Genomic DNA, 56,206 nt, shown 5'->3' with positions numbered 1-56,206 from the left:
GCGGCGGCAAGGACGCGCTCGGGCCCGGTAACTCGGTACCGCGATTTCACATCACCTGGGGTACTGGACCAGGTCTGGTGGAGATCTTCGCGCGGCGCGTGCTCGCCGCCGCCGACCGTGGTCAGGTGCGCATCGCATACCGGCACCAGGTCGACGAACTGATCGTCGAACAGGGTGCCGCCGTGGGTGTGCGCGGCACCGTGCTGGAGCCCTCGACCGCCGCGCGAGGTATAGCTTCTTCGCGAATAGCTGTGGGAGAGTTTGAATTCCGTGCGCAGGCCGTCATCGTGACCAGCGGTGGTATCGGAGGTAACCACGATCTGGTCCGGGAGAACTGGCCCGAACGCATGGGGCGCGTTCCGTCCCAGCTGTTGACCGGGGTGCCCGCTCACGTCGACGGCCGCATGCTCGGGATTTCGGTCGATGCCGGCGCCCACCTGATCAACCGCGACCGCATGTGGCACTACACCGAGGGCATCACCAACTACAACCCGGTCTGGCCGGGCCACGGGATCCGCATCCTTCCGGGACCGTCATCACTCTGGCTGGACGCCAACGGATCTCGAATACCAGCGCCACTGTTTCCGGGATTCGACACCCTGGGCACATTGGAACACATCTGTCGCAGCGGACACGACTACTCGTGGTTCATCCTGAATGCGCGGATCATCGCCAAGGAGTTCGCACTGTCGGGGCAGGAACAGAACCCCGATCTCACGGGCAAAGATGTGCGCGGGGTATTGCGGCGCGGTAAGGCAGGTGCACCGGCGCCGGTGCAGGCCTTCATCGACAAGGGCATCGACTTTGTCAGTGCCTCGAACCTGCCCGACCTGGTCGCCAAGATGAACGCGCTGCCGGACGTCACACCGCTGGACTACGCAACCATCGCCCAGCAGGTCACGGCACGCGATCGTGAGGTGGCCAACCCGTTTGGCAAGGATCCGCAGATCGCCGCCATCCGTGCCGCACGTGCCTACCTCGCGGATCGGTTTACCCGGGTGGTGGCCCCGCACCGGCTCACCGATCCGAAGGCCGGCCCGCTGATCGCGGTGAAGTTGCACATCTTGACGCGAAAGACGTTGGGCGGTTTGGAGACCGACCTTGAATCGCGGGTTCTGCGCGCCGATGGAAGCTGCTTTGACGGCCTTTACGCGGCCGGTGAGGTTGCCGGATTCGGGGGCGGTGGTGTGCACGGATACCGCGCGTTGGAGGGCACGTTCCTGGGTGGCTGCATCTTCAGTGGACGTGCCGCGGGCCGGGGCGCCGCGGAGGACATCGGCTGACTCGCATCCTGTTGTCCGTCGACACTCCGCATTCTGCGAAAGTTACTCGCGAAACAGAACGAAACGCGGCGTGTCGGCGCCGGAGGGCCTAGAACAACACCGCGTCCTCGTGCGGCAGCACCTGGAAGTCGGCGTCAGACATCTCGCGAAATCGCGTGTAAAAGAACGGATATGCGGCCTCTTGCAGGATGCCCTGGTGAATGGGTACCGCCCGCGCCGGGTTCACCGCGCGCAGATACTCGATCGCCTCGGAGACCTTCATCCACGGCGCCGCGGCCGGTAGTGCCAGCACGTCGACCTCCTCGCCGGGTGTGAAGAGCGCATCGCCGGGATGCATGAGCCGCGCGGGATGGTCGCCGTCGCCGATCAGATACGAGGTGTTGTCGATGAGCGGGATCTCCGGATGGATGACCGCGTGCTGGCCACCTACCCCGCGCACACTCAGTTCCGCGACGGTGAAGCGATCGCCGGCATGCACCGCCTGCCACGGCTCGCCCAGCTGTGCCGCGGTCATCGGATCGGCGTAGAGCGCCGCCCCCGGGTTGGCGTCGACCAGCGCGGGCAGCCGCTCCAGATCCACGTGGTCGGGATGCTGGTGGGTGATCAGGATGGCCGACAGGCCGGTGATCCCCTCGAATCCGTGCGAGAAATTGCCCGGATCGAACAGCAGAGTGGTGCCGCCAAAATCGGCCAGCAGGCACGAATGCCCGAAGTGGGTCAGCTGCATGAGGGGGAGTCTAGGCGGGATGTGTCCCGGCCCACACGGTAAAGTCAGTCCGTGGCCCGAGTCGTCGTAAACGTCATGCCGAAACCCGTGATCCTGGACCCGCAGGGACAAGCCATTGTGGGCGCGCTCGCGCGCCTTGGCTATGCCGGCGTGGCAGACGTGCGCCAGGGCAAGCGCTTTGAGTTGGAGTTCGAGGGAGAGATCGGCGACTCCGATCTCGAGTCGATCGCCGAGGCGTTGCTCGCCAACACCGTCATCGAGGACTGGGAAATCGTGCGGGAGTCCGAGTGACCCCACGCATCGGTGTCATCACTTTCCCCGGCACCCTCGATGATGTCGACGCCGCTCGGGCGGCCCGGCTCTCCGGGGCCGAGGCCGTCTCGCTGTGGCACGACGATGCCGATCTGAAGTCCGTTGACGCGGTGATCGTGCCCGGCGGTTTCTCCTACGGTGACTATCTGCGCGCCGGGGCCATCGCGCGCTTTGCGCCCGTGATGCGCTCGGTGGTCGACGCGGCCACACAAGGTCTGCCAATTCTGGGAATTTGCAATGGCTTCCAGGTGCTGTGCGAAGCCGGGCTGCTGCCCGGAGCATTGACCCGCAACGCCGGTCTGCACTTTGTATGCCGCGATGTCTGGCTGGGTGTCGACGCCAACAACACCGCATGGTCCTCCCGATATGAGCAGGGGGCCGACATCCTGGTGCCGCTCAAGTCCGGTGAAGGCCGCTATGTGGCCTCCGACGATGTGCTCGACGAGCTCGAAGGCGAGGGCCGGGTGGTTTTCCGCTACCGCGAGAACCCCAACGGGTCGATGCGCGATATCGCCGGGATTTCCTCGGCCAACGGCCGGGTGGTCGGGCTCATGCCGCACCCGGAGCACGCGACCGAGCCGCTGACCGGACCCAGCGACGATGGACTTGGCATTTTCTACTCGGCGCTCGACGCCGTGCTCACCGCGTAGATCCCAGTCTCCAGTAGGAATTTGCTGGCGATTCGGCATATCTGCCGAGTGCGCTAGCCCTATTCGTCGGCGGGGTATCACCGCCGACAGCCATTCTGGCCGACTGTTCGATAGCGGAAAGCAAAGTCGAATTCCGCTGCGGTGTGCGTCTAGGTCTGGGCTGTTATGCAGTTTGGCGATCTTCCAGCTATGCTCCCACCAACTTAGGGAGGAGCATGTTCATGGGGTGGTCAGTGAGGCGTAAAAGGCGCGGTATGGCGGCGGCCATGTCGATGGTGATTGCGGTCATCGGGTTCGCGAGCCCGGCCAGGGCAGACGGCAGCCTGGCGGACAAGCCGAGCTCACAATTGATGTTGCTGCTTCCCGACGACGCCATCCCCGCAGACTGGAAGGTGGAGAAGGACGATCTCGCCGGCGCAACCAGTAGTGGTGACCAGTTGTGTCACCAGGCTGGCGACGCGAATGGCGCCAAGGTCAACTTTCTGGTTCGTTTGCAAGCGTTGTCGCGCTGTACGGAATTTGTCGATGTTCTTTACGGCAAAGAGAACCCCGGGGCCGACATGATCGCCTGGGCCAAGTCCATCGCGCCCGCGCAGGGGTTCAACACCCTGGAGACGGGCACCGCGTCGGTGCAGGTTTCGTCCGCGCCCGGCCCGAACACCGCGCCGTATCCGTCGGTCACAGTGCTGATGCGGCCGGCCGACATGGACCAGGAGATCCCAGGGCAGCTGGTGACGTGGGTCCGGGTTCGTGGGCTGCTCGTTGTCGTGCGATCGTTCGCGTGGGATGCGGGTGAGGGGCAGGCGAGGCTCGACCAGGTGGTGCACTCGGCGATCGGGAAACTCCAGGCCGTTTGATCTTCCTGTTGCCCACCTTTGAGTGACCAGCAAGACAGCGAATTGCTTTGTCGCTCAAAGATGGGCACACATGAGTGTGTGGAGAGCCCGGGCTTGCCTAGGGCAGCAGCGCGACCGACGCCTCGGCGGTGTAGCTCAGGAACGTCAGGGTCTCCTGCAGGTAGAGCTGCACGCTCTCGGCGTCATGGGACAGGTACCCGATGGTGACATCGGTGCCCAGCTGCAGATCGAAGTCCCCGCCGCGGCAGCTCAGCACGAGTGCGCCGTCGATCGCCGGCGCCCAGAGGATCTCCCCGGTGACCAACCGGCGAAGGTGCTCGCGGATGGGGTACCCGCGATCGGAGGCCTCGCTCACCTTGGTGTACTCCTCAGCCGACAACAGCACCGAGTACGGGCCGTCCACACCCGCCAGCCGCAGTTCCGAGAGCGCCTGCGCGACGACGTCGGGGTACTGGCGGACATCGTCGGGCAGCTTGAGTTCGGGATTGGAGCTGGATTCGCGGATACCGACGATCGAGGCGGCGGGATACCCCTCGAAGATCGCGCGGTCCTCGGCGAACGCCAGCTTTTTGGCAGCCTCCTTGACTGGGTCCCAGTCGGAGTCCTGAGAGCCGCGCTCCACATCGTCGATGGCGGACCGACTGATGGTGAAGGGGACGCGCAGCCGCACAAGCGGCTTACTTTCCCGCAGGTGGGCTTGCACGCCGTCGGCGGGTGCCGCCACATCGAGTAGGTGTCCGGTGCTCACGGCCGCGCTCGAGGGACCGCCCGGCTCGCTGACGTCAACCACCCGGCGTCCGGCGATATGGCGCTTGAAGGTACGGCTGGCCTCGGTTTCGATCTCCGCCCACGCCTCGTCCGTGATGGGTGCGAGTTCGCGATACAGGTTGTTCATGCCGACGTTCCTTTCAGGCTGCCGATGGATAGGGATCCTTGGTATTCAGTGGATTTCGCGGCTACCTGGGTGGGCAGCGGCGGGGGAGTGTCGAGGAAGTCGGCGGACGGCGCGAAGAAGAGCCCGCCGGTGACCGCAGTCGAGAAGTCCAGGATGCGGTCGGTGTTCCCCGGCGGATCCCCGACAAACATGTTGTGCAGCATGCGTTCCGTGACATCCGGGGTGCGTGAGTAGGCGATGTAGTACGTCCCGAACTCGGCCTTCCCGAGTTCGCCGAAGGGCATGTTGCGACGCAGGATCTGCAGTTCGTTGCCTTCGTCGTCCTCGATGACGTTCAGGGCCACATGCGAATTCGACGGTTTCACGGCATCGTCGAATTCGATGTCATCGAGTTTGGTGCGGCCGATCACCTTCTCCTGCTCGTCGACGGGCAGCGCGCTCCAGGCGGCCATATCGTGCAGGTACTTCTGGATGTGCACGTAGCTGCCGGCGGCGAAATCGGCATCCTCGGCGCCGACGAGGGCGGCCGAGGCGGCTTCGTCGCCATCGGGATTCTCGGTGCCGTCCACAAAACCCAGCAGGTCCCGGTTGTCGAAGTACTGAAAACCGTGTGTCTCGTCCACCACGGTGATGGCGCCCGCCAGGGCGGTGGTGATACGCGCGGCCAATGCGAAGCAGCGGTCCATGGTGCTCGCGCGGATATGGAACAGCAGGTCACCGGGTGTGGACGGGGCAGTGTGCCGCTCACCACGCACCTCCTGGAACGGCCGCAGCCGGTGGGGGCGCGGACCGGAAAAGAGCCGGTCCCAGGCATCCGATCCGATCGCGGTGACCAGCGATAATCGCCGTGCCGGATCGCGGAATCCGATGGCTTTGGCCAGGCCGGACACATCGGGCAACGCATCGTGAACTGCCTGTTCGGCACCGTCGTCGATGGTCACCACCAAGAAAATGGCCGACGAGGACAGCGGTTCCAGAACAGGCTGTGGCACGGGATCGGTCACGCCTCGACCCTAGACCCAATCCAGTCAGCCATCATGGGAAGCGTGACCGCGACCGCAGCAGGACTGTGCCAATTCATCGACGCCTCGCCGTCGCCGTTTCACGCCGTGGACACGGTGGCGCAGCGCCTCCGTCAGGAAGGCTTCACCGAGCTGTTCGAGGCGCAGCGCTGGCCGGGGCACTCGGGTGACTACTTCACGGTGCGCTCGGGATCGATCGTGGCCTGGCGCGGCGTGGACATGGCAGACGATAACTCCTCCTTCCGGGTGATCGGCGCTCACACCGACAGCCCGAACCTGCGGGTGAAGGCCAATGCCGATCGCGTGCAAGCGGGTTGGCCCATGGTCGCTCTGGAGCCCTATGGCGGAGCGTGGGTGCAGACCTGGCTGGACCGCGATCTGGGGCTATCCGGACGGGTGCTGGTGCGCGATGGGGATACGGTGCGGTCAACGCTGATTCGCATTCAGCAGCCAATCCTGCGGGTGCCAAACCTGGCGATCCACATGGTCAGCGCCGAGGAACGCAAGAAGTGGGTGATCGACCCGCAATGGCATGTGAACTCCGTGTGGAGCGGTGAGCACAGCTTCGACGAATTCATCGCAGAACAGCTGGGGGTCGCCGCGGCCGATATTTTGGGGCGCGATCTGATGGCACATGATCTGACCGCGGCCGCTCTCATCGGCCCCGACGAGAGCCTGGTCAGCGCACCGCGTTTGGACAACCAGGCCAGCTGCTACGCCGGATTGGAAGCATTCCTGGCCGCCGAGTCCAGCTCGACGCTGGTACTGGCGCTCTTCGATCACGAGGAGATCGGTTCTGTCTCTGATCACGGCGCCCACTCGGACCTGTTGTCGACGGTTCTGGAGCGCATCGTGCTGTCCAGCAACGGCACCCGGGAGGATTTCCTGCGGCGTGCGGCCGCCTCGCTGATGGTCTCGGCCGATATGGCGCATGCCACGCACCCCAACTATCCGGATCGGCATGAACCGGGCCACCAGATTGCCGTCAACGCCGGACCGGTGATCAAGATTCACCCGAATGTCCGCTACGCCACCGATGGTCGGGGTGCGGCGTCCTTCGCCCTGGCCTGTGAGCGGGCCGGGGTTCCGGTCCAGCGGTACGAGCATCGCGCGGATATGCAGTGCGGCTCGACCATCGGTCCGTTCGCGGCATCACACACCGGCATCGTCACCGTCGACGTGGGAGCCGCGACGCTGGCCATGCATTCGGTGCGTGAGCTGATGGGCGCGCGTGATGTGCCGATGTATTCCGATGCGCTGCAAGCGTTTCTGGAGCTACCCGCTACATCGTGAAGCGCAGGTTGGGGATGATCTTCCAACCCAGGTCGGGATCGCCGTCGAGCGTGAAGCCATTGCGGTTCGCGCTGGCCCGGCCGCCCAGATGCCGGGCGAATTCGCTGGTGTCGGCGGTAAGCGTCACATGTGGGGTGCCCGAGAGCGCCGACACAATGCGCGCCCGGTCGGGTATTTCGATGTCCACCTTCTGTGCGCCAATCCCGGTGAGTACGAAGCGCACCCGGCTGCCCTGAGGTGCGCCTGCCCGCTTCCCGATGAGGAACGGCAGCGCATTGATCAGCTCGGTGAGCGCGGGCGTCGCCGCCACCGGGTCTGCCGGTGCGGGCAACCCGAGGCTGTCGCGCACGTCCAATTCGTGCATCCAGCAATCGAAATCACGGATCTGCATGAACCGGCCATGGCTTTCCGGTCCCACCGGGGTCACCGTCTCGGCGTTGAACTGGTCCTGGGACAGACCCTCAAGGACTGCCAGGCGCGCGCTGGTCACGGTGCGCAAGTCGTTCAGCACCGCCCCGGGTGGCAGCTTGCGGTAGTAAGTCAACCACCGTTCGTTGAGGACGCCGACGGGATTATGCACGTGCGGAAGAGCGGCGACGGCTTCATCGGTACTGGGGATCGGATCGCCCGACAGCAGACGTTCGGTACTCACCACGTGCGCGATGACGTCCTTGACGGTCCACCCCGGCAGTACGGACGACGCGGCCCATTGCTCATCGGTGAGAGCAGCGCCCAGCTCGTCCAGCGCGGCCCACTCGGCACCCAGAGCGGCGACGACGGGATCTTTGGCGACGATCGTGACGGTCATGGCCACGAGCCTACGAGAGCCGGTGGAGGCCTGAGCGATGAATTTCATCGATTGTGTCGGTCGGTCTCTCTAGAGTTGTTTCATCGGGGATTTCGAGAAAGGAATCTCATGTCCGTCACATCCACATTCAGTGAGAAAACGACGCCGGAGAAGATCGGTATCGCACTGAGCGGCATCATCCTGTTGTTCCTCCTGGGAGACGCCATACCCAAGATCTTCGGCGCGGAGTTCGCCCAGAAGGCCACTGAGCAGCTGGGTTTCCCGCCGTATCAGACCGCCCTCATCGGCTGGGTGCTGTTGGCGTGCACCATCGTGTGGGCCATTCCCCGTACCTCGGTGCTCGGTGCCGTGGGGTTGACGGCCTACCTGGGCGGCGCGGTCACGATCGATATGCACGAGGAGGTGTGGTTCGCGGTGGTCTTCGCGGTCGGCTTCGGACTGCTGATCTGGGCTGCGATGATCCTGCGCCGGCGTGAACTGCTGGAGGTGCTGATCGGGTCAGATCGCTAGGAGCAGGTCTCGAACCACCGGCGAAGCTCGTTCTGCAACGCGGACCCGGTATCGAACTCGGGTGAGCAGCCGCCGACAACGACTGTCAGCGTGTCCTTGCCGTATGTCGCCTCATACTTGACCCGATGCTGATACGCCCTGAGCAGCATCAGCTGGCTCAGTGCTGCGCGTCGCCAATTGGCCTCACCGGCACCCGGGAGCGTGACGGTAACCAATGACTTCTCGTCGCTGGTGCCGGAGTCCCTCACGAGGTTCATCTTGACCGGAGCAATGGCAGAAAGTGCTTCCCAGAGACCTAACTCGGCGTCGGTGGGTAATCCCCGCGAGGTACCGAGTTCCAGATTGCTCACGTTTGCCGGTGTCTGTCCGCCCGTGGCGGTCCATGCTGCCTCGCGCAGGCCCGGGAAGTCAGTGGCGATACGGCGGAAGAGGGACGAGAAGTCTTGTGCGCGGGCTTCTCTCGGCGTGTCATCGGCCGATGGCGGCAACGTCACCGTGATCTGTTTGTGAGACTGGCCGTTCACATGACTGGTCTTCACGCGGATGGCGTTTGCGTAGTGCCCCCGGACGAGCGCCCGCCACTCTTGCCAGTTGGGCACGGGTTCGGCACTTTCCATGTCGGTGGTCTCGGAGATCTCACCGCAGTAGCTGCCCGGCCGAGCGACGGGGGGCGGGCAGTCATTGATGGTCAGCCGGACGTTGACATGTGCGTGGCCGGCCCCGGCTTCCTCTACTCGATGAGTGAAGACCTCCCAGATTGCCGTGAGCTGTTCTGGCGTGATCTCCGGCCGGACGTTGGCGTCCAGATGCACCGTGAACGTGTCATACCAGCCGATTGAGAAGCTGTGAGTGGTGCTCTCCACACCGGGCAGGCCGTTGATCGCTTGGGCGATCGGACGGGACGGGTCGGTGTGGCCTGCCGCGCATCCGCTCGCGGCCAGCAGGGATGAACCCGTCAGGATCCCCACCGCGACCAGCAAAATTGCACGGAGCATCTTCCGAGTATGACGGGCCTGGTCGGCACATGTGGTCCAGCGAGCGCGAGCATGATCGCGAATCCGACCGGGATGATCCCGCCGACCGATATAGCCGTCCTGTACGGCCAATATGGCGCGTAGCGAGGGCGAGGCGGGTTCGACGTTAGAATCTGTTCGTGACTTCACGGGTTGATACGGTCGACAACGCAACAGCCACCCCCGATCACCCGCAGCCCTTCGCTGAATTAGGGCTCAAGGACGACGAGTACGCGCGCATCCGCGAGATCCTCGGTCGCCGTCCCACCGATGCTGAGCTGGCGATGTACTCGGTGATGTGGAGCGAGCACTGCTCGTACAAGTCGTCCAAGGTGCACCTGCGTTACTTCGGGCAGACCACCACCGAGGAGATGCGCTCGGCGATGCTCGCCGGAATCGGTGAGAACGCCGGAGTGGTGGACATCGGCGACGGGTGGGCGGTCACCTTCAAGGTCGAGTCGCATAACCACCCGTCGTACGTCGAGCCCTATCAGGGTGCCGCGACAGGTGTGGGCGGCATTGTTCGCGACATCATGGCCATGGGCGCTCGGCCGATCGCCGTGATGGATCAACTGCGTTTCGGCGCTGCCGATGCCCCAGACACCCGTCGTGTCTTCGACGGCGTGGTGCGCGGTATCGGCGGCTACGGCAACTCGCTGGGGCTGCCGAACATCGGCGGGGAGACGGTGTTCGATGCCTCCTACGCCGGGAATCCTTTGGTGAACGCGCTGTGTGCGGGGGTGCTGCGCAAGGAAGACTTACATCTGGCCTTCGCCTCCGGCGCCGGCAACAAGATCATCCTGTTCGGTGCCCGCACGGGGCTGGACGGCATCGGCGGTGTGTCGGTGCTGGCTTCCGAGACATTCGGCGGCGACGAGGCCGAGGGCGCCTCACGCAAGAAGCTTCCCAGCGTGCAGGTGGGCGACCCGTTCACCGAGAAGGTGCTCATCGAGTGCTGCCTTGAGCTGTACGCCGCGCATCTGGTGGTGGGCATCCAGGACCTCGGCGGTGCCGGTTTGTCCTGTGCCACATCGGAACTGGCCTCGGCCGGGGACGGCGGCATGCACATCGACCTGGACAAGGTGCCGCTGCGCGCGACCGGAATGACTCCGGCAGAGGTGCTCTCCAGTGAGTCCCAGGAGCGCATGTGCGCCGTGGTGACCCCGGAGAACGTGGACGCCTTCATGGCGGTGTGCCGGAAATGGGATGTGCTGGCCACCGTCATCGGCGAGGTCACCGATGGCGACCGGCTGCGGATCACTTGGCATGGCGACACCGTCGTGGATGTGCCGCCGCGCACCGTCGCACACGAGGGCCCCGTCTATCAGCGCCCGGTGGCCCGGCCAGACACGCAGGATGCGTTGATCGCTGACAGCACAGCAGGTTTGGCGCGCCCGGCCACCGGTGACGAGCTACGGCTGACGCTGCTGGACATGATCGGCAGCCCGCACCTGTGCAGCCGTGCCTTCATCACCGAGCAGTACGACAGGTACGTCCGTGGCAACACCGTGCTCGCCGAACACGCCGACTCCGGCGTGATTCGGGTGGACGAGGAAACCGGACGCGGAATCGCCTTGGCCACCGATGCTTCCGGCCGCTACACCGTGCTCGATCCCTACAACGGCGCCCGGTTGGCACTTGCCGAGGCGTACCGCAATGTGGCGGCCTCCGGCGCCACCCCTGTCGCGGTAACCAACTGCCTGAACTTTGGCTCCCCGGAGGACCCGGGTGTCATGTGGCAGTTCTCCGAAGCGGTCCGCGGCCTCGCCGATGGCTGTGTGGAGCTGGGCATTCCGGTCACGGGAGGCAACGTCAGCTTCTACAACCAGACCGGCACCACCCCCATCCTGCCCACTCCGGTGGTTGGCGTGCTGGGTGTTATCGACGATGTGAACCGGCGTATCCCGACGGGATTCGGCACCGAGCCCGGCGAAACACTGATCCTGCTGGGTGACACCGCCGATGAATTCGACGGTTCCATCTGGGCGCAGGTGGCACACGATCACCTGGGCGGCACTCCGCCGAAGGTCGACCTCGCCCGCGAGCAGCTGATTGCCCAGGTTCTCACCGCCGCGTCGCGGGACGGGCTGGTGTCCGCCGCACACGACTTGTCCGAGGGCGGGCTCATCCAGGCCGTCATCGAGTCGGCACTGGCCGGTGAAACTGGTTGCCGCATCCTGCTTCCCGAGGGAGCCGACCCCTTTGCGGCGTTGTTCTCCGAGTCCGCCGGGCGGGTGCTGGTCGCCGTACCGCGCACCGAGGAGAGCAGATTCGTGGCGATGTGTGAGGCGCGACAGCTGCCCGCCGTCCGCATCGGCGTTGTCGATCAGGGCTCGGATTCCGTTGAAGTACAGGGACAATTCTCGATCACCTTGGCCGAGCTGCGCGAGATTCACGAAGGTGTGCTGCCCGGATTGTTCGGATGAGCGAGACTCCTGGAGTCCCCGTCACGACAAGCACCGTCGATCCCGATGACTGGATTGGCCGCAGCTGGCTGGCGTTCCAGGAGCTTGAGGAACATCTAGAGCACCGGCACCCCCTGGTGGCCTGGGCGTGGAATCTGCTGCGGCTGGATTTCTGTGGAATAGCGTTCGGCGCCTTGTTTTTCTGCTTGTCGCTGACGCCGTCATTGATGCCGCGTACCTGGCTGTTCCAGGGCCTGATCGGTGGTGCCACCGCGACGATTGGCTACGGCATTGGTGTCGCTGTTTCCAAGCTGGTACTGCGCTTCTGGCTCCGCCACCAGACATGGTGGCCCTTGCGCGACCGGGTGATGGTGACCACCAAGCTCGGAGTGGTGCTGCTGTCGGCGGTGTGCTCGCTGGCGATGATCGTCCCAGCTGCCCGCTGGCAACGACAGATCGCGACCCTCATGGAGACGCAGGGACCATCCACCCTCGAGTACTCCAAGTCCTTCCTTGTTTCGATTGCTTTTGGGGCACTGCTGATATCGGTGGCCCGAGTGTTGCGAGATCTGGTTCGGCTGCTGGCGCGATTCTTTATTCGCCGCTTGCATCTCAGCCGCGAAGTGTCGCTGCTCATCGGTACCGCCATCGTGGCGGTGTTGACCATCATGCTGTTCAACGGCGTGCTGGTGCGCGGCTTCTTTTCCGCCGCCAACGCCTCTTTCGGTCCGCATAACGACACCACTCGGGCCGGGGTGAAACAGCCCATACAGCCGGAGCGTTCCGGAAGCCCGGCGTCACTGGCCGCCTGGGAAACTCTCGGCTTCGAGGGACGAAACTTTGTCTCCGGTGGTTTGCATGCCGACGAGCTGACCAAGGTGAACGGTCGCCGGGCCAAGGAACCCATTCGGGTGTATGCCGGACTCGAGACCGCCGACACCGCGGAGGAGCGGGCCGACATCCTGGTGCGGGAAATGGAGCGCACCAAGGCCTTCGAGCGCAAGGCGTTGATCATCGTCCCGACCACCGGCACCGGCTGGGTGACGCCCGCTGCCGCGCGCGGTATCGAGCTCATGTACAACGGCGACACCGCGATCGTCGCCACCCAGTACTCGTTCCTGCCCAGCTGGATCTCGTTCCTGGCCGACAAGAAGAAGGCGCTGGCCTCGGGCAGGCTGTTGGTCGACACGGTTCAGAAGCGCTGGGCGCAGCAGCCCCAAGGGCACCGTCCCAAGCTGCTCATCTATGGCGAAAGCTTGGGATCGTTTGCGGGACAAGGGGCATTCGATGGTCTTGGTGATATCCGTACGGCGGGCGTCGACGGCGTGTTGTGGACCGGTCCGCCGAACTTCAGCCAGATCTGGAATGAACTGGTGTCCAAACGGGACCGCGGCACCCTGGAAGCCCTTCCCGTATACGACAGTGGATTCACGGCGCGTTTCGCGATAGGTCCCGATATCGACAAGCTCGCCAGACCACCGTGGCAGAACCCACGGGTGCTCTTCGTGCAACATCCGTCTGATCCGGTGACGTGGTGGTCCACGGATCTGCTGTTCAGTGAACCGGATTGGCTCAAGGAGGCGCCGGTGGGCGACCGCTCCGCCGCCATGCGCTGGTACCCCATCGTCACCTTCTGGCAGGTGGCGGCCGACCTGGCCAACGCCGTCGGAGTGCCCGACGGGCATGGCCACAACTACGGCATCTCGTCGGTCAACGGCTGGGCGGCCATCGCTCCGCCGGAGGGCTGGACCCCGCAGGACACCGAACGCATCCGGAAGGCTCTCGTCGACACCGCGTCGCTCGACGGCCCCGACACGTGATCGTTCGCGCCCGAGCCTGGGTTCTGGCTGTTGCTCTCGTCGCCTGGCCGTCGCTGTTGGAACGGTTCCCACAGCATTGGCGCCCACTGATCGGGGCGGGCATGAGCACCGCCCTTGCTGCCGTCACGGGGGCACCGCTCGGGCTGCGGCAGCCACAGCTGGGGGCCGGTCTGCGTCTGGGCGGAGTCGCCGCATCGGCCGTCGCCGCGGCGGTCGGTGCCTCACCGGCGCTGAAGCCGGTGCGCACGTCGATGCGGGAGCGCGATATCGACCTTCATCCGGCGGCCTGGCTGGGGTTGCACATTCCGGTGGGCACGGTGTGGTCGGAGGAGCTCGCGTTCCGCGGGGTGCTGCAGCCGCTCGCGGTCGAGGCATGCGGCACGAGGCTGGGCGGCGTGTTGCAGGCCGCGGCGTTCGGGCTCGCGCATATCCGGCCCGCTCGCGCCGCGGGAGATCCCGTCCCGGCGACGGTGCTGGTCACTGGCTTGTTCGGCTGGCTGTTGGGCTGGTTGCGCGAGCGGTCAGGCAGTGCGGCGGCGCCAATACTGGCCCATCTGGCCCTCAATGAGGTCGGCGCGCTGGCCGCACTGGCCGTGCAACGGACGAAACGCGGGCCACTGTGACCGTGGATGTAGTGCGGTTTTTCCCCGAAGTCCGGACTCCTGGGTATCGGCTGTAGATAATCGGCGGATGGCCTCGAACTGGAGAAGCAGGGCTGGTGCAGCGCTGGCAGGTATGACGATCGCCGCCGGACTCGCACTGGCGGCACCCGCCGGCGCAGACCCCGGGCAGGGCGCCTCGCTGCCGGTGTTTGTTCCGTACCCCTCGGACTGGTCGCCGGACACCTCGGTCTTCCCGTTCAACATGTGGCAGAACCGGGCGACCGACGAGCAGTTCACCGCCCTGCGCGAATCCTGCCAATGGTTCAACGCCCAGTACGACACCTTGATGGCGTCGGTATACGGATTCCAGAACTATCTGCGCGATCACCGCGACGTCTGGGCCGCCTCGGGATCGGACACCGTTGGCAATGTGGTAACCGCGAACCTGGATCAGTCGGCCGGATTCCTGGATCCGCGGGTGCACACCCTCTACATCACCAATTACCCGGATCAGAGCCAGTACTCGCCGCTCTACAACGGCGACTCCTTCTATCACCTGTGGTTCCAGTTCACCCAGATCAGCGACAAGATGAAGCAGCAGCTGCCGTCCGGCGTCATCAACGCCAACATCGCCACCGCCACCGTCTACGGCAACACCATCCGAGACTCGGGAATCTGCAACGGGGCGTAGGTTCCTGGGCCGGGCCCCGGCCTGCCCCGGATAGGCTGGAGGCCATGCCAGCGCGTGCACCGGATGCTGCCTCGACCAGGGCGGCCGTACTCGCGGTGGCCGACTGGCTGCGCGACCCGCAGGTGCCCGAACCGGCGCGTGCGGTCCTCGCTGACGCGGTTCGGTTCACTGCCCGCACACTGGCCGCGGATGCTCCGGGTGCCTCGGTAGAGGTGCGGGTTCCGCCGTTCGTTGCGGTGCAATGCATCTCGGGTCCCCGCCACACCCGGGGAACCCCACCCAACGTTGTGGAGACGACCCCACGGACCTGGCTGCTGCTGGCGACGGGGCTGTTGACGCTGGATCGGGCCACCGCCGATCGGTCCGCCACCGCGTCCGGATCACGTGCTGCCGAGATCGCCGACTGGCTGCCGTTGGTACCGCTGGGCTAGCGCAAGGCGGGCCTCACGATGCCGACGCTGCAGTGGCCTCGGTCACTTTCATGGCGGCACCGACGGGCCGTTTTACGGGGATCGGCCAGCCGATTCTGCGTTCAGCAACCTTCCCCGTAAACTGGACTAGTCACCACCCCACGCAGGACTCAGCCAGGGAGCCGCACCGTGACCGCACAGCCGATCGAGCTGGAAAACGACCCTCGCGAAGAATGCGGCGTATTCGGGGTCTGGGCCCCCGGCGAAGAGGTGGCAAAACTCACTTACTACGGCCTGTACGCGCTGCAGCACCGCGGCCAGGAGGCCGCCGGTATCGCCGTCGCGGACGGCTCGCAGGTGGTGGTGTTCAAGGACCTCGGCCTGGTCAGCCAGGTATTCGACGAGCAGACCCTCGCCGCCATGCGAGGACATGTGGCGGTCGGGCACTGCCGTTATTCCACCACCGGTTCGGTGACCTGGGAGAACGCTCAACCGGTGTTCCGCACCACCGCCGCGGGTACTGGAATCGCGTTGGGACATAACGGGAACCTGGTCAACACCGCCGAGCTCACCACGCGTGCGCGCGATGCGGGCCTAATCAACTCGAAGACCCCGGGTTTGGCCACCACCGATTCGGACATCATGGGCGCGCTGCTGGCCCACGGGGCTGCGGACGCCACCATTGAGCAAGCGGCCATGTCGCTGTTGCCCACTGTTCGCGGCGCGTTCTGCCTGGTCTTCATGGACGAGAACACGCTGTACGCGGCACGCGATCCGTACGGGGTCAGGCCGCTGTGCCTGGGCCGCCTCGACACCGGCTGGGTGGTCGCCTCCGAAACCGCGGCCCTGGACATCGTGGGCGCCTCATTCGTCCGGGATATCGAGCCGGGCGAGCTGCTCGCCATCGACGCCGACGGGGTGCGCTCCAGCCGGTTCGCCAACGCGACGCCCAAGACTTGTGTCTTCGAGTACGTGTATCTGGCCCGGCCCGACAGCATGCTCGACGGCCGCTCTGTGCACTCGACCCGCGTCGATATCGGGCGCCGGCTGGCTGCCGAACACTCGGTGGACGCCGACCTGGTGATCGGTGTGCCCGAGTCCGGTATCCCGGCGGCCGTCGGATACGCACAAGGCTCGGGCATCCCGTACGGACAGGGACTGATGAAGAACGCCTACGTGGGCCGCACCTTCATTCAGCCGTCGCAGACCATCCGTCAGCTCGGTATCCGCTTGAAGCTCAACCCGCTTCGTGAGGTCATCCGCGGCAAGCGGCTTGTGGTAGTGGATGATTCGATTGTCCGCGGCAATACGCAACGGGCCTTGGTGCGGATGCTGCGCGAGGCCGGGGCGGCCGAGGTGCATGTGCGCATTGCCTCCCCGCCGGTGCGCTGGCCATGCTTCTACGGCATCGATTTCGCTTCTCCGGCAGAGCTTATCGCCAACGCGGTGGAATCGGACGACGAGATGCTCGATGGCGTCCGTACCGCTATTGGTGCCGATAGCCTCGGTTACATCTCGGCCGAAGGAATGGTCGCGGCCACCACGGAGCCCCGTTCGCGGTTGTGCTGCGCGTGCTTCGACGGCAATTACCCGATCGAGCTGCCCAAGGAAATGGCGCTCGGCAAGAACGTGGTCGAGAACATGCTCGCGGCGACCGTGCGGGAGACATCAAGCGACAGTGCGGATTCCGTTCAGGCGCGTTAAGTCTCGCGTCCCCGCGGCGGGTATTCCTCGACGACGGTGACGTCCCGAAGTATCTCGGAGCTCCTCTTGATGAGCTCGACTTGGGTGTCGATCATGCCGTCGAGTGCCGTCATGAAGGAATGTTGAAGGTCTCCGGTCAAGATCACTTCGTCGATCAGCACGAACAGCTCTGCCCTGACCGACGGTGTCTGCTCGTAGACGTTGAGCACGACGGTGGCGGTCGCGCCCTGTAGCCCCTTCGACGTTATCTGGTAGCGGCCCCTGCGGGCAGCGAGAAGTTGTGCCGTGTGGGTGATTTCGACGATTACCCATTCAATGGGCGTCATGAGACCGGCGATTCCGGCCTGCGTGGTGAATTCGTCTCCGACGGCGAAGTCACTGAGCCGACGAGCCTGATCGGCGAAGGCCAGGGGTGCGTGATTGCCGGGTTCGATGTCGTTGGCCGATGGCAGTTCGAAGCTGGCGACCGAAGAAATTTCCTCAAGGCTCCGAGAGAACTCGAAACGCCGTTCAACCGATAGCAAACTTCCCCCCTCGGATTTCCCTGGCCCGAGGTTATGTGATGGAGCGGAAGCGTGCGATGACCGAATTGGGCGAATTACTTGACCGAACGTGCGCCGTTTCGGTACTGGGCCGGGGAAGCGCCCGTCCAGCGCCGGAAGGCGCGAGTAAAGGCGCTCAACTCCGAAAAGCCAAGGCGGATCGACAGATCGCTCAGAGATTCCGTTCCGCCCTCCAGGCTTCTGATGGCCTCAATGCGCAGCGCGGTATCTCTGATCTCTCGCACCGAGGTGCCGAACTCGCTTCGGAGTGAACGCTGGAGCGCAGAGGGCGTCATGTTCAGCGCCGCCGCGATGTCGCCGACGCTGGGAATCCCCTGCCCGATACTCGATGCGACGATTCGCTCGACACGCTCGGGTAGCTGCTGGTGGTAATCGCGGACGTTGAACCAGAGCTGCTCCGGGTGCTCGAGGAGAGACGTGATCTCTTCCTCGGTACGCAGAATTGGAACATCGAGGAGTTCGGAGCCCAGAATTATTGCGGCCGAACCACTACCGAATTCGACCGGAGCCTTGAGGAGGTTGCTGCGATCGGATCGTCCCGCCGGGTGTGCCTGGGGGAGAAGAATGCGTTCCACACAGATGGGCCGCATGATCAACCAGCTCCAGATTTGGACGATGAGCGATAGGGCCCATTCCGTGACCGTGGCGTCGTGCAATCTGAGCGTCGATGCGTCTACCGCCACGGTCGTGAGATCGCCAGATCTGGCCACCGTCATATTCGGTATCAGCGGCATGGCCTCGCGGAACACTGCCCAGCGGGCAAAAGCGGCACCGGCTGTCTGCGATGTCGCGAGGCTGAACATCAGGATCTGCAGCGTCTCGGTCGGGATCGGTTCCGGGCTAATGCCAAAGGACAAGTCCCCCGTGCGGGCGAGGATTTCGCGTGCCATGGCGCGAAGCTGTTCGGGGCTGAGCACCGCGGGCTCACCGGCGAGGAAGCGAGGTGAAACCTGCACATCCATCAGCATTTTGGCCGCGTCCATGCCCTGCTGCTGTGCCAATTCCGCCACCAGAGTGCCCCATCGCGGCGGGATAGACAGCTGCTCCACGTCACCTCCTGAATCAAGATCCAAGAGGTGATCTTGGTATAGATTGTTGCCAGTTTCAACTACCCCGGTACTACGGCACGTCAATTCCATGCGCGCGCAGGGCCTCTGCCACCTTAGTCAGTAGGCGTAGCAGCTCGGTCTGTTCCCTGACGGGAGATCGGACCTTCCCGGTGCCGAAGTGTTGCTGCTCGGCCTCGCCTCGCCGGGCGGGGCCAGGGAATTCGCAGAGAACGCTCGGCGTGAACCTGGCAACGCCGTGATGGTGGGGTTAAAGTCGGCCTGATCTGACGAAGAAGTCGACAAGTTCGGTGACCGTCGTCTCGATCGGGCGTGGCTCGTAGCCCAACTCGGTGCGTGCCTTGGTGATGTCCGCGGTGGGCGATACGGTCAGTTTGTTGAATGCGGCGCGGCTCAGTGCGTCGTTCTTCAGCAGCTTCCCGATGGGTTCGATGACCGGAACCGCAGCGTTGAGCAGACCCATCGGCAGCGTGAACAGCGGGCCGCGCTTGCCTACATGCCGTGCGGCCAGACGGCACACCTGTAACAGGCTGCCCATGTGTCCACCGAGTAGGTAGTTCTCGCCCGTGCGCCCCTTCTCGCCGGCCAGGTACAGCCCGGCCGCGACGTCGCGCGCGTCGACCAGGTCGTACTTGCTGTTCACCATGGCGGGTAGGCGCCCACGCGCACTGTCGAACAACAGCTGGTTGATGCGAGACAGGTTGGGCAGGTCCACCGGGCCGTAGACGCCGGTGGGATTGCCGATGACGGCGTCCAGCCCGGACTCGATGACCTCGCGCACCGCTACCTCGCCACCCCACTTGGAGCGCTGGTAAACGGGTAGGTCGGCACTCGTCGAGCGTGGCGAGTTCTCGTCCAGAGTGGCCACGCTGTTGGAGTAGGAGTCGATAGAGCTGCAATGCACCATGCGGCGGGCGCCGACGGCGAGAGCCGCCTGCGCGACGGTGCGCGCGCCCTCGGTGTTGATGCGCCAGCACAGCTCGTCTTCGTGCTTGAGGGTGATGACGGCCACCAGGTGGTAGACGACCTCGACGCCTTCGAGGGCCTTCGTCATCGAGCCCAGGTCGAGAACATCGCCGGACACCCAGGTCACGGCCTCGCGAGTCTCCGGTGCGCTGGGTACCGCGCGGTCGATGGCGACCACTTCATGCCCGTGCTCCACCAGGAGATTGACTAGGTTGGTACCAATGAAGCCGGCGGCTCCGGTGACGGCAGTCTTCATTCTTTGTCCCTTGTGTGGCTCGGGTGTCATGACCGCCGGGCGCTGGCGCGCTCGGCGGGATCGCAACCAACCTACCTAACGCTCGCTTGGTCGGTCTTGTGACATGTATTGCACCGCACCCCAGCAGGTTGGGGCAAGTGTTGCCATACTCTTCGGATGCGCAAACTGGCCGTGGCCGCATCCGTGCTGCTCGTTGCCGGATGTGGAGTGGGTCGGCCACCAGGAGCCGTCGATGGCGAGTACCTCACGGTCGGCACCACGGACCGCGTGTCCACACTCGATCCCGCGGGGGCCTACGACAACGGCTCGTTCCAGGTCGAGAACCAGGTCTACCCGTTCTTGTTGAACTTCACCCCGGGCACCGATGACCTCAAGCCCGATTTGGCGGCGTCCTGCGGTTTCAAGAACCCCACGCTGTACAGCTGCACGCTCAAGCCGAATACGGTGTTCGCCAACGGGCACAAGCTGACCTCATCGGACGTGAAGTACTCGTATGACCGTGAGCGCGTGATCGACGATCCCAATGGGCCGCAGTCGCTGCTTGCCAACCTTGATCGCGTCGAGACGCCTGACGAGCTGACGGTCGACTTCCGGCTCAAACTTCCCAACGACCAGACCTTTCCTCAGGTGCTTGCCACCAACGCCGGGCCCATCATCGATGAGGAAGTCTTTCCGCCCGACCGGCTGCTCGATGACGACGCCATTGCGCGCGCCGAACCCTTTGCGGGGCCGTACACCATCACCTCGCATAGCAAGAACCAGCTGATAGGCCTGCGGGCCAATCCCACATATGTTGGCGGGCTAGGTAAGCCGCAATGGGAGCTGATCGGTATCAAGTACTACACCGGTGGTGAGAACCTCAAGATCGACATCGAGAATCGAGCCATCGACGTCGCGTACCGGAGCTTGTCCCCGAACGACATCGAGACGTTGCGAGTCAATCCGCGTCTCGCGGTACACGAGGGCCCCGGCGGAGAGCTCAGATACATCGTTTTCAATCTCAAGACCATGCCGGGCGGCACGGATGCGCAGAAGTTGGCCGTCCGCAGGGCCGTCTCCTCGCTGGTCGATCGCGAAGCGTTGTCCCGCAACGTGTACAAGGGCATCTACACTCCGGTCTATTCGGTGGTACCCGACTCGATGTCGGGTGCCGTGGAATCGTTCAAGACGCTCTACGGGGCCAAACCCAATGTAGAACTGGCCCGAAAGTTTTTGTCCGATGCCAAAATTCCAGTTCCGGTGCTGATCAACCTGCAGTACAACCCGGATCACTATGGAAGCAATTCATCCGAGGAGTACGCGGCGGTCAAGGGACAACTCGAATCATCCGGTCTCTTCCAGGTGGATTTGCAGTCCACCGAGTGGGTCGCCTACCAAGAGCGCCGGTCATCGGACTCCTACCCCGTGTATCAGTTCGGCTGGTTCCCCGATTTCCCCGATCCCGACAACTATCTGACGCCGTTTTTCATGCCGGACAACATGTTGGTGAACCACTTCGAGAATGACACCATTACGCGGCTCATCACCGCCGAGGCCACCGAGCCGGACCGGGCCAAGCGCCTGAGCATCATCGGGCAGATCCAGGATCTGATGGCGCGCGACTACATCTCGACGCTGCCGCTGCTCACCGGGAAGCAGATCGCGGTATCGGTGAAGAATGTCGAGGGGATCAAGCTCGGCCCCTCGTTCAAATTCCAGTTCACTCCGCTGACGAAGACCGGCGGCGCCGCATGAGCACCACCCTGCTGCGCTACCTCGGAGTGCGCCTGGCGCTCATCGTCCCGACGGCGTGGATTCTGATGACGCTGGTGTTCGTGCTCATGCGCGGTATCGGCGACCCGATCACCGCGCAGGCCGGCGGCCGACTCACTCCGGCGGAGATCGCCAAGCGCAAGGCTGACGCGGGATTCGACCGGCCCATCTGGACTCAATATTGGGAGTACCTCAGTGGCGTGTTGCGCGGGGACTTCGGGCGCACGTTGACCGACAAGCGCTCGATCACCGACATCATCGTGGTCAACGGCGCCGCCACCCTGGAACTTGCGGTCGGTGCGATCATCTTGGCGCTGCTGGTGGGCATCCCCTTGGGCCGTTTGGCCGCAACGCACCGCGACAAGACCACCGACGTGTTGTTGCGGCTGGCGGCGGTGTTCTTCTACGCCGCCCCGGTGTTCTTCGTCGCGATCCTGCTCAAGCTTTTCTTCTCGGTGAAACTGGGGTGGTTGCCCGCATCCGGGCGCAGCACCGTGGGGACCGAGATCGCGCTGGATGCTATGCCGCACCGCACCCACCTGTTGCTGGTGGACACCGTGTTGTATGGCAACAGTGGGTATTTCGTGGATGCGCTGAAACATCTGGTGCTACCGGTGCTGGCGCTCGGGCTGTTGACCGCTGGGGTGTTCCTGCGATTGGTGCGCGTCAATCTCTTGCAGACGCTGCGTGCGGGGTATGTGGACGCTGCCCGCGCCCGCGGACTTTCCGAGCGAGTCGTCGTGGGGCGGCACGCCTTCCGGAACTCGCTAGTGCCGGTGGTCACGGTGATGGGCATGCAGATCGCGATGCTGCTCGCCGGTGCCGTGCTCACCGAGACGGCCTTTGAGTGGAATGGGTTGGGTTCACAGCTAGCGCATTATCTTTCGGCGCGCGACTTCGTAGCGGTGCAGGGCATCGTCACCGTGATCGCGATCATCGTCGCGGTGATGAGCTTCGTCATCGACGTGGTGGTCGCCTTCATCGACCCGAGGGTGAGGTTCTGATGACGGCATCGGTCAGGGAACCCCTCAGGGGCCGGCTCCGTAGCCTGCCGGGTGTGGGTCTATTGCGTTCCACGCATGGCCTGCAGCGGTTCACGCTGGTGGCGGGCCTGGTTCTCGTCTCAGGATTTATTCTCGTCGCGATACTGGCGCCCCTGCTGGCGCCGTACGGGTTCGCCCAAACCAGCGTGGACAGTATCGATTTCGTGCGGCAGCAGGCCCCGTCCTGGCAGCACTGGTTCGGTACTTCGGTGCGGGGTGAAGACGTGCTTTCGCGCGTGCTGTTCGGAGCCCGTACCGCGCTGCTGGTCATCGTGACCTCGCTGGTGGTTTCCCTGCCGGTGGGTGTGGCCCTGGGCCTGACCTCCGGATACCTGGGCGGTTGGCTGGACCGTGCGCTGGTGCTGGTCACCGACGCGCTGTACGCCATGCCCTCGCTGCTGCTGGCCATCGTGGTGTCGATCGCGGTCACCGGAGGGCAATCCAGCACCGGCGGAGGCATTTTCGCCGCGGCCATCGCCATCATGGCTGTGTTCGTCCCGCAATACTTTCGAGTCGTACGCAACGCCACTGTCGGTATCAAACAGGAGCCGTTCGTCGACGCCGCACGGGTCACCGGGGCCAGCACCCCGCGAATCCTGTTTCGGCACATCCTGTCCAATGTCACCTCGTCATTGCCGGTGATCATCACCCTCAACGGTGCGGAGGCCATCCTCACCCTGGCCGGCCTCGGCTTCCTCGGCTTCGGCATCGAACCCACCCAGGCCGCCGAATGGGGGTATGACCTCAACAAGGCGCTCTCCGATGTGGCGAACGGTATTTGGTGGACGGGAGTCTTTCCCGGTACCGCCATCGTGCTGGTGGTTCTCGGGATGACGCTGGTGGGCGAGAGTCTCAACGAGGTCATCAATCCGCTGCTGCGGACGCGGCGGGGGGACGCATGAGCGAGAAGGAAGCGTTGGCTGCGCTGTCGTTCCAGTCGCTGTCGGTGACGTTCAGCACCGACAGCGGTCCGGTGTCCGCGGTCGAAGATGTGTCGTTTGACGTCAAACCGGGGGAGGTACTTGCCGTCGTCGGAGAGTCGGGTTCGGGCAAGTCGGTGTCCTCGCGTACCGCTATCCGGCTGCTCCCCGACACCGCGCGCATTACCGGTTCGGTCCTGCTCGACGGCCGCGACGTCACCAAACTGTCGGGCCGCGAGCTGACGGCCATGCGTGGCAAGGACATCGCGATGGTTTTCCAGGAGCCCGGAGCGGCACTGGATCCACTGTTCACCATCGGATACCAAGTGAATGAGGCCGTTCGCGCGCATTCGGATATGAGCCGTGCGCAGGCCCGCGCGCGTGTCATCGAACTACTCACACTCGTGCGGCTGCCCGATCCGGAGCGCCGCTACGACTGCTATCCGCATCAGCTCTCGGGTGGCCAGAAACAACGCGTGGTCATCGCGATCGCCATCGCCTGCGACCCCACGGTCATCATCGCCGATGAGCCGACCACCGCCCTGGACGTGACGGTACAAGCCGAAATCCTGGAGCTCCTGCGGGATCTGCGCGACAGGATTGGCAGTGCCATTGTGCTCATCACCCACAACATGGGGGTGGTGGCCGATATCGCAGACCGAGTGGTTGTCATGAAGCAGGGAAAGGTCGTCGAAATAGCCCCGGTGGAACGGCTTTTCGCTGAGCCCGCCGAGCCGTACACCCGCGCGTTGTTGGCGGCGGTCCCGCACCTGGGGCAAGGAGATCCCGAGCATGCGCCCGCGCAGAGTCCGGAATCGGCCGAACCCGTGCTGAAGGTGTCCAACCTCGTCGTGGAATTCCCTGGCCTACTCGGCCGTTCGTCCTTCCGTGCGGTAGACGATGTGAGCTTCAGCATCGGGCGAGGGAAGACCCTGGGGCTGGTGGGGGAGTCCGGATCCGGGAAGTCGACCATCGGCCGATGCGTGGCCGCGCTGCAGCAGCCCGCCTCGGGATCGGTGCGGATGCTCGGGCAGGAGCTCGTCGGCATGAGCCAACGCAAGCTGCGCCCGCTGCGCGCCAAGTTCGGTTTCGTGTTCCAGGATCCGGCGACCTCGCTCAATCCGAAAATGCGCGTGGGCGACTGCATCGCCGAACCCATGCGGGTGCACCGATACGGCGACCAGCGCAAGATTCTGGGCCGCGTCGCGGAGCTGATCGATGCGGTGCAACTTCCGGCAGGCACCGAAAACCGCTATCCACATGAGCTTTCGGGCGGTCAACGGCAGCGCGCCAACCTGGCCCGGGCACTCGCTTTGGGGCCCGACCTCCTGGTCGCGGACGAGCCCACCAGTGCACTGGACGTGTCTGTGCAGGCAGCGGTTCTGGACCTGTTCGAGGAACTGCAGCGTCAGTGGCAGTTCGCCTGCCTGTTCATCAGTCACGATCTCGCGGTGGTGGATCGACTGGCCGACGAGGTCGCGGTGCTACGGCATGGCGTCCTGGAGGAGCTGGGGCCGCGTGGCGAGATTCTGCACAACCCATCGACCGAGTACACCCGCACCTTGGTCGCGGCCGTGCCCGTACCGGATCCCGTAGAACAGCGAGAGCGGCAACGCGCGCGGCAGCGCAGCCGCTAGGAGTCGCCCGCGGCGTGCTCGTGTGACGTTCCGGTGGTGGCCTTCTTGTGGTCACCGGTACCCGAGCTGGAACTGGTGTCCGAATGTCCGGGCTTGCTGTCACCCGTCCCGGCCCCCGATCGTGAGGCTGTCGGGCCGGATCCACCGGCGCTGCCCTTGGATGCGGAAGGATGTTGTCCACCAACGGTATTCGACGCTCCGGGGCGTGCCGGGGAACCGTCGGAGGTGTGCGTTCCGGCCCCGGCGCTCGTGGAGGCCGTGCCGTTCTTCTCGGTCGCCGTCGGTGGCTTCGCTGACTGTGCCGACTTCGTCGAGTCCGAATCGGTTGCCGGGCTGCTGGTCGGGTGGTCGGCGGGTCTGCCTCCCGCCGTTGTCCCACCACGGCCTGCCAGCCCATTGGCGCCGATACCGATTTTCGGCGTGACGCTCATGGACTCATGTGCTGACGGCTTCTTGTCGCCATCCGGCGTGCCCGGCGACTCGCTGACTTTCGTCTCACCCCCCGCCGGGGCGGATGTGGCGGTGGTGCCCCGGTTGGCCTTGGCGCGGTGATCCGGCTCCGGGGAGCTCTTGGTACCCGATGACTGTTCGGCCGGGCCATTGGCAACCGTCACACCGTGAGTTTCGCTGATGGAGACCGATTGGCCGTTGCGCTTCAGCGTGACATCGCGCCCCGCAACCTCAAGGGTGGCCCCCGAAGGCGTGGTGACCGTGGTGCCGGTAGCGGCCTTGCCGCTTGATTCGCGAGATTGCTTGGCGGTGTCCTGCTTTGCATCGGGCCGGTCGTCGATAGTCGCGACGAGCTTGCCGCCCTCGGACACGGTTGTCATGTCGCCGTCCCTGGTCAGAGTGGTGCCGGGATTGGCCTTGACCTGGTCGGCGGAGCGCGGCGCCGACTGGCTGGACTTGAGGTAGTTGGTCACCGCCGAGATGACGTTCTCGGTGTTCAGGCCGTGGTCGACCACACCGTCCCGCGGCACGCCGGGCAGGGAGTGTGCTTCGATATTGACTGCGGTGGAACCCGGTGCCGCGGTGATGAATTGAGACTTGTAGGGCGTGGCCACCACATCGTCCTTGGTGCTCACCACCAGGTAGTCGACGCCAGGTTTGGTGTCCGGCAGCTTGTCGAGCTTCTCCAGGAAGCGGCTGCCCACGGTTTGTTGCGACAGGGACGGCCAGGCCAGTGTGCTGGCGGCCCCGTAGATCGCGTCCCTGACCGGTTTCCAGCCGTTGATGTCGATCGAATTGCCCACAGGGCCAACGAAGTCCGCCAGGCCACTGAAAGTGGTGCCGTGGGTTGACGGAGCAAGCTGAACGACATTGGCCACTCTGTCGGATTTGTCCTGCGCCACGAAATTCTTGATCAGCAGGCCGCCCTGGGAATGGCCCACGAGGTCGACCTTGCCGGCGCCGGTGTGGTCCAAGACTGTCGCGACTTCGTCGGCGAGCTGCTGTGTGGACACCTCGACATCACCGAAGCCGCGCAGCCCGATCTTCTGTCCGATCGACCCGACGAGGCCCTGGAATCCAGTCTGGCCGTACTCGAAGGTGAACGCCTGCATCCCGGCGTCGTGGAGGCTCGTCTTCATCGCATCCCAATACTGCTGATTCTCGGCGGTCCCATGTACCAGGACCACCGGGATGCTCCCCGGCGTGGGGGTGTCGGCGGCGGAAGGGGGAGTCAGTGATTGGGACGTGATCACCGCGTCGAGTCCTTGGCCGTTCGCGCCCGGATTCAGCGAGACGGTGGCCCGCCTGGTGATGGTCAAGGTAGGTGAGGAATCGGAGGCGCCACGCTCCGGGCCGAGTGGTGTCGAGCTGGAGGCCAGGGAAATGAACCCGGACTCCACCGTCAGCGTCATCGGAGCGGACAACGCAATGGCCGGGGTCGCGTGGAGGGCGGCGGGCGCCCCGTCCGTGAGAACCAATGATGCGACGAGGGCCGTGGCCAGCAGGACCCGCAGCCCATCTGCGCGTGGGTGTTGTGAAAGGGGATTCCGGAAGATACCGCTCGCTCGGTGCGATGCCGTCGGCATGAATCAAACGGTAGGTGCTCAGCCGGTAGCTCGCATGTCGAGCGTCCCAATTCTGTTGCAACACTGACAATTTGTGACTGGTGTCACGGCTGGGGGGTTGGATGTGGCCGGGTGGGCGATTAGCCCAGAATCGAGAAGGGTCGCGCCTCCTCGACTTCCAGTGCCAGCTCAAGCAATGTTCGCTCGCTGCCCCGGCGGCCACTGAACATCACCCCAATGGGTAGGCCGTCCGGATCCTGGCCGAGTGGAAGCGATATCGCCGGTGCGCCGGAAGCGTTGTGCATCGGCGTGAACCCCACATATGAGCCGAGTTTGTCCAGCAGCACCTCGGGATCCTGATCCGGGGTGAGGTACCCGATGCGCGGGGTGGTGTGGGTGAGCACCGGAGTGAGCACGGCATCGATACCGGAGTTGAATCCGCGTTCGTATACCCGGGCGGAGGCGGCCAGCCGGGCCAGGAACAGCGGCGTGCGATACGACCGCCTAACGAACCTGCGGCTGAGTCCGAGCGTCAGCGGGTCCAGCCGGGAGCCGTCGAATCCGTCGAACAGCCGGGAGCCGCCCTTCGCGACGGCGAACGCCAAGAAGGACCAGTAGTCCTCGAAGTCGGTCTTGAACGAGGGCAGCACGGCGGGCGTATATGGCTCGACGGTGTGGCCAAGGGATTCAAGCATTTCCGCGGCGGAATTCACCGCTTGCCGGGTCGCGGTATCCGTGGCCGGAGTGAAAGGGGAATCCATACACAGACCGATGCGCAGCCGGCGCTGCACCGGGCGGTCCACGCGGCCGATCGGCGGCAGCTTCGGATTGCGGTAATGCAGTTCGGCCGCTTCGAAGAACCGCGCGCAGTCCCGCACGCTGCGCACCAGCACCCCGTCGGCGACGATCTTCACGGGCGCCGAGCTGCTTGATGGATCGCCCAAAAGTCTTCCGCGACTGGGCTTGAGGCCAACTAGTCCGCAGACCGCTGCCGGAATCCGGATGGAGCCGCCGCCGTCGTTACCGTGTGCGATGGGCACCACGCCGGCCGCCACCAGGGCCGCCGAGCCACCTGAGGACCCACCGGCGGAGAAGTCCGTGTGCCACGGATTGCGGGTGACCGAGCCCCCCGAACGTTCCGTGCTGGCGGACCAGCCGTATTCCGGCATGGTCGTCGAGGCGATGGGCACGACACCGGTGCTGAGAAACTGTTGGGTGAATGGCCCGTCGACAGTCTGCAGCGTCGGTGCGATCGCCGCTGAGCCTTCTGTCAGCGGCATTCCCGCCACGTGGATATTGCACTTTGTCGCGGTGGGTACGCCCCGAAAGGCAATGAACGTCCCGGCACCGGCCTCGGCTGCCTCTGCCCGCTCCCGCGCCCGCGGAAAGTCCTTGAACTCCACCGCATTGAGCGCCGGATTGACCCGTTCCAAGCGGACGATAGCGGCCTCGGCGCATTCGGCCGCGGTGACCTCGCCGGAGGCAATGCGCTCGGCCACCCCGGTGGCATCCAGGTCGCCGAGAGCGTCCTCGGTGAATGCCGAAACGACGTGCGTGCGCGTCACTTAATTCCTCCTAGATAGGCGACGATCGCGTTGGTGAGCCCTCGACGGGCCTCCTCCAGATCCGAATAGGTTCCCAGCTGCTTTTCCGACACAAGCCCACGCATGGCACCCGGAATGAAGGCCGCCACCTCGCGCACCCGGACTGGATCCACATCCAGGCCTTCGAACGCCTGCTGGCACGCTCGCGCCCAACGATGCTTCCATGACGCCAGCTCGGCGGCGGTGTGGGGGTATAGCCGTTCCAGCTCGGCGGATTCGTGGGGCAGTGCGCGGCGCAGGTTCTCGATGGCGCGGGAGTCCGGTGCGGTCAAACCCCGATAGAGGGTCTCGACGATTGCGCTGACCCGGCGATCCAGTGGGCCCTCCGGATCGGACCGCCAGGGCTGCTCGCCCCGGCGCTCGGCGGTGCGCTGCAGGACCGCGGCCCACAGTCCGTCGATATCACCGAACTGGTACTTGACCGCTCCCCAGGTAGCGCCGCATTCCTTGGCGATTTTATTCGCCGACACCGCCGCCGGATCGCCCGAGGCAAGCACGCGCAGCGCAGCGTCGAGCATGCTCTCGCGGGTCGCCAGGCCGCGACGATTAGCTCGTCGTCCGGTGGCCACCACTTCGCTCATTTCAGTGATGTTAGCGGTCCAAGATTTGTCATAGAAGTATCTGTGAAAAGTCGATGGATTGGATTACTGTCACCGCGTAAGGAGGTTCCGATGCCGAAGCCGCCGTTGTCGATGAAGCCCACGGGGTGGTTCCAGGTTGCCTGGTCCGCGGAGATCGCGGTCGGCGCTGTGCATCGGATGACCTACTTCGGGTGTGAGATGGTGGCCTGGCGCGCGCAGTCGGGTGAGCTCGCCGTCATGGATGCCTACTGCGAGCATCTCGGTGCGCACCTCGGGCACGGCGGGCACGTTGAGGGCGATCGCATCGTCTGCCCCTTCCATGGCTGGGAATGGAACCGTGAGGGCAAGAACGTGTGCATCCCCTACGAGAAGCGTCCAAATCCATTGCGGCGTATTCGAAGTTATCCGGTAGTGGAACGCAACGAGGCGGTCTACATCTGGCATGACGTCGATGGCCGCGAGCCGTACTTCGATGTCCCGGACGTCTTTACCGGATTCGCAGATGGCAGCAGCGCCCAGGATTACTACCCGGGATATCCGTACAGCACCCTGTATCGGGAACGGCTGCAACTGCATCCGCAGTATGTGCTCGAAAATGGGGTCGATTTCGCGCATTTCAAGTACGTGCATAAAACGCCGTTCATCCCGACGTTCACCCGGCAGGAGTTCGAGGAGCCCATCTCCTATGTCGATTTCACCATTGCCTTCGACGAGATACCGGGCATGTCGGCTGAGGATATGAGGAGCGGAGTGCAGGCCATCAACGGCGGCTTAGGAGTTGCCGTCACCAAGAGCTGGGGGATGATCGACAACCGCACCGTGTCCGCGGTGACCCCGGTCGACGACCAGACCTGCGATGTCCGATTCACCGTCTTCATCGGACGACCACCGGGGGACGGCCCTGGCGAGACCAATGAGCCATCCCAGACCGCAAAGACCTTCGCGCAGGCCATTATCGACCAGTTCCTCGCCGACATCCACATCTGGTCGCACCAGCGGTACTCAGACCCGCCCGCCCTGGTGCGGGCCGAATACGAAGGCTTTATCGCCCTACGGAAATGGGCGACCCAGTTCTATCCGGAGGAAGTCCGAGCATGAGTGGAATCAGGGTTTTTCAGGTGGCGACCGGAAATGTCGGCACCGAGATGATCAAGCGTATCGCCCAGCATCCCGATCTGGAGTTGGCCGGATTACATTGCTACTCAAGAGAAAAGATCGGCCGGGACGCCGGCGAGCTCGTGGGGCTGGAACCCAACGGAGTTATCGCCACCGGCACTGTCGAGGAGATCATCGCCGCCAGGCCTGATGTGCTGACCTTCCACGGTGTGTTCCCCGACGAAGATCTCTACGTGAAGGTGCTCGAGGCGGGCATCGACATCGTGACCACCGCCGACTGGATCACGGGGCACCATCGCAACCAGAACCACCCGCATCCCTCGGGCCGACCCACCACTGAGGTCTTGCAGGCCGCGTGTGAACGGGGTGGATCCACCTTTTACGGCACCGGGATGAATCCGGGTCTGACGCAGATCCTGGGCGTCGTCCACTCCTGCGACGTCGCCGAGATCGAGAACGTGACCGTCATCGAATCGGTGGATGTGTCCTGCCACCATTCGGTGGACTCCTGGGAGATGGTCGGATACGGGCGCCCCGTAGCGGACCCGGAGATCCCGGCGCTCCTGGAGAAGGGCACCCGTGTCTTCGCCGACGGGGTGTATCTGATGGCCGACTGCTTCGGCCTGGAACTCGACGACGTCACGTTCTCCTATGAGCTGGGGGCCTGTACCGAGGACATCGACCTCGGGTGGTACCGGTTGCCCAAGGGCTCCCTGGGCGCCAACTATCTGAAGTACCAAGGGATCGTAGATGGGGTACCCAAGGTGGAGGTGCATGTTGAATGGCAGATGACCCCGAAGACTCAGCCGCACTGGAACGTCAAGGGCTGCTACATCACGAAAATCCAGGGCGATCCCTGTGTCTACAGCAAGCACATGGTCATTCCCAGGCCCGGCACCGACTTCTCCGACCCCGCCGCCTTCGCGTCCGTCGGGATGACCGTCACGGGTCTGCCCGCGCTCAATGCCATCCGGAGCGTCATCGATGCCCCGCCGGGCATCCTCACCTCGGCCGACCTGCCACTGCGCGGATTCGCGGGGCGGTTCAAGTAGGGCTGTGCGGACACCGCTGCCAGCCGGGACGGGTAGCCTAAGGCCCGTTATGAGCGAGCGAGCCGACAAACCCAGTAACTCGTACGCCGCGGCCGGGGTGGATATCGAAGCCGGCGACCGGGCGGTCGAGCTGTTCAAGAAATCCGTCGCCAAGACGCATCGCCCCGAGGTGTTGGGCGGTATCGGCGGCTTCGCCGGGCTGTTCGCCCTCAAGGGCGGATACCGCGAGCCGGTGCTCGCGGCCTCCACCGACGGCGTGGGCACCAAGATCGCCGTGGCGCAGGCCATGGACAAACGCGACACCGTGGGCCTCGATCTGGTGGCCATGGTCGTCGACGACCTGGTCGTGTGCGGCGCCGAGCCGCTCTTCCTGCAGGACTACATTGCCGTCGGCAAGGTGGTGCCCGAGCGCGTCAGTGAGCTGGTCGCCGGCATCGCCGAGGGTTGTGCCATCGCGGGCTGCGCGCTGCTCGGCGGCGAGACCGCAGAACATCCGGGTCTGATGGCTCCCGATGACTTCGACCTGTCCGCCACGGGTGTCGGCATCGTGGAAGCAGATCGGGTACTAGGACCGGACCGGGTGCGCCCGGGCGATGTCGTGATCGCGATGAGGTCCTCGGGGCTGCATTCCAACGGATACTCGCTGGCGCGGCATGTGCTGCTGGAAATCGACCGGATGGACCTGTTCGGACAGGTCGAGGAGTTCGGTCGCACTCTTGGTGAGGAGCTCCTCGAGCCCACGCGCATCTACGCCAAGGACTGTCTGGCGCTGGCCGCCGAGACCGAGGTGCGGACCTTCTGCCACGTCACCGGTGGAGGCCTCGCAGGCAACCTCGCCCGCGTGATCCCCGATGGATTGGTCGCCGAGCTGGACCGCGGTAGTTGGACCCCCGGCCCGATCTTCGCGATGATCGCCCAGCGCGGCCGCATCGAGCGTGCCGAGATGGAAAAGACCTTCAACATGGGAGTCGGCATGGTCGCCGTCGTCGCACCCGAAGATGTCGACAGGGCGCTCGCGGTCCTGACCGCACGGCACATCGACTGCTGGACCCTTGGCGCCATCAAGAAGTCAGCCAAGGATTCGGGCAGCGAGAATGCCGTGCTGGTGGGCCAGCACCCAAGATTCTAGGGAGAGGTGCCGTGCCTGGTCGCTGTCAGCGGCGCCAGGCGTCCTCGTCTTCGGTCCAGCGGTCGCTGGTGCGGTCGTCATCCGGCTGAGATGACGGAGCGCCGGAGAGTTCACGGCGGAGCTGCTCGAGATCCGTGTTAGGAGAGCTGTATTTCAGCTCGCGAGCAACCTTGGTCTGCTTTGCCTTTGCCCGGCCGCGGCCCATGGGGGAACCCCCTCGCGCAATAGCGGAGCGGCCCAATTTCAGGGCGGCTCCGGTGGAGTGTTTTTATCGATCCTGACGATAGTTTAGCGTGCCGATCCACCAACTGCTGCACGCCCTAACCACCCGGTTGACCGGGCCCTTGTCGCAGACGGTTGATCGCCTCGCGTCCTCGCTGCTCACCCTGCAGGTCGGGCAGTAGATCGAGGTCGATAGCGGCTGGTGACGGCCCTGCTGTGAGGGGCGTCGTATCGCCGTGTGCGAGGGCGTCGACGACCGAGCGTTTGAGTAGGGCCAGGGCTATCGGGCCCAGGTCAACATGGTCGACCACCGAGCCCACCCGGCCGACGGAACGGCCGCCCGCCGCCACCTCGTCGCCCGTGGACGGCCGATCGGCAGAGCCATCGAGATGTAGCAACACCAGCACCCGCGGTGGCTTGCCCAGATTGTGTACCCGGGCCACCGTCTCCTGTCCGCGGTAGCAGCCCTTTTCCAGGTGCACCGCCCGGGGATCGTCGTCGACCGCGATCCATGCCACCTCATGCGGGATGGTCCGCTCGTCGGTATCCAGGGTCAGCCGTGGGCGCGCGGCCGCGATCCGGAGTGCCTCGAACGCCCAGAGACCGGCGGGGCGTACCCCCAGCCGGTCTGCCAGGTCGTGTCCCGGGGGAACCAGGAGGTCGAACGTCGCATCGGGGAGCGGCCACGGCATACGCCTGATGAGGCCGCCGCCGGGCAGGGCGACCGCGCGGTCGAGTTCAGGGAGCGTTGCGATCCCCAGCTTTCCGGCGAGGTTGACGCTGTCCGGTCCCAGCAGGGTCAAGACCTTCAGATCGGACGACGAGACCTCCACCTTCGCCCAGAACACCATCTTGGCGAGGAAGTCCTTAAGGGCCTGGCCCCGCCATGGCTCGGTGTCCAGGTAGGTAATGCCGTCCAGATCGGTTTGTACCCAGTGGTCTTCGACACGTCCCTGCCCGTCGAGGCTGAGGTTTTCTCGCGTTTCGCCGTCCCGTAGGCCGGTGACGTGCTGGCTCGAGATGGTGTGCAGCCAGCTCAGCCGCTCGGTGCCGGACAGGGCGATGACGGGGCGTGTTGACCGATCGATGAGGACGGCACCGGTCAGGGCCGCGCGCTGCTCGCCGAGGGGGTCGCCGTAGTGCCACACCGCGCCGGCGTCGGGGTTACCTTCAGGTACGTAGATGGCCGTCATGATGTTTCCAACTCTACGGCCGCTAATCTCATTGCCCATGGCGGTAGCGGTGCTGGTCACACTCGACGGTGAAGTGCATGACCCCTCGGTGCCGCTGTTGTATGCCGACGAGCTTGCCGCTGTTCGCGGAGATGGCGCGTTCGAGACGCTGCTGGTGCGCGGCGGAACGGTCTGCAAGCTGGACGCGCACCTGGATCGGATGGCCGCATCTGCCGCGTCAATGGATCTGGCCGAGCCCGACCGGCCTGCCTGGCGTGCGGCCGTCGAGGTCGGTGTGCGGCAATGGAACTCGATATCGACCGACGATGCGATGCTGCGGCTCGTCTTCACCCGTGGACGCGAAAGCGGCGGGGGCGCAACGGCATATCTGACCATCGCGCCGGTTCCGGAACGATCGTTGGTGGCGCGGCGTGACGGCGTCTCGGTGATCACCCTGGATCGCGGACTGCCCGCGCGGCCCGCCGAACCGCTGCCCTGGCTGCTATCGGGGGCAAAGACGCTGTCCTACGCGATCAACATGTCCGCCCTGCGATATGCCGAAACTCAAGGGGCTCAAGACGTCATCTTCGTCAGTTCGGATGGGTTCGTGCTTGAGGGGCCCCGATCGACGGTCATCGTGGACACCGGCGACGCACTGATCACCCCGTTCCCGGAGCATGGGATTCTGCACGGAACCACGCAGCGGGCGCTCTTCGAGGTGGCCGCGGCCGAGGGCATCCCGTGCCGGTACGAGGCCGTGAGACCCGCTGATCTCGTTGTTGCCCAGGATGTTTGGATGTTGGCCAGTATCACTCTCGCGGCCCGGGTGCGCACGCTCGACGGTGCCAACCGTCCGGCGGGGCCGCTGGCGGTGCGGTTGCCCGAGTTGGTCGACAAGGCCATCGCGCTCTAGTTCTGCTCGGCGGAGAATAAATCGGTTGTCGCGCACTCTCTTGCGTCGTACCGTCGTCGGTACACAAGGAAGGAGGTGGTCCGAACATTGATTACGTATTGGACATGTGAGGTGGCTGCCCGCTAGTTGCAGCCATGCGCTGCAGTGGGCAAATCCACGGCAGCCACCCGGCCCCCGAACCCTCGATGAGTCCGATCGAGCCGAATGGTTCGGGGGCCGCCCCCTTTTTTTTGGGGACGGCCGGAAAGTCTCACCGACATGCCCGGCTAGGGGCGACAGGCGCGGGAGGTCTAGCCCGCGAATCGTGACAGCCGCGCCGATAGATGCGGTGTCAGGCCGCCGTCGGCCCCCACCCGCTCCTCGACGTAGGCCAGGTCACCGCCGTCGACGATCCCATACAGACGTTTGGCTCCGCCGATCAGCGCGCCGGACTTGCTCCGGGCCAGCGCATCGGTGACCAACTCCCAGGATGAGGCGTTGCGGGGATGGCCGTAGAACAGCTCGACAAACCCCGCGGCGTGGGCCAGCACCAGCTCGATGGCCTGCTCTTCGTCTGGATCGTCCGGATCAGGAGCGAACCGCCAAAACCCGCTCTCGCGCAAGGTCAGCCGCTCGAACTGCCCGTCGGCGTCCAGCCGCCACGATCGCGAATCCCACGTGAGGTAGTCGCTGCCGTCATGCGCGACGATGATCTGCTGTCCGAAGCGGTAGTCGCCGTCGGCATCCCGGCCTTCGCCCTCGCCGCGCCACACTCCTACCAGGGGCAGCAGCGCGAGCATCGCCTCATGCAGGTCCGCGCCTTCGCGCAGGTTCGCGGTATCGGCAGGGATGGGGAGGTCTTGAAAGGTGGGAAGGTTCCGGCCCACCGATGGCCGCTGCTCGGCGGCGGTCGGATCTGGTTCCGTCACGACTCGTCGGTGATCAGCCGGTACAGCGCGTACAGCGCGAACCAGGTGATGACGAGCACCGCGGCCACCAACATGATCTCGAAGAAGAGCACCACGGAATGGGAGCTTACCTGGGATAACGGTGTGACCCACAACTCGCCGGGTAACGTCGGGTTCAGCTACCGCGATGGAAGGGTGTGACGATCTTGCGAAGACGATTGTTATCTGCGTTTTTAGCACCTTTCGTGGCATCTGTCGGGCTTGTCGCGACGCCTACAGCGAATGCGCAACCGCCGAAGTTTCCGGACGTTGACTCCTATCCGGCGGTCGACCTCGATGAATATCGGGTGATCGGTGCGCATCCGAGCATGTCGGGCTGGGTGTTCAGCACGCCCGGCGGCCTCAGATGCCAGAGCAACATGATCGCCGATCTCGGTGTGTCATGCACCGGACGAATCGTGGGTGCCGGCCAGCAGATGAACTCGGTGACGGTGTCCCTGACAAAGCCAGGGCTGATCGCGCAGTACGCACAGACACCCGACGATCACCCGTATCCGCTCTTGCCTACCGGGTCCAAGATCGCGCCCGGCAATGGCGTGGTCTGTGCGGTCCTCACCGAGGAGGCGCTGGCCTGCCGGGCCAAGAAGCCCGACTCCTGGGCCAAGGACACCCCGGATCCACCGGACCGGCACTACGGCGAGCACGGGTTCGTCGTGCAGCCCTCCGGCAGCTGGTCCTACTAGCGCGAGCTTCCGATCTTTTGGGGGGAGGCCCCCATGAACTTTGGGTGTCCGTCTGGATGCCAGTGGTTGGCGCACACGGGACGATTGCCGAGTGAGGCGTCGTGGATAGGAAATTAACTGTGTGGCAATCAAAGTCAGTACTCCGGGGAATCGGTGTGGGGCTTGTCGGCCTCGCGCTCGTGGTGGCGACACCGGGTATGGCGTCTGCGGCACCCGACAAGCCCACTCCGGTGCCGTCGCCGAACCACGACGGTGAATGGCTGGACGGCGGCATGGCGCCCACGGAGGCGCAGCAGCCGCGCGACAGCGCCGGTGGCTGGGTTGACCATCCCGATGGCACCGGGCCGCAGTGCATGGATAGGGGCGTGATCTGCCGTACGGGAATCTGGTACCCCGACCAGGTTCAAAGTCAGCGCGGTCAACCCGAATGGGTGCAGTTGCCCGACACCACCGGGCCCGAATGTGAGAATCCCGGCGTCGTCTGCGGGAACACGGCGTCGTAGTCGTAACGCGCGTCGAGCTCGGGTCAGGTACCCGCCAGGAAGGTGATCACCGCGAGCACCCGGCGGTGGTACTCATCGGTTTCGGTGAGATTCAACTTCGTCATCACATTGTGGACGTGCTTTTCGACCGTGCTCTCGGTGATCCACAGCCTGCGGGCGATGCCGGCATTCGACAAACCCTCGGCCATCACCCCCAGCACCTCGCGTTCCCGCTGACTCAGGGCGTCCATCGGATGGTCGTTGCGGCGCGTCACCACCAGCTCTCTGACAAGGGCCGGGTCCAGTACCGCGGCCCCTCCGGCGATCCGGTTCAGCGCATCGAGGAACTCCGCGACATCGCCGATACGGCTCTTGAGGAGGTAGCCCCGTCCGCCCCCGGTGGACACGAGCTCGATCGCGTACTCCACTTCCACATGTGCGGAAAGGACCAGCACTCCGATTTCGGGGAACTCCTTGTGTATTGCCCGGGCAGCCTCAAGTCCTTCCGTGGCGTGCGTCGGCGGCATCCGGATATCCGTGACGACGAGGTCAGGCCGTTGGCTCCTGACCAAACCCATCAGGTCGACGGCGTCGCCCGCCTGGCCGACAACCTCGAAATTCGAACGATCGAGAAGGCTGGCGATCCCTTCACGAAGGAGTACGTCGTCGTCGGCGATTACCACGCGCAGGGCGGCCACAGCGCCAGAGTAGCCGCGCAGCCTGCGTGGCTATATTCGAAGAGGCGGGACGCATCTGGGTCCCGGAGGTAAGGAAGTTTCCAGACGTGACCCCCACTATCTCAACGCTGCCGCTGGGGCCGTCGACGATGGCCGGCGAGTCGGTCAACAACGGACGCGGCGCATCGTCACCCAGATTGTGGGGATGGCTGACGTTGCCCTTCCGGCCGGGCACACCACCGTCGGCCACACTGGGAATCCTGGTCGCGGCGGCCTTTCTCGTTTCCGAAACCGTTGCGGCGCTGCTACTGCGGCAGATCGCGCCGACCGAGCGCATGGGCACCATTTATCTTCTCGGCATTTTGGTCGTATCGGCGATCTGGGGGCTTCGGCTCGCGGTGCTCACCTCCATCGCCAGCGCCATCACATTCGACTACGTACGCGATTGGCCGAACGGTCATGTGCTGTCGGTCGAGCTGCAGAACGGCGTGGTGCACGTGATTTTCCTGGTTGCCGCGCTGGTCGCCAACGGGCTGGCGAGCCTGGCCCGTGCCCGCACCAACGAGGTCGAGGCGCGCCGTCGGGAGGCGGCCGCGATCGCCGAGCAACAGGCTGGACTACGCCGGATAGCGACTCTGGTCGCGCGTGCGGTGCCGCCGTCGGACGTGTTCACGGCGTTGGTCGACGAGATGGTCCATTGCCTACACGCCGACACCGCGATTCTGGTGCGGTACGAGGCAGGCAACACCGTCGCCATCGTCGCAGCATCCGGTGAGGTGGGAATGGGCCACACCCCGGGAACCCAGTTCGTGTTGGACGACGGCGTGCCGCCCGGAGAGGCGATGGGATTCGGTGTCAGCGTGTGCAGCCCGATCCGTGTCGGTGGGAGCATGTGGGGAGCGGCCGTTCTGCGGGGGGAAAGCCTTGCGGCCGCACCCGTCAACGATTTCGCCGACCTGGCCGCCACCGCGATCGCGAACGCCCATACGCGAGAAGAGCTCACGGCCTCCCGCGCGCGGATCGTGACAGCTGCCGACGAGGCACGTCGACGTCTGGAGCGCGATCTGCACGACGGCGTACAGCAGCGCCTAGCGTCGCTGCGTCTGCGCCTCGGCATGGTGACCGCGGAGTTGCCATCCGGTTTCCCGGATCTGGCCAACCAGCTCGCGGAGCTGAGTACCGGGTTGATCGGTGTCACCGAGGACCTTCAGGAATTCTCGCGCGGTGTTCACCCGGCGATTCTGTCCAGCGGCTTGCGGCCCGCGTTGTGCACGCTGGCACGGCGCTCGGCCGTGCCGGTCGCCATCGAGGTGAACGTCGACGGCGCCATCGCCGAGTCGGTCGAGATGGCCGCGTACTACGTGTTGGCGGAGGCACTCGCCAACGCCGCCAAGCACTCCGCGGCGAGTCAGGTGCAGGTGTCGGTGCGATGTAGCGGGCCGCACCTCTGCATGGCTATCCGCGATGACGGCGTGGGTGGGGCCAATCCCCGCAAGGGTTCGGGACTCGTGGGGTTGACCGACAGAGTCGAGGCGCTGGGCGGCACATTGACCGTTTCCAGCCCCGTAGGGCGCGGCACGTCTCTGGACGTTTCCATTCCGATCCTCTGATGAGGCCGCCGTCGTCCCTCACCCACAGGTAATTCTCGGGTAATTCCGCCCGAAATTCTGTTCGCATGGGGGGAAACCACACCTGCCTCATGGCGGGCAGCCATACCAAATTCCGCGTTTAGTCCCCGTTAACCACGATTCGAGGCGGCGTTAACGGCTCTCTAGCTAGATGAGCTCCGTTCAGTTGCGAAGGGCTGTATCGGGCAGAAGTGACGGCTGGAGAAATTGTTGCGGTGCCACGCAATTCGCAGAAATTTAGCGTTATTTCCTGTTCAGGGGTGATGTTGTCGATATCGGTCGATAAATGCCCGTGAAAGGCAAGCGGCACCTTTCCGTAAGACAGAACGGCGATATTCAAGGACCATTCGAAAGGCTCACATGGCAGGAATGTTTGATCGATTCGCCCGTACCGCCTGCATTGTGGCGGTGCTCTGCGGTATGGCAGTGACAGAAGCGCCCGCGGCATTCGCGGAACCGGTAACCATGCTGCCAGAGGACCTGGATCAGGTGACACCGGACGGCTGGCACATCCATCTGAACAGCTACAACGAGGTAGTCAACTCGATACCCAACCTCGCCAACGCGTCGAACTCGCGCGAGGCCTTCGTGTCCCTGTATGCCTCGGCCAGGGCCGAGGGCGGGCAGGGGGCGATCATGGACAGCCTGTTCATCATGGGCTATCAGCTCGGATGTCAATCCGACGTGTCCAGCGGCCTTCAGTTCGGCGGCGCGGCGTCCGGCGGTGTGAGCGGAACCGGAAGCCTCGGATCGAGCAGCTCCGTCGGTGGATCAGTGGGTGGCGGTCTTACCGGATACGCGCAGACGGTCCTCGAACCCGGCGTGATCGTCGATCTCCCGATGTCGAACATGGGGCTCGATAAGTCGGGGCGCGCAACACTCGACGTCACCAATCTGCACGTCAAGGCGGACGCCTGCGGGGGCGATGTCACCATCCGGTCGTACGCGTACTTGCGGATCTCGACGACGGGGGCACATTCCTCCTACGCCATCTACGGCGAACCCACCAAGATCTGAGCAAGGAGATACGCCATGGCATCACGCATGATCGCGGGAGGACTCGCGATTCTCTGCGGCGCAGGCATCTTCCTGGCGCCGAACGCATCCGCGGACCCCGTCCCGCCGGGCCCGCCTCCTGGCTATGACGGCCTTCCGTACCACAACATGCCCGGCCGGATCGGCCATCAACCCGGTGCGTACACCTGGATCCTGGGCTTCTGGATGCGGCCCCGGCGCGTCCTGGACACGGCCGGCGTAGCAGCGATGAGCAACACCGACTCCCAATCGGCCGAGTTCGGGCTTCCCGGCTCGCAACTCGGTGTCGAACCGCAACGGCGTTCGATGGTGGGCAACGCCTTCGGAGTGCGGCCCGAGTCGCAGATGGAGGCGACCGGCGCACCCGACCCCGCCGGTGGCGTCACACCCGGCTACACGATGCCGGTGGGCAGTCCCGGTGGTGGCCTCGAAGATCCCTATGCCGGCACCCCGAGACGGCTGCCCCTCGGCGGTGAATCCCTGCAGCCGAATGCCAACGGGACCGTCGGGCCGAGCTCCGTGAACAGCGGCCCCGATACGGGTCCCACCTTGTCGAAGTGACGCGCCGCATCCACACACAGAGGATCCACAACATGAGAGCACACCTCACACGAGCGGCCGTGATCGTCGCGGTGCTACCTACGGCTCTTCTTGGGCCGCCGAGCGCAGCGGCGGACCCCTCGGTGCCGGGTGACCCGACAGGGCAGATCTACAGCCCGCCGGGCTACATCGGCTACTTCCCCGGCGCGTACGGGTTTCAGACCGTCTTCTCTCTGACCCCGCCGCCCCGGGTCCTGGATGCGGGTGGTGTCGGGGCCATGACCAACGCGGACCCGGAGTCGTCCCATATCGGCCTGCCCGACGATCGTCTCGGCGTCCAGTTGAAGCATGTCGTCGTGAAGCCACAAGAGGCTGGTCCGCGCGGGCAGGTCTTCGGTGTGCGGACCGCTTCGCCCATGCAGGAGACCGCGGTGCCCGATGCGGCCGGCGGTGTGATGCCGGGTGCGACGTCCGCGATCGGCCGGCAAAACCCTGCCACCGGGCAATCGACTGGGCTGGAGGATCCGTCCCCCGCTGGGAGTGGACCCGAGCAGCCCATGCCCGGGCTGGAGGCCAGGCAGCCAGTGCGCAGCCCCGTCGCCGCACCGGATACGGCGAACTGAACTGCCACGGCGCCTAGCGACGCGAAAAGGCACTCAGGTACGTGATTCGGGCTGAATACGTACCTGAGTGCCTTCGCAGCGAAAGAAGAGGCTAGGCCTCGATCTTGATGTCGACCTCGTGGATGCCGGCACCGGTGGGGCTCACCGTGGCCGTGCCGTTCCCGGCGGAGGACAACGCCCGCAGCGTCCAGTCGCCCGGTGCGGCGAAGAACCGGAAGTCGCCGGTCGCAGACGCCACCACCTCGGCGGTGAACTCATCGGAGGAATCCAGCAGGCGCACAAAGGCACCGCCCACCGTCTGACCGTTGCCATCGACCACGCGGCCGGTGATCACGGTTTCCTTCTCCACGTCAACGCCCGCCGGAATGGCCAGGCCCTGCTTCGGTGCACTGCACATAACTAGCTTCCCAACTCGATCGGGGCTCCCACCAGAGAGCCGTATTCGGTCCAACTGCCGTCGTAGTTCGTCACGTTCTGGTGTCCCAGGAGCTCCTGCAACACGAACCAGGTGTGCGAGGAACGCTCACCGATGCGGCAGTACGCGATGGTTTCCTTTTCACCGTCCAGCCCCGCGTCGGCGTAGAGCTTGGCGAGCTCTTCATCCGACTTGAAGGTGCCGTCTTCGTTGGCCGCCTTGCTCCACGGGACGTTGATGGCGCCGGGGACGTGTCCGGGGCGCTGGCTCTGCTCCTGCGGCAGGTGCGCGGGAGCCAGAATCTTGCCCGAGAACTCGTCGGGCGAACGCACGTCGACCAGGTTCTTGGCACCGATGGCGGCGATCACCTCGTCGCGGAAGGCACGGATCGAGTTATCCGGAGCGGCGGCCTGGTAGGACGTCGCGGGACGAGAGACGGTGTCGGTGGACAGCGCGCGGCCGTCCAGCTCCCACTTCTTGCGGCCGCCGTCGAGCAGCTTCACGTCCTGGTGTCCATACAGCTTGAAGTACCAGTAGGCGTACGCAGCGAACCAGTTGTTGTTACCGCCGTAGAGGACGACGGTGTCGTCATTACCGATGCCCTTGTCGGACAGCAGCTTCGAGAACTGCTGCTGGTCAACGAAGTCGCGCTTGACCGCATCCTGGAGATCGGTCTTCCAGTCCAGCCTGACGGCGCCCTCGATGTGGCCGACGTCGTACGCGCTGGTGTCCTCGTCCACCTCCACGAACACCGTGTTGGGGGCGGAAAGGTTGTCTTGCGCCCATTGGGCGGAGACCAGTACGTCAGAGCGTGCCATGCAGCGGTTCCTTCCGGTGGTTTTGTCGGGTTACTGAGCCGACGGTTGTGTGCGGCGAAAACGGGTAACGAGGGGGTACAGCTGGCAGCCCAGGCAGATGCCGAAGGCCGCGTTGAGGAAGGCGGCGCCAAGAGCGAAGGCCGTCGCGATCTGGCCGAGCAATGTGACGCCGGTGGCGAACCCGATGGTTCCGACCGCGGCGAAGGTGAAGCCCAGCAGCTGGGCGAACTGCAGCGGCGGGATGGGCTCGCGTTCGGTGACCGGGCTCAGCCTGGGCTGGATCAGAGTCCGGAAGATCGTTCCGTAGGGGGCGCGGTGCGGCCCCAGCAGCGCGCCGATTGCGAACACCACCGCTTGAAGTCCCAGGATCACGGCGGCCGCTACCGGCGATACGGCAGACACCGCCAGGGTGATGATGAGAACTGTGGTGGTGACCCAGGCGACGAAGCGGGGACCGCGAACGTCAACCTGACTGATTACGGGCGGTGTGTTGGCAGTGGTCATGGGTTGTTGTGCTCCTAAGGGTGGCGGATATGGCTACACCAGGTACGGCACACTCGAAGGTGGCCGCTATTAGCAGCAACAACAGCAGCAGCCCGCGACGCGGCACAGATCGACGGCGCGTCGTTTGGTGAGCATCGGCTCAAGGCGGGCTTGCACGGCGACGAGTTTACCCCGGCTGCGTCATGCCCTGCAGCGCAGTGCGCAGGTCGGCGGCCTTGGGCACTCCGGAGACTCGATAAGCCTGCCGTCCGGTGGCATCGAAGATGAAGGTTGTCGGCAGCGACAGCACCGAGAGGGCCCGTGCGGCGTCGGGATTGGCATCGATGTCGACCTCTATATGTGCCACCTCGGGCCGGTCAGCCGAGACCTGGTCGACGACTCGGCGGACCGATGCGCACGGCCCACACCACACCGCGCTGAAGTGCACGATCGTCGGTCCGGTCGCGGAGAGTTCGATGCCGGGTGGGGCCTGGACCTCCTCGGCTCCACCGGGGCCTTCGCGGAGCTTGCCGGCCTTGCTCTTGATGGCGACTGCGATGAGGCTCGACGCCAGCAGCGCGACCGCGATCACGATGACCGCGGTCACAAAGGGCGATGAGCCGCTCTCCTGAAGAGCGGACAAACCTGACGTCATGACTGTTTGAACGCGTCCAGGGAGATCGTTACTCCCTTGGCGATACCTTCGATGATCACATCTGATCCACGTGCGCCGACCGTTGTTGGTTCGATAGCGAAGGGGAGCTTCTGCCGCGGGACGACCTTGGTGAACGCGGCGAACACGCCCGCCTGCTGGTCCTCGGGCACATCGCGGTCGGCCGTCCCGGGGCCCGTCACTATCGATGTGGCGACAAATTGCAGATCTGTCTTGGCCGGTCCGCCGACCGAGACGTCAACCGACACGGTCACCTTGTGCTGAAATTCTCCCGTCTTCGGCGTTCCGGTGAACAGCAGGCCGGTTCCCGTGGAGATGCCGGATTCGGTGGTGCCTCCGGTGGCGTCGTTCTGTTCCTTCGGCGGGGGTTCGACGGCAAGATCGTTGATTCCCATGAATCGGCCGAGGTGGTTGGAGTCGATGATGATTCGGCTCTCCACCCGGTCCACCCGCAACGGAGAGTCCGGACGGATCAGCCAGGACGCCTGGGAGATGTCGATGCCGTGCAAGGTGCCTTCCAGCGTTGCCTTGCCCGTTTCGGCGTGGTCGACGCCGTGCGCCTTGATCTCCACTTCCTTGTATCGGTGCGCCAGAGCCTGGGGAATGAACGGGAAAACCAGGATCGCCACGGACGGATCGGAGCTCAGGTTCGCTTCGGCACGCAGGGTCCGGGACAGCCGGTATTCGGCGTAGATCGCACATCCGAAATCGGTGCTGGTGGCCGCGATTGCCAGTGCACATACCGCCGCGATAGTGGCGATCAGGGGTTTGCGCATCTGCATATTCTGGCGTACCGCCGCGCGTCCGAGGTTCTCGGCCGGGCTTACCAGCAGGTGGCGGGGTACATTATGGAACACCTGGAGACCGAAGCACCCGGGTGTTGGAGGGCTCGTTGGACCTGTTGCTGCTGACCGCTGACCCAAATCCCGATGCGGTGCTGCCGTCTCTGTCGCTGCTCGCCCATACCGTGCGACCGGTGCCCAGCGAGGTGTCCTCGCTGCTGGAGGCGGGCTCTGCCGACATCGCGATCGTTGACGCGCGCACCGATCTGGCTTCCGCGCGCGGACTGTGCAGACTGCTGGGAGCTGCCGGATCGTCGGTTCCGGTGGTCGCCGTGGTCAACGAGGGCAGCCTGGTGGCGGTCAACGTCGATTGGGGCCTGGACGACATCCTGCTGCCCGGCACCGGCCCCGCCGAGATCGACGCACGGCTACGCCTGCTGGTCGGGCGCCGGGCGGGTGCGGTCAACGTGGAGAACGCCAGCAAGGTCGTGCTCGGCGAACTGGTCATCGACGAGGGCACCTACACCGCGCGATTGCGTGGCCGCCCGCTGGACCTCACCTACAAAGAGTTCGAGCTGCTCAAGTATTTGGCGCAGCACGCCGGCCGGGTGTTCACCAGGGCGCAGCTGCTTCAAGAGGTGTGGGGATACGACTTCTTCGGCGGCACCCGCACCGTGGATGTCCACGTGCGGCGTCTACGCGCGAAGCTGGGCGGCGAGTACGAATCGCTCATCGGCACCGTGCGCAACGTCGGTTACAAGGCGGTCCGGCCGCCGCGTGCGAAGGGCGACTCCGGCGCATCCGAGAGTGCCGGTGTCGCGGTCACCGACGTTGATGACGATGTGGACGACGAGATCGGCGACGACGACATCGTCGCCGAACCAGGGGCACGCAACGCCGGCTGAATCACGACTAGCGTGACGGTATGACCGAATGGGTCCCGCTTCTCGATGATCAGCGTCAACTACAGATACGCGAGTTGATTGTCGGGGCCACCCGCGCCGATGGTGTCGCCCCGGTGGGAGAACAGGTGCTGCGAGAGCTGCGTGGAACCGCAGCCAAGCACCTGGTCGCCGAGGACGGCGACGACGTGGCGGCGTACCTCAACTTGGTGTTGCCGGACGACAGCACTGGCGACGCGGATGCTCGTGAGAATGCCACGGCGATGGCCGAATTGGTGGTCGCGCCGGCGCTGCGTCGCCGCGGAATCGGTTCGGCGATGATCCGGGAAGCCCTCCGGGAGGGTGGCGAGGGCACCCGCGTTTGGGCACACGGCGACCTGCCCGAGGCCAAGGCGTTGGCCGCCAAGCTGGGGCTGGTCGCGGTGCGGCGACTCCACCAGATGCGTCGCCCCCTGTCAGATCTGCCCACCGTCTCGGCCGACCCCAGTGTTGTGATCCGGCATTATGCTGGGCCGCAAGATGATTCGGATCTACTTCGCGTCAACAACGCCGCGTTCTCGTGGCATCCGGAACAAGGAGGCTGGACGCAGGACGATCTGTCCGGCCGGTTCGCCGAACCCTGGTTTGATCCGAGTGGAGTGTTCCTCGCGCATGACGCGCAGACCGGCGATCTTCTCGGGTTCCACTGGACCAAAAAGCATTTGGACAAGCCAGGGGTGGGTGAGGTGTATGTCGTGGGGGTCGACCCCGCCGCGCAGGGCCGGGGATTGGGTCACCTGCTGACGTTGGTGGGGCTCCAGCATCTGGCTGACACCGGATTGAGCACCGTGTTGCTGTACGTCGAGTCTGATAACAGCGCCGCCCTGCGGACCTATGAGCGGCTGGGATTCGAGGTTTCCCTGACCGATGCCGCCTACGGTCGGGCCTGATAGGCGTTTACCTGCGATAACGACCGGACTGTCAAGTCTGTGAGTTCACTTTCCGTTCACCTGCGGTCGGGTGCCCGTCCATTGACTGCCTTTAGTTTCCGGGGTGCGCGTAGAAGATCCATCCCCATCACCTGACTTCCGATCACTCATGCGAGAAAGCGAGAGCCGTGAACCTCAAGGCCGTGAATCTTAAAAGCACTGGCACCACGATCTTCGCGGCGGCCGCCGCAGTCGCTCTGACCGCCGGCCTCGCCGCCTGCGGTAGCGACAACACCACCGGAGGTTCCTCGTCCAGTGCCTCCGGCGCTGCTTCCGGCTCGGGCGACTGTGCGGGCAAGGCCAAGCTGAGTGCCGAGGGCTCGTCGGCCCAGAAGAACGCCTTCGACATCTTCGCCAACGAGTACTCGACCGCGTGCTCCGGAAAGTCGATCAACTACAACCCCACGGGCTCGGGCAAGGGACGCGACAACTTCATCGCCGGACAGGTCGACATCGGCGGCTCCGACTCGGCGCTGTCCGAGGAAGAGGCGGGCAAGGCAAAGGAGCGCTGCGCAGGCAACGAGGCATGGAACCTGCCCGTCGTCTTCGGCCCAATTGCCTTGGCGTACAACATCCCCGGCGTTGACAAGCTGGTCCTGAACGCGGACACCGCGGCCAAGATCTTCACCGGTGCCATCACCGCCTGGAACGACCCGGCGATCGCCGCGCTCAACCCGGGCGCGACACTGCCGGACACCAAGGTCACCCCGGTGTACCGCAAGGACAAGTCCGGCACCAGCGAGAACTTCGGCAAGTACCTGACCACCGCCGCCGCGGAGAGCTGGACCAAGGGCAGCAGCGGCAGCTGGGAAGGCGGCGCCGGTGAGAGCGCCGAGAAGTCCTCGGGTGTAGCCGAGAAGGTCAAGGCTCTGCCCGGTGCCATCACCTATGTGGAGAAGGGCTACGCCGACGACCTCAAGATGCCGTATGCCCAGATCGACAGCGGTGCCGGCGCGGTCGCGCTGACCCCCGAGACCGCCGCCGCCTCAGTGGAGACCGCCAAGTTCGCGGGCGAGGGTAATGACCTCAAGCTGGACCTGGCCTCGATCTACGGCACCAAGACCGCCGGCGCTTACCCGATCGTGCTGGCCACGTACGAGATCGTCTGCTCCAAGGGTTACAAGGACCCCGAAGTCGCCGCCGCGGTGAAGTCGTTCCTGACGGTTGCGGTGAACCAGGGACAGAAGGGTCTGGCCGATGTGGGCTACGCCCCGCTGCCCACGCAGTTCAAGTCCCGTCTGGAGACGGCCATCAAGGCGCTCTCCTAGCAGCTGATTCGTCCCCACCCGGTGAGCTCAGGCGACCCGGGTGGGGACGTACCATCAACGACACAGACAGCGAGTTCAATGAGCAGCCAGACCAGCGGGATCGATCCCGTGGGGGTAGCCCGTCCGGCGGATCTTGACGGATCGGTCTTCGAGGAGAAGTCACAACCCATGAGCGACGAGGGCGACCATCAGCCACCCGCTAAGTCCACCAACACGGTCAGCCGTCCAGGCGACCGCATCTTCTCCGGACTCGCTACTGGGTCGGGTGTGTTCGTTGTCGCGCTCATCGGTCTGGTGGCCGTATTCCTGATCCTGCGCGCTGTTCCGGCGCTGAACAACGACGACGCGAACTTCTTCCTCTACAACGGTCCGTGGCGCACCGACGACACGGCACACATGCAATTCGGTGTCCTCGATCTGTTCCAGGTCACCGTCTTCGTCTCGGTCTTCGCGCTCTTGCTCGCCATGCCGGTGGCCCTTGGTATCGCGATCTATCTCACCGAGTACGCGCCGGCGCGGGTTCGTGGGCCGCTGTCCTATGTCATCGACCTGCTGGCCGCGGTGCCGTCCATCGTCTACGGCTTGTGGGGCATCTATGTGCTGGCGCCGGCGATCGCGCCGGTTGCGCTGTGGCTCAACAGAAACCTCGGCTTCATACCGCTTTTTGCTGACAGCCCCGTGAACATCGGAGGCGGCGGCAATCTGTTCACCGGCGGCATTGTGCTGGCGGTGATGATCCTGCCGATCATCGCGGCCGTCACTCGAGAGGTCTTCATTCAGACCCCAAAGGGCCAGATCGAGGCAGCGCTCGCCTTGGGCGCCACCAAATGGGAAGTGGTGCGTACCACCATCATTCCGTTCGGCACCTCCGGATATATCAGTGGTTCCATGCTGGGGCTCGGTCGCGCACTGGGCGAGACCATTGCGCTGATGTTGATCTTGTCGGGTACCTCGGTGGCATTCGGCTGGTCGCTCTTCGACAGTGGAAGCACCTTCGCGACCCATATCGCTTCCAACGCGTCGGAATTCAACAACGAATTGGAGGCCGGGGCGTACATCGCGGCCGGACTGGTGCTGTTCGTGCTGACATTCCTGGTGAACTCGGCGGCCCGTGCCGTCGTCGGCGGAAGGGGCCGGGCATGACCGCGACACTTGACAGGCCCGTGAAGGAGCCTGCCTTCCATCCGCTCTCGGCTAGGCGCAAGGCCACCAACGCCCTTGCCACGGTGCTTGTCTCGGCCGCCGTGCTGATCGCTCTGATTCCGCTGGTTTGGGTGCTGTACACCGTGTTCGATCGCGGATTCGGTGCCATCACCAGCGCGGACTGGTGGTTCAAATCGCAGAACATGATGACCAACCGGATCGAGGGCGGCGGCGCGTATCACGCCATCGTCGGCACACTGTTTCAAGGCCTGTTCTGCGCGATCATCTCGGTACCCATCGGCATCTTCGTGGCCATCTACCTCGTCGAGTACGGCGCCAACTCCCGGCTGGCCAAGCTCACCACCTTCATGGTCGACATCCTGACCGGCGTGCCGTCCATTGTGGCCGCGCTCTTCATCTACGCCCTGTGGGTGGCCACGCTCGGACTGCCGAGGTCGGGCCTCGCGGTCTCGCTTGCCTTGGTGCTGTTGATGATTCCGGTGGTGGTGCGTTCCTCGGAGGAAATGCTCAAGATCGTCCCGAACGATCTGCGCGAGGCCTCTTTCGCGCTGGGTGTGCCCAAGTGGAAGACCATCGCGCGCATCGTGCTGCCCACCGCACTCTCGGGTGTGGTTACCGGTGTGATGCTGGCCCTGGCCCGTGTCATGGGCGAAACCGCACCGCTGCTGGTACTCGTCGGTTACAGCAAGCTGATCAACTACGACATGTTCGGCGGGGAGATGGCCTCGCTGCCGGGCATGATGCTCGACCAGCGCAGCGGTTCCGTGGTGGGGCTTGCGGAGTCACGCCTCTGGGGCGCCGCTCTCACCCTCATCTTGTTGGTGGCGATTCTCAACATAATCGCCAAGCTCATTTCGCGTTTCTTCGCACCGAAAAAGGTCTAGGAAGGTAGTTATGGCCAAGCGCCTCGATCTCAAGGACGTCAACATCTTTTACGGCAAGTTCCACGCCGTTCAGGATGTCGCGCTGTCGGTTCCGCCTCGCAGCGTGACGGCCTTCATCGGCCCGTCCGGTTGCGGTAAGTCGACCGTGCTGCGCACCCTCAACCGGATGCATGAGGTGACACCCGGTGCTCGTGTCGAGGGTTCGGTGCTGCTCGACGGTGCCGACATCTACGGCGCCGGGATAGACCCGGTATCGGTGCGTAAGACCATCGGCATGGTGTTCCAGCGGCCAAACCCGTTCCCCACCATGTCGATTCGTGACAATGTGGTAGCCGGACTGCGGTTGCAGGGTGTGCGCAGCAAGAAGACCCTTGACGAGGTGGCCGAGCGTTCGCTGCAGGGTGCCAACCTGTGGAACGAGGTCAAGGATCGTCTTGACCGTCCCGGTGGCGGGCTCTCCGGCGGTCAGCAGCAGCGTCTCTGCATCGCCAGGGCCATCGCGGTGCAGCCGGACGTGCTGTTGATGGACGAGCCGTGCTCAGCCTTGGACCCCATCTCCACGCTGGCCATCGAGGACTTGATCTCCGAGCTCAAGCAGGAGTTCACCATCGTTATCGTCACGCACAACATGCAGCAAGCCGCGCGCGTCAGCGATCAGACCGCGTTCTTCAACCTGGAGGCCGCCGGTAAGCCGGGCATGCTCGTGGAGATCGACGACACCGAGCGCATCTTCTCCAACCCGAGCCAGAAGGCCACCGAGGACTACATCTCCGGCCGCTTCGGCTGATCCAGGAATACCTCGGGTCGTGCAACTGTCATAGTCGGCATGACCAAGGCAGTGCAGTTCGATCAGTACGGCGGTATCGACGTCCTGCAGGTGCGTGACGTGCCGCGCCCGGTTCCCGGGCTCGATGAGGTCCTCGTGCAGGTGCGCGCCGCGGGGATCAACCCCGGCGAGGCGAAGATCCGCACCGGAGTGTTGCACGACAGGTTCCCGGCGACCTTCCCCTCCGGGCAGGGCAGCGACCTGGCAGGCGTTGTAGTGGAAGTCGGCCACAGCGTGGCGCGTTTTGCGCCAGGGGACGAGGTGTTCGGCTATACCGATGATCGGGCCAGTCACGCGGAGTTCGTCGTCGTTCCGGCCAGCCAGCTGGTCACCAAGCCCGAGAGTCTGTCATGGGAGGTGGCGGGCAGCCTCTTCGTCGCGGGTAGCACCGCGTATGCAGCGGTCGGCTCGGTTGATTTGGCCCCGGGTGATGTGGTCGCCGTCTCCGGCGCGGCGGGGGGAGTGGGCACCATTGCCGTACAGCTCGCCAAGGCCGCTGGTGCGACCGTGATCGGTATCGCGGGGCCGGGTAACGATGAGTGGCTCACCGCGCATGGCGTCATCCCGGTCAACTACGGCGAGGGATTGGCAGACCGCATCAAGGCAGCAGCGCCCGACGGGCGGGTCGATGCCTTCCTCGACCTCTTCGGCGGAGGCTACGTGGAGCTGGCGCTCAATGAGCTTGGAGTGGAGCTGCGGCGAATCGACACCATCATCGACTTCGCGGCAATCGAGCGATACGGCGTGCAAAGTGTGGGAAACGCCGAAGGCGCCTCGGCGCAGGTGCTCGCCGAGCTGGCCGCACTGATTGTCGACAAAAAGCTGGATGTGATTGTCGCGCATACGTTCCCGCTGGATGACGTGCGCAGTGCGTACGAGCTGCTCGAACAGCAGCACACCCGCGGGAAGATCGTGCTGGTGCCTTAGCCGCTTAGAGCGACGTCAGGTGGTCGTGGCCCTGTCCCTCCGGCGGCAGGCTGCCGGTCACCTGGAAGATGACTCGTCGGGCGACCTCCACCGCGTGATCGGCGAAGCGCTCGTAGAAGCGGCCCAGCAGGGTCACGTCGACGGCGGCAGCCACTCCGTGCTTCCACTCGCGGTCCATCAGCACGGTGAACAGATGCCGGTGCAGGTCGTCCATCGCATCGTCTTCTTCATTGATACGGGCGGCCTTCTCCGGATCGCGGGTCAGCAGCACCTCCTGCGCACTGTTGCCCAAATCGACTGCGACTCGGCCCATCTCGGCGAAGTATCCGTTGACCTCTTCGGGCAGTGCGTGCTGCGGATGACGACGCCGGGCGATCTTGGCGACGTGCAGGGCCAGGGCGCCCATTCGGTCCACGTCCGCGACAATCTGGATGCTGCTGACGACCTCGCGAAGGTCGCCGGCCACCGGAGCCTGCAGGGCCAAGATGGCGAAGGCATTCTCTTCGGCGGCGGCGCTCATCGCGGTGATCTGCTCGTGGTCCGAGATGACCTGCTCGGCAAGGACGAGATCGGCCTGTAGCAATGCACGAGTGGCCCGCTCCATGGCGGCTCCGGCCAACCCACACATCTCCCCGAGCTGTGCCGATAATGAGGACAGCTGCTCCTGAAACGCGGTACGCATGGATCAAGCCTACGGACCCGTCGTCGTCGAGTCATGGCTCTGGCGTGAACGCCGAGTGAATGCCACTACAGGTTCCGTCGAAGAAACTGCGATCAGCGTCTAAATAGACGGACTATCCGCAGGTAGCGTCGCCGGCATTGACGACCGTCAGATCCATGGGGAGTTCGGCGGGAGCCATCGCGCCCGAGGAAAGCTGCAGCGGAACGCTCGATCCGGCGACGGGCGGAGCCTGCAAGTTGGCGGTGGACGCGTAGTCACTGCCGAGGACCACGCGCACGGAGTTCTGGGCTCCGTTGATCCGCTGGAGCTTGGCTCCGCCGAATGAGGCGGCGACCGTCGCGGCCTGCTGCTCGTGCCCCGGGGAGAAGAAGACCGTGGTGGTGGGCAGCGCGGACGGATAGTCGTCGGTGGTGGTGATGCCGAATCCGTACTGAGACAGCTGGCTGGCGGCCGATGCTGCCAGGCCCGACTGGCCCGTGCTGTTGGACACGTGCACGTTGATCTCGCTGGGCTCGGTGGTGACCAGATCAATCTGCTCACTTGGCGTAGCGGCGGGAGTTGGTGTGGCCATGGATGTTTCGCCGAGTTCGGTGGCGGCTCCGTGCTCACTGGACGCCAAGGTGGTGTCCTGGGTGGTGGTGCCGGGCATGGGGACGCGGGTGCCGTCGGGCTGCAGTTCGCCAGGCAACGGATCGTCATTGATGATGGCGTCGAAGATCTTTCGGATATCTGTGGTGCGTGGCGTCTCGTTGCCCTCGGAGTCGGTGCCATCGGTTGGCACCGTCAGGAAGGTGATACGGCCGGCCTTCACGTCTTGCAGTGATTGACCAAGGTCCACAAGGTCTTTCGTCCTGATGTTGTCGACGTAGGAGTCGTCGATGAAGGTGTTCACCACATTGTTGAGCTTGCTCAACGAGAAGAAGGTGTTGTGCGAGATCATCGAACGCAGCAGAGACGACAGGAACAACTGCTGCCGCTTGATGCGTCCGTAGTCACCGTTGTATTCGGTGGTGACCTGACGGGCACGCACGTACTGCAGGGCCGTATGTCCGTCGATCGTTTGGCGCCCAGCGTTTTCCAGCACGGTGCCCAGCTCGTAGTCCTCGATCGGCGTGGGCGTGCACACCTCGACCCCGCCGAGCGCGTCGACCATCTTGGAGAACCCGGCGAAGTCCACCCCGAGGAAGCGGTTGATGTTCAGGCCCGAGATCTTCTGAATGACCTTGACCAGACACTTGGGACCGCCAAATGCGAACGCCGAGTTGAGTTTGGTTTCGGTGTAGGCCTTATCGGGTCCGTAGGACCGGGTGTCCTCGTTCCACACTTCGCAGAGCGTCGGCTGGATCGCCAGATCACGGGGGAAGGACACGACCGCGACCCGCTTACGGTTCGCTGGGATGTTGACCAACATCATGGTGTCCGAACGCGTGCCTTCGGCATCGGAGGTGTCTCCGGCGCCCATGTTGCTATTGGCACCCGCGCGGGTGTCGACGCCGATGATGAGGAAGTTCTCGTCGCCGTACTGAGCGTTGGGATCGCGGATGTCGTGGGAGTTGGGGTCCAGGGCCTCGACGCGGTTGAGTCTGTTGTTCTTGACGTTGCTCCACTGCCAGGCGCCGCCGGTGACGGTGAGGGAGCACACCGCGACGACGGCGGCGATGGAGCGCCCGAGGTAGATGGGGCGCCGCGAGCGCTTGGATTCGGGTTCCTGGACAAAGGCTTCCGGATTCCCCACGCGGATGGGGATGGCGCGGGTGTCGATGTTGTCGTCCAGATTCGACGCCCGTACGCGGCGCGCGGCGGCCTTGTCGTAGAGGGGGGCGTCATCCGGGTAGTCGACAAAGTCCGCGTGCTCGTCGACCGGCTCGGTGGAATAGCGATCGAGGTCGGGTGCGTCCTGTCGCACCTGGGGGAGGACGTCGGTATGGCTTTCGTCGGCGAACGCCGTGGGAGCGGGCTCCTCGGCGCGGTCCTCGGGTTCCGATCGCGCGTGCCGCCGGGATCGGCGCCCGCCGCCGGCGCCCTCACGGGCCAGGAGCTCGGCCACCGACAGTGAGTGCGAGCCGGTTTCGTGTGCCGACGGTGCGGGCGGCTCCTCCGGTGCCGGGCCGGGCTTGGGTCCGTTGGTAGCGGTCCTGGGAGGTTGTGCGGCCTGCCTCGGTGCGGGTCGGGGAGCTGGCGCCGCGGGCTGCGGCTCGCGCACCGTGTGTGCCGTCTCCAACCGCCGGGTCCACTCGTCGTCGGTGGGATCGGGCAGCGAATGATTCAGCGCTGGTGGTGGCGTCCACGGTGTGTTGGATGGTTCCGGTGCCACGTCGATGTCAGGATGACTGCCAACGGGTTCGACGGCGCGTTCCCATGGGGCCGCGCCGTACGCGCGCGGTTGGGCAGGAGTGGCGTTGGGGCCATCACCCATGTTCAACCTCGCTTAAAAACGTCTGGACAGTTGCAAGTACACGGCACACCGGCAGCACATAACGCCGTGCCCGGGGCGCGGTCGTCGTCACATGCTACTGAGCATTGCCGCAGATCACCATGCCCAGTGACCGAGATGTGACCCCACGTCACCCGCCAGAGTGCATGACGTCGGCCGCCGAGGGAACCGTGCAATCGTCGGGGTCGTTGAGCCAGCCCTCGGGCAGCGACACCTTGCCCGGTGACCCCTGGCGGCCCCGGGGGCCGTTTCCGCCCTCGGGGAAGGGCGCGGCGGGATCCAGCTGATTGAGCAGGGTGTCCAGCTCGGCGAGGGTGCTGACGAGTGCTAGCGCGCGCCGGAGATCTCCACCGGCGGGGAAGCCGTGCAGATACCAGGCGATGTGCTTGCGCATATCGCGCAACGCCTTGTCCTCCCCGAAATGATCGACGAGCAACACCGCGTGACGCCGCATGATGTCCGTGACCTGACCGAGATTTGGTGGCACTGGAATCGTCTGACCGTTGAAAACGGCACTCAGCTCCGCGAAGAGCCAGGGGCGGCCAAGACATCCGCGACCAATGACGACGCCGTCGCAGCCCGTTTGTTCCATCATGACGACCGCGTCGGCGGCATCGAAGATATCGCCGTTTCCGAGGACGGGAATGGTTGTCACGTGGTTCTTGAGCGCGGCTATCTGGTTCCAGTCGGCGGCGCCCGAGTAGCGCTGCGAGGCAGTGCGGGCGTGTAGCGCGACCGCGGCGGCCCCCTCGGCCTCGGCGATGGCGCCGGCGTCCAGGTGCGTGTGGTGGTCGTCGTCGATGCCGACGCGGAACTTGACCGTTACCGGTATGTCGGTGCCTTCGGTGGCGCGCACGGCGGCGGAGACGATCTGACCGAACAGCCGCCGCTTGTAGGGAAGCGCTGCGCCCCCGCCATTTCGGGTGACCTTGGGGACCGGACAACCGAAGTTCATGTCGATGTGGTCGGCGAGATTCTCGTCCACCACCATCTTGGCGGCGCGGTAGGTCGTTTCCGGATCGACCGAATAGAGTTGTAGCGACCGTGGCGATTCTTCGGGGGAGAAGGTGGTCATGTGCAGCGTGACGGGGTGCCGTTCGGCGAGGGCCCGCGCGGTCACCATCTCGCAGACATACAGTCCGCTCACGGTGCCCGTAGTGGCCAGCTCCAGCTCCCGGCATAGCGTCCGGAACGCCACGTTGGTGACACCTGCCATCGGAGCGAGCACGACGGGGCTCGGCAATACCAAAGACCCGATCCGCAGTTCGCGGGATCGGGCCTTCGGAAGGTCGACGGATGCGGTCACGATGTCAGTCGATTAGACACTGACCGCTTCCCTGGCGGCCTTGGCGGCG

The 56,206-nt window shown here is 64.7% G+C and carries 56 protein-coding genes and 2 pseudogenes (1 of these 58 cut by a window edge); 33 read left to right on the top strand and 25 right to left on the bottom strand.

Translation table 11 applies throughout. The features are described 5' to 3' along the window. Nucleotides 1–1,283, top strand: the 3' portion of a protein-coding gene (locus B4394_RS23585; protein WP_078316431.1) for an FAD-binding dehydrogenase. Its footprint begins 376 nt before the window's first position; only the last 1,283 of its 1,659 coding nucleotides appear in the window; the start codon falls outside the window, past its left edge; it ends in the stop codon at nucleotides 1,281–1,283. Between the two features lie 88 nt (nucleotides 1,284–1,371). Here the strand turns inward: B4394_RS23585 and B4394_RS23580 are convergent, their stop codons facing one another. Then, nucleotides 1,372–2,010, bottom strand: a complete 639-nt coding sequence (locus B4394_RS23580; RefSeq protein WP_078312743.1) for an MBL fold metallo-hydrolase — start codon at nucleotides 2,008–2,010, stop codon at nucleotides 1,372–1,374. 51 nt (nucleotides 2,011–2,061) lie between these two features. On the opposite strand from B4394_RS23580, the gene purS reads away from it, so the two are divergent. From purS to B4394_RS23565, 3 genes are all read left to right on the top strand, one after another. Further along, on the top strand, nucleotides 2,062–2,301 hold the full coding sequence (gene purS, locus B4394_RS23575; RefSeq protein ID WP_078303532.1) for a phosphoribosylformylglycinamidine synthase subunit PurS: 240 nt from the start codon (nucleotides 2,062–2,064) through the stop codon (nucleotides 2,299–2,301). After that, nucleotides 2,298–2,972 carry a phosphoribosylformylglycinamidine synthase subunit PurQ gene (gene purQ, locus B4394_RS23570; protein WP_078316430.1) on the top strand — a complete coding sequence of 225 codons (675 nt, stop codon included), beginning with the start codon at nucleotides 2,298–2,300 and terminating at the stop codon, nucleotides 2,970–2,972. Before purS ends, purQ begins: the two co-directional genes overlap by 4 nt. A gap of 233 nt (nucleotides 2,973–3,205) precedes the next feature. After that, entirely contained in the window at nucleotides 3,206–3,829 is a 624-nt protein-coding gene (locus B4394_RS23565; protein ID WP_139360413.1) for a hypothetical protein, read from the top strand. Between the two features lie 97 nt (nucleotides 3,830–3,926). Here the strand turns inward: B4394_RS23565 and B4394_RS23560 are convergent, their stop codons facing one another. Together B4394_RS23560 and B4394_RS23555 are read right to left on the bottom strand one after the other, a co-directional pair. Then, nucleotides 3,927–4,724 carry a family 1 encapsulin nanocompartment shell protein gene (locus B4394_RS23560; protein WP_078312746.1) on the bottom strand — a complete coding sequence of 266 codons (798 nt, stop codon included), beginning with the start codon at nucleotides 4,722–4,724 and terminating at the stop codon, nucleotides 3,927–3,929. Beyond that, complete coding sequence (locus B4394_RS23555; protein ID WP_078312747.1) at nucleotides 4,721–5,728, bottom strand: Dyp-type peroxidase; 1,008 nt, start codon at nucleotides 5,726–5,728, stop codon at nucleotides 4,721–4,723. The genes B4394_RS23560 and B4394_RS23555 overlap by 4 nt, the downstream gene beginning before the upstream one ends. A gap of 42 nt (nucleotides 5,729–5,770) precedes the next feature. Between B4394_RS23555 and B4394_RS23550 the strand changes: the two genes are divergently transcribed. Then, the gene (locus B4394_RS23550) at nucleotides 5,771–7,039 is read left to right on the top strand and encodes a M18 family aminopeptidase (protein ID WP_078312788.1); all 1,269 of its coding nucleotides are present in this window, start codon (nucleotides 5,771–5,773) and stop codon (nucleotides 7,037–7,039) included. Here B4394_RS23550 and B4394_RS23545 read toward each other — a convergent pair. Continuing rightward, nucleotides 7,029–7,847, bottom strand: coding sequence for a maleylpyruvate isomerase family mycothiol-dependent enzyme (locus B4394_RS23545; protein ID WP_078316443.1), 819 nt, complete (start codon nucleotides 7,845–7,847; stop codon nucleotides 7,029–7,031). The genes B4394_RS23550 and B4394_RS23545 overlap by 11 nt on opposite strands. Before the next feature lie 108 nt (nucleotides 7,848–7,955). Between B4394_RS23545 and B4394_RS23540 the strand changes: the two genes are divergently transcribed. Next, a complete protein-coding gene (locus B4394_RS23540; RefSeq protein WP_078312748.1) occupies nucleotides 7,956–8,357 on the top strand; it encodes a DoxX family protein in 402 nt (133 codons plus the stop codon). On the opposite strand, the pseudogene B4394_RS23535 reads toward B4394_RS23540, so the two are convergent. Then, nucleotides 8,354–9,403: pseudogene (locus tag B4394_RS23535) on the bottom strand (hypothetical protein); the annotation flags it as partial. The gene B4394_RS23540 and the pseudogene B4394_RS23535 overlap by 4 nt on opposite strands. Nucleotides 9,404–9,510: 107 nt before the next feature. Here B4394_RS23535 and purL point away from each other — a divergent pair. The 6 genes from purL (at nucleotide 9,511) to purF (ending at nucleotide 17,002) form a co-directional block, all read left to right on the top strand. Beyond that, nucleotides 9,511–11,796, top strand: coding sequence for a phosphoribosylformylglycinamidine synthase subunit PurL (gene purL / locus B4394_RS23530; protein WP_078316428.1), 2,286 nt, complete (start codon nucleotides 9,511–9,513; stop codon nucleotides 11,794–11,796). After that, the gene (locus B4394_RS23525; protein ID WP_078316427.1) at nucleotides 11,793–13,595 is read left to right on the top strand and encodes an alpha/beta hydrolase; all 1,803 of its coding nucleotides are present in this window, start codon (nucleotides 11,793–11,795) and stop codon (nucleotides 13,593–13,595) included. The genes purL and B4394_RS23525 overlap by 4 nt, the downstream gene beginning before the upstream one ends. After that, nucleotides 13,595–14,218 carry an Rv0804 family intramembrane glutamic endopeptidase gene (locus tag B4394_RS23520; protein WP_139360420.1) on the top strand — a complete coding sequence of 208 codons (624 nt, stop codon included), beginning with the start codon at nucleotides 13,595–13,597 and terminating at the stop codon, nucleotides 14,216–14,218. The genes B4394_RS23525 and B4394_RS23520 overlap by 1 nt, the downstream gene beginning before the upstream one ends. Nucleotides 14,219–14,285: 67 nt before the next feature. Further along, nucleotides 14,286–14,888 carry a hypothetical protein gene (locus tag B4394_RS23515; protein WP_078312752.1) on the top strand — a complete coding sequence of 201 codons (603 nt, stop codon included), beginning with the start codon at nucleotides 14,286–14,288 and terminating at the stop codon, nucleotides 14,886–14,888. A gap of 44 nt (nucleotides 14,889–14,932) precedes the next feature. Continuing rightward, nucleotides 14,933–15,319 (top strand): sterol carrier family protein, encoded by a 387-nt coding sequence (locus B4394_RS23510; protein ID WP_078312753.1) that lies wholly within the window; start codon nucleotides 14,933–14,935, stop codon nucleotides 15,317–15,319. Between the two features lie 168 nt (nucleotides 15,320–15,487). Next, nucleotides 15,488–17,002, top strand: a complete 1,515-nt coding sequence (gene purF, locus B4394_RS23505) for an amidophosphoribosyltransferase (RefSeq protein ID WP_078312754.1) — start codon at nucleotides 15,488–15,490, stop codon at nucleotides 17,000–17,002. Here purF and B4394_RS23500 read toward each other — a convergent pair. From B4394_RS23500 to B4394_RS23490, 4 genes and pseudogenes are all read right to left on the bottom strand, one after another. Next, nucleotides 16,999–17,526, bottom strand: coding sequence for a hypothetical protein (locus tag B4394_RS23500; protein ID WP_078312755.1), 528 nt, complete (start codon nucleotides 17,524–17,526; stop codon nucleotides 16,999–17,001). The two genes, purF and B4394_RS23500, sit on opposite strands and share 4 nt — an antisense overlap. A gap of 74 nt (nucleotides 17,527–17,600) precedes the next feature. Further along, nucleotides 17,601–18,614 carry an AraC family transcriptional regulator gene (locus B4394_RS23495; RefSeq protein ID WP_078312756.1) on the bottom strand — a complete coding sequence of 338 codons (1,014 nt, stop codon included), beginning with the start codon at nucleotides 18,612–18,614 and terminating at the stop codon, nucleotides 17,601–17,603. Between the two features lie 70 nt (nucleotides 18,615–18,684). After that, nucleotides 18,685–18,762, bottom strand: a pseudogene (locus B4394_RS25290) (MarR family transcriptional regulator); the annotation flags it as partial. A 120-nt stretch (nucleotides 18,763–18,882) separates the two neighbouring features. Further along, entirely contained in the window at nucleotides 18,883–19,854 is a 972-nt protein-coding gene (locus B4394_RS23490) for an NAD-dependent epimerase/dehydratase family protein (protein WP_078316425.1), read from the bottom strand. Between the two features lie 207 nt (nucleotides 19,855–20,061). Here B4394_RS23490 and B4394_RS23485 point away from each other — a divergent pair, with 207 nt between their 5' ends. The 4 genes from B4394_RS23485 to B4394_RS23470 are packed head-to-tail and all read left to right on the top strand — an operon-like array spanning nucleotide 20,062 to nucleotide 25,206. Then, nucleotides 20,062–21,588, top strand: a complete 1,527-nt coding sequence (locus tag B4394_RS23485) for an ABC transporter substrate-binding protein (RefSeq protein WP_078312790.1) — start codon at nucleotides 20,062–20,064, stop codon at nucleotides 21,586–21,588. Further along, a complete protein-coding gene (locus tag B4394_RS23480; protein WP_078312758.1) occupies nucleotides 21,585–22,610 on the top strand; it encodes an ABC transporter permease in 1,026 nt (341 codons plus the stop codon). The genes B4394_RS23485 and B4394_RS23480 overlap by 4 nt, the downstream gene beginning before the upstream one ends. Then, nucleotides 22,610–23,551 (top strand): ABC transporter permease, encoded by a 942-nt coding sequence (locus B4394_RS23475; protein ID WP_078312759.1) that lies wholly within the window; start codon nucleotides 22,610–22,612, stop codon nucleotides 23,549–23,551. The genes B4394_RS23480 and B4394_RS23475 overlap by 1 nt, the downstream gene beginning before the upstream one ends. Next, nucleotides 23,548–25,206 carry an ABC transporter ATP-binding protein gene (locus B4394_RS23470; RefSeq protein WP_078316424.1) on the top strand — a complete coding sequence of 553 codons (1,659 nt, stop codon included), beginning with the start codon at nucleotides 23,548–23,550 and terminating at the stop codon, nucleotides 25,204–25,206. The genes B4394_RS23475 and B4394_RS23470 overlap by 4 nt, the downstream gene beginning before the upstream one ends. Here B4394_RS23470 and B4394_RS23465 read toward each other — a convergent pair. The 3 genes from B4394_RS23465 to B4394_RS23455 all read right to left on the bottom strand — a co-directional run bounded on the left by B4394_RS23465 (nucleotide 25,203) and on the right by B4394_RS23455 (nucleotide 29,343). Then, entirely contained in the window at nucleotides 25,203–27,242 is a 2,040-nt protein-coding gene (locus B4394_RS23465) for an alpha/beta fold hydrolase (protein ID WP_078316423.1), read from the bottom strand. The genes B4394_RS23470 and B4394_RS23465 overlap by 4 nt on opposite strands. Before the next feature lie 119 nt (nucleotides 27,243–27,361). After that, nucleotides 27,362–28,786: an amidase gene (locus B4394_RS23460; protein ID WP_078312762.1), complete on the bottom strand. Its 1,425-nt coding sequence runs from the start codon at nucleotides 28,784–28,786 to the stop codon at nucleotides 27,362–27,364. Then, complete coding sequence (locus B4394_RS23455; RefSeq protein WP_502688425.1) at nucleotides 28,783–29,343, bottom strand: TetR/AcrR family transcriptional regulator; 561 nt, start codon at nucleotides 29,341–29,343, stop codon at nucleotides 28,783–28,785. The genes B4394_RS23460 and B4394_RS23455 overlap by 4 nt, the downstream gene beginning before the upstream one ends. A gap of 153 nt (nucleotides 29,344–29,496) precedes the next feature. Here B4394_RS23455 and B4394_RS23450 point away from each other — a divergent pair, with 153 nt between their 5' ends. The 3 genes from B4394_RS23450 to purM are packed head-to-tail and all read left to right on the top strand — an operon-like array spanning nucleotide 29,497 to nucleotide 32,703. After that, nucleotides 29,497–30,504, top strand: coding sequence for a 3-ketosteroid-9-alpha-monooxygenase, oxygenase component (locus B4394_RS23450; protein ID WP_078312764.1), 1,008 nt, complete (start codon nucleotides 29,497–29,499; stop codon nucleotides 30,502–30,504). Continuing rightward, a complete protein-coding gene (locus tag B4394_RS23445; protein WP_078316422.1) occupies nucleotides 30,501–31,574 on the top strand; it encodes an NAD(P)H-dependent amine dehydrogenase family protein in 1,074 nt (357 codons plus the stop codon). Before B4394_RS23450 ends, B4394_RS23445 begins: the two co-directional genes overlap by 4 nt. Before the next feature lie 49 nt (nucleotides 31,575–31,623). Then, nucleotides 31,624–32,703, top strand: a complete 1,080-nt coding sequence (gene purM, locus B4394_RS23440) for a phosphoribosylformylglycinamidine cyclo-ligase (RefSeq protein ID WP_078312766.1) — start codon at nucleotides 31,624–31,626, stop codon at nucleotides 32,701–32,703. 25 nt (nucleotides 32,704–32,728) lie between these two features. On the opposite strand, the gene B4394_RS23435 is transcribed toward purM, so the two are convergent. Beyond that, complete coding sequence (locus tag B4394_RS23435; protein ID WP_078291719.1) at nucleotides 32,729–32,908, bottom strand: DUF3073 domain-containing protein; 180 nt, start codon at nucleotides 32,906–32,908, stop codon at nucleotides 32,729–32,731. 115 nt (nucleotides 32,909–33,023) lie between these two features. Next, on the bottom strand, nucleotides 33,024–34,118 hold the full coding sequence (gene ygfZ / locus B4394_RS23430; RefSeq protein ID WP_078316421.1) for a CAF17-like 4Fe-4S cluster assembly/insertion protein YgfZ: 1,095 nt from the start codon (nucleotides 34,116–34,118) through the stop codon (nucleotides 33,024–33,026). Nucleotides 34,119–34,155: 37 nt separating this feature from the next. Here ygfZ and B4394_RS23425 point away from each other — a divergent pair, with 37 nt between their 5' ends. After that, nucleotides 34,156–35,010, top strand: coding sequence for an aminodeoxychorismate lyase (locus B4394_RS23425; protein WP_078312768.1), 855 nt, complete (start codon nucleotides 34,156–34,158; stop codon nucleotides 35,008–35,010). Nucleotides 35,011–35,300: 290 nt separating this feature from the next. Here the strand turns inward: B4394_RS23425 and B4394_RS23420 are convergent, their stop codons facing one another. After that, nucleotides 35,301–35,918 carry a heme-binding beta-barrel domain-containing protein gene (locus B4394_RS23420; protein ID WP_078312769.1) on the bottom strand — a complete coding sequence of 206 codons (618 nt, stop codon included), beginning with the start codon at nucleotides 35,916–35,918 and terminating at the stop codon, nucleotides 35,301–35,303. Nucleotides 35,919–36,115: 197 nt separating this feature from the next. Here B4394_RS23420 and B4394_RS23415 point away from each other — a divergent pair, with 197 nt between their 5' ends. Continuing rightward, complete coding sequence (locus tag B4394_RS23415; protein WP_502688424.1) at nucleotides 36,116–36,640, top strand: hypothetical protein; 525 nt, start codon at nucleotides 36,116–36,118, stop codon at nucleotides 36,638–36,640. A gap of 197 nt (nucleotides 36,641–36,837) precedes the next feature. Next, nucleotides 36,838–37,143, top strand: a complete 306-nt coding sequence (locus B4394_RS23410; RefSeq protein WP_078312792.1) for a hypothetical protein — start codon at nucleotides 36,838–36,840, stop codon at nucleotides 37,141–37,143. A 23-nt stretch (nucleotides 37,144–37,166) separates the two neighbouring features. Here the strand turns inward: B4394_RS23410 and B4394_RS23405 are convergent, their stop codons facing one another. Then, nucleotides 37,167–37,820: a response regulator gene (locus B4394_RS23405; protein ID WP_078312770.1), complete on the bottom strand. Its 654-nt coding sequence runs from the start codon at nucleotides 37,818–37,820 to the stop codon at nucleotides 37,167–37,169. A gap of 128 nt (nucleotides 37,821–37,948) precedes the next feature. Here B4394_RS23405 and B4394_RS23400 point away from each other — a divergent pair, with 128 nt between their 5' ends. The 4 genes from B4394_RS23400 to B4394_RS23385 all read left to right on the top strand — a co-directional run bounded on the left by B4394_RS23400 (nucleotide 37,949) and on the right by B4394_RS23385 (nucleotide 41,625). Continuing rightward, nucleotides 37,949–39,409 (top strand): ATP-binding protein, encoded by a 1,461-nt coding sequence (locus tag B4394_RS23400; protein ID WP_078316441.1) that lies wholly within the window; start codon nucleotides 37,949–37,951, stop codon nucleotides 39,407–39,409. A 378-nt stretch (nucleotides 39,410–39,787) separates the two neighbouring features. Then, entirely contained in the window at nucleotides 39,788–40,444 is a 657-nt protein-coding gene (locus B4394_RS23395; protein ID WP_078316420.1) for an MspA family porin, read from the top strand. Nucleotides 40,445–40,459: 15 nt separating this feature from the next. Beyond that, entirely contained in the window at nucleotides 40,460–41,023 is a 564-nt protein-coding gene (locus B4394_RS23390) for a hypothetical protein (protein ID WP_078312772.1), read from the top strand. 32 nt (nucleotides 41,024–41,055) lie between these two features. Further along, the gene (locus B4394_RS23385) at nucleotides 41,056–41,625 is read left to right on the top strand and encodes a hypothetical protein (protein ID WP_078312794.1); all 570 of its coding nucleotides are present in this window, start codon (nucleotides 41,056–41,058) and stop codon (nucleotides 41,623–41,625) included. Between the two features lie 91 nt (nucleotides 41,626–41,716). Here the strand turns inward: B4394_RS23385 and B4394_RS23380 are convergent, their stop codons facing one another. The 6 genes from B4394_RS23380 to lmeA all read right to left on the bottom strand — a co-directional run bounded on the left by B4394_RS23380 (nucleotide 41,717) and on the right by lmeA (nucleotide 44,796). After that, nucleotides 41,717–42,022, bottom strand: a complete 306-nt coding sequence (locus B4394_RS23380) for a DUF1416 domain-containing protein (RefSeq protein ID WP_070936675.1) — start codon at nucleotides 42,020–42,022, stop codon at nucleotides 41,717–41,719. A gap of 2 nt (nucleotides 42,023–42,024) precedes the next feature. Further along, the gene (locus B4394_RS23375) at nucleotides 42,025–42,858 is read right to left on the bottom strand and encodes a sulfurtransferase (protein WP_046252538.1); all 834 of its coding nucleotides are present in this window, start codon (nucleotides 42,856–42,858) and stop codon (nucleotides 42,025–42,027) included. A gap of 30 nt (nucleotides 42,859–42,888) precedes the next feature. Next, on the bottom strand, nucleotides 42,889–43,362 hold the full coding sequence (locus B4394_RS23370) for a DUF4395 domain-containing protein (protein ID WP_078312773.1): 474 nt from the start codon (nucleotides 43,360–43,362) through the stop codon (nucleotides 42,889–42,891). 69 nt (nucleotides 43,363–43,431) lie between these two features. Then, on the bottom strand, nucleotides 43,432–43,518 hold the full coding sequence (locus tag B4394_RS25970; protein ID WP_353615267.1) for an Ms5788A family Cys-rich leader peptide: 87 nt from the start codon (nucleotides 43,516–43,518) through the stop codon (nucleotides 43,432–43,434). Nucleotides 43,519–43,528: 10 nt separating this feature from the next. After that, nucleotides 43,529–43,948 carry a thioredoxin family protein gene (locus B4394_RS23365; RefSeq protein ID WP_078316419.1) on the bottom strand — a complete coding sequence of 140 codons (420 nt, stop codon included), beginning with the start codon at nucleotides 43,946–43,948 and terminating at the stop codon, nucleotides 43,529–43,531. 44 nt (nucleotides 43,949–43,992) lie between these two features. Continuing rightward, nucleotides 43,993–44,796, bottom strand: coding sequence for a mannan chain length control protein LmeA (gene lmeA, locus B4394_RS23360; protein ID WP_078312795.1), 804 nt, complete (start codon nucleotides 44,794–44,796; stop codon nucleotides 43,993–43,995). A gap of 110 nt (nucleotides 44,797–44,906) precedes the next feature. Between lmeA and B4394_RS23355 the strand changes: the two genes are divergently transcribed. The 7 genes from B4394_RS23355 (at nucleotide 44,907) to B4394_RS23325 (ending at nucleotide 51,735) form a co-directional block, all read left to right on the top strand. Continuing rightward, entirely contained in the window at nucleotides 44,907–45,701 is a 795-nt protein-coding gene (locus B4394_RS23355) for a winged helix-turn-helix transcriptional regulator (protein WP_078312796.1), read from the top strand. Nucleotides 45,702–45,721: 20 nt separating this feature from the next. After that, complete coding sequence (mshD, locus tag B4394_RS23350; RefSeq protein ID WP_078316418.1) at nucleotides 45,722–46,627, top strand: mycothiol synthase; 906 nt, start codon at nucleotides 45,722–45,724, stop codon at nucleotides 46,625–46,627. A 167-nt stretch (nucleotides 46,628–46,794) separates the two neighbouring features. Beyond that, complete coding sequence (gene pstS, locus B4394_RS23345) at nucleotides 46,795–47,934, top strand: phosphate ABC transporter substrate-binding protein PstS (protein ID WP_078312776.1); 1,140 nt, start codon at nucleotides 46,795–46,797, stop codon at nucleotides 47,932–47,934. A 78-nt stretch (nucleotides 47,935–48,012) separates the two neighbouring features. After that, nucleotides 48,013–49,077 (top strand): phosphate ABC transporter permease subunit PstC, encoded by a 1,065-nt coding sequence (gene pstC, locus B4394_RS23340; RefSeq protein ID WP_078312777.1) that lies wholly within the window; start codon nucleotides 48,013–48,015, stop codon nucleotides 49,075–49,077. Then, the gene (gene pstA, locus B4394_RS23335) at nucleotides 49,074–49,982 is read left to right on the top strand and encodes a phosphate ABC transporter permease PstA (RefSeq protein WP_078312778.1); all 909 of its coding nucleotides are present in this window, start codon (nucleotides 49,074–49,076) and stop codon (nucleotides 49,980–49,982) included. Before pstC ends, pstA begins: the two co-directional genes overlap by 4 nt. Nucleotides 49,983–49,992: 10 nt before the next feature. Beyond that, nucleotides 49,993–50,769 carry a phosphate ABC transporter ATP-binding protein PstB gene (pstB, locus tag B4394_RS23330; RefSeq protein WP_078303655.1) on the top strand — a complete coding sequence of 259 codons (777 nt, stop codon included), beginning with the start codon at nucleotides 49,993–49,995 and terminating at the stop codon, nucleotides 50,767–50,769. A 39-nt stretch (nucleotides 50,770–50,808) separates the two neighbouring features. Next, nucleotides 50,809–51,735, top strand: coding sequence for an NADP-dependent oxidoreductase (locus B4394_RS23325; protein ID WP_078312779.1), 927 nt, complete (start codon nucleotides 50,809–50,811; stop codon nucleotides 51,733–51,735). 4 nt (nucleotides 51,736–51,739) lie between these two features. On the opposite strand, the gene phoU is transcribed toward B4394_RS23325, so the two are convergent. From phoU to dusB, 3 genes are all read right to left on the bottom strand, one after another. Beyond that, entirely contained in the window at nucleotides 51,740–52,417 is a 678-nt protein-coding gene (phoU, locus tag B4394_RS23320; RefSeq protein WP_078312780.1) for a phosphate signaling complex protein PhoU, read from the bottom strand. Nucleotides 52,418–52,529: 112 nt separating this feature from the next. Continuing rightward, nucleotides 52,530–54,833: an LCP family protein gene (locus B4394_RS23315; RefSeq protein WP_078316417.1), complete on the bottom strand. Its 2,304-nt coding sequence runs from the start codon at nucleotides 54,831–54,833 to the stop codon at nucleotides 52,530–52,532. Nucleotides 54,834–54,981: 148 nt separating this feature from the next. After that, the gene (gene dusB, locus B4394_RS23310; RefSeq protein WP_139360407.1) at nucleotides 54,982–56,157 is read right to left on the bottom strand and encodes a tRNA dihydrouridine synthase DusB; all 1,176 of its coding nucleotides are present in this window, start codon (nucleotides 56,155–56,157) and stop codon (nucleotides 54,982–54,984) included. Nucleotides 56,158–56,206: the final 49 nt, after the last annotated feature.

The organism is Mycobacterium sp. D16Q16, from assembly GCF_002013745.1.
In the GTDB taxonomy this organism is placed as follows: Bacteria; Actinomycetota; Actinomycetes; order Mycobacteriales; family Mycobacteriaceae; genus Mycobacterium.
Note: the sequence above shows the minus strand (reverse complement) of the source record. Positions and strands in the feature narration are given on the sequence as shown.

Excerpts from the sequence above, each read along its gene's own strand:
- mshD (WP_078316418.1), top strand. The coding sequence starts at position 45,722 with ATGACCGAATGGGTCCCGCTTCTCGATGATCAGCGTCAACTACAGATA.
- B4394_RS23380 (WP_070936675.1), bottom strand. The coding sequence starts at position 42,022 with ATGTGCAGTGCACCGAAGCAGGGCCTGGCCATTCCGGCGGGCGTTGAC.
- B4394_RS23435 (WP_078291719.1), bottom strand. The coding sequence starts at position 32,908 with ATGGGCCGCGGCCGGGCAAAGGCAAAGCAGACCAAGGTTGCTCGCGAG.
- B4394_RS23445 (WP_078316422.1), top strand. The coding sequence starts at position 30,501 with ATGAGTGGAATCAGGGTTTTTCAGGTGGCGACCGGAAATGTCGGCACC.
- B4394_RS23545 (WP_078316443.1), bottom strand. The coding sequence starts at position 7,847 with ATGACCGTCACGATCGTCGCCAAAGATCCCGTCGTCGCCGCTCTGGGT.
- pstA (WP_078312778.1), top strand. The coding sequence starts at position 49,074 with ATGACCGCGACACTTGACAGGCCCGTGAAGGAGCCTGCCTTCCATCCG.
- B4394_RS23370 (WP_078312773.1), bottom strand. The coding sequence starts at position 43,362 with ATGACCACTGCCAACACACCGCCCGTAATCAGTCAGGTTGACGTTCGC.
- B4394_RS23470 (WP_078316424.1), top strand. The coding sequence starts at position 23,548 with ATGAGCGAGAAGGAAGCGTTGGCTGCGCTGTCGTTCCAGTCGCTGTCG.
- B4394_RS23390 (WP_078312772.1), top strand. The coding sequence starts at position 40,460 with ATGGCATCACGCATGATCGCGGGAGGACTCGCGATTCTCTGCGGCGCA.
- B4394_RS23580 (WP_078312743.1), bottom strand. The coding sequence starts at position 2,010 with ATGCAGCTGACCCACTTCGGGCATTCGTGCCTGCTGGCCGATTTTGGC.
- B4394_RS23375 (WP_046252538.1), bottom strand. The coding sequence starts at position 42,858 with ATGGCACGCTCTGACGTACTGGTCTCCGCCCAATGGGCGCAAGACAAC.
- B4394_RS23400 (WP_078316441.1), top strand. The coding sequence starts at position 37,949 with ATGGCCGGCGAGTCGGTCAACAACGGACGCGGCGCATCGTCACCCAGA.
- B4394_RS23515 (WP_078312752.1), top strand. The coding sequence starts at position 14,286 with ATGGCCTCGAACTGGAGAAGCAGGGCTGGTGCAGCGCTGGCAGGTATG.
- phoU (WP_078312780.1), bottom strand. The coding sequence starts at position 52,417 with ATGCGTACCGCGTTTCAGGAGCAGCTGTCCTCATTATCGGCACAGCTC.
- B4394_RS23465 (WP_078316423.1), bottom strand. The coding sequence starts at position 27,242 with ATGCCGACGGCATCGCACCGAGCGAGCGGTATCTTCCGGAATCCCCTT.
- B4394_RS23490 (WP_078316425.1), bottom strand. The coding sequence starts at position 19,854 with ATGAAGACTGCCGTCACCGGAGCCGCCGGCTTCATTGGTACCAACCTA.
- B4394_RS23560 (WP_078312746.1), bottom strand. The coding sequence starts at position 4,724 with ATGAACAACCTGTATCGCGAACTCGCACCCATCACGGACGAGGCGTGG.
- ygfZ (WP_078316421.1), bottom strand. The coding sequence starts at position 34,118 with ATGACGGCCATCTACGTACCTGAAGGTAACCCCGACGCCGGCGCGGTG.
- B4394_RS23525 (WP_078316427.1), top strand. The coding sequence starts at position 11,793 with ATGAGCGAGACTCCTGGAGTCCCCGTCACGACAAGCACCGTCGATCCC.
- B4394_RS23540 (WP_078312748.1), top strand. The coding sequence starts at position 7,956 with ATGTCCGTCACATCCACATTCAGTGAGAAAACGACGCCGGAGAAGATC.
- B4394_RS23455 (WP_502688425.1), bottom strand. The coding sequence starts at position 29,343 with ATGCTCGACGCTGCGCTGCGCGTGCTTGCCTCGGGCGATCCGGCGGCG.
- B4394_RS23410 (WP_078312792.1), top strand. The coding sequence starts at position 36,838 with ATGGCGTCTGCGGCACCCGACAAGCCCACTCCGGTGCCGTCGCCGAAC.
- B4394_RS23475 (WP_078312759.1), top strand. The coding sequence starts at position 22,610 with ATGACGGCATCGGTCAGGGAACCCCTCAGGGGCCGGCTCCGTAGCCTG.
- B4394_RS23395 (WP_078316420.1), top strand. The coding sequence starts at position 39,788 with ATGGCAGGAATGTTTGATCGATTCGCCCGTACCGCCTGCATTGTGGCG.
- purM (WP_078312766.1), top strand. The coding sequence starts at position 31,624 with ATGAGCGAGCGAGCCGACAAACCCAGTAACTCGTACGCCGCGGCCGGG.
- pstB (WP_078303655.1), top strand. The coding sequence starts at position 49,993 with ATGGCCAAGCGCCTCGATCTCAAGGACGTCAACATCTTTTACGGCAAG.
- B4394_RS23385 (WP_078312794.1), top strand. The coding sequence starts at position 41,056 with ATGAGAGCACACCTCACACGAGCGGCCGTGATCGTCGCGGTGCTACCT.
- B4394_RS23510 (WP_078312753.1), top strand. The coding sequence starts at position 14,933 with ATGCCAGCGCGTGCACCGGATGCTGCCTCGACCAGGGCGGCCGTACTC.
- B4394_RS23450 (WP_078312764.1), top strand. The coding sequence starts at position 29,497 with ATGCCGAAGCCGCCGTTGTCGATGAAGCCCACGGGGTGGTTCCAGGTT.
- B4394_RS23315 (WP_078316417.1), bottom strand. The coding sequence starts at position 54,833 with ATGGGTGATGGCCCCAACGCCACTCCTGCCCAACCGCGCGCGTACGGC.
- lmeA (WP_078312795.1), bottom strand. The coding sequence starts at position 44,796 with ATGCAGATGCGCAAACCCCTGATCGCCACTATCGCGGCGGTATGTGCA.
- B4394_RS23425 (WP_078312768.1), top strand. The coding sequence starts at position 34,156 with ATGGCGGTAGCGGTGCTGGTCACACTCGACGGTGAAGTGCATGACCCC.
- B4394_RS23325 (WP_078312779.1), top strand. The coding sequence starts at position 50,809 with ATGACCAAGGCAGTGCAGTTCGATCAGTACGGCGGTATCGACGTCCTG.
- pstC (WP_078312777.1), top strand. The coding sequence starts at position 48,013 with ATGAGCAGCCAGACCAGCGGGATCGATCCCGTGGGGGTAGCCCGTCCG.
- B4394_RS23480 (WP_078312758.1), top strand. The coding sequence starts at position 21,585 with ATGAGCACCACCCTGCTGCGCTACCTCGGAGTGCGCCTGGCGCTCATC.